The sequence below is a fragment of the Ursidibacter maritimus genome (genome assembly GCF_009761395.1).
GTDB lineage: Bacteria > Pseudomonadota > Gammaproteobacteria > Enterobacterales > Pasteurellaceae > Ursidibacter > Ursidibacter maritimus.
The window spans coordinates 1-57671 of the sequence record NZ_LEKN01000039.1; the positions used below are offsets into that span (position 1 = coordinate 1).

The 57671-nt window shown below is 37.6% G+C and carries 47 protein-coding genes (1 of these 47 running past the window's edge); 20 read left to right on the forward strand and 27 right to left on the reverse strand.

The window, feature by feature from the left end:
• Positions 1-104 precede the first annotated feature (104 nt).
• From A1D26_RS09110 to focA, 4 genes are all read right to left on the reverse strand, one after another.
• Positions 105-3509 (reverse strand): S6 family peptidase, encoded by a 3405-nt coding sequence (locus A1D26_RS09110; protein ID WP_157403703.1) that lies wholly within the window; start codon positions 3507-3509, stop codon positions 105-107.
• Positions 3510-3697: 188 nt separating this feature from the next.
• Positions 3698-4801 (reverse strand): adenosylhomocysteinase, encoded by a 1104-nt coding sequence (locus tag A1D26_RS09115; protein ID WP_157403704.1) that lies wholly within the window; start codon positions 4799-4801, stop codon positions 3698-3700.
• A 127-nt stretch (positions 4802-4928) separates the two neighbouring features.
• Positions 4929-7253, reverse strand: coding sequence for a formate C-acetyltransferase (gene pflB / locus A1D26_RS09120; protein WP_157403705.1), 2325 nt, complete (start codon positions 7251-7253; stop codon positions 4929-4931).
• A gap of 94 nt (positions 7254-7347) precedes the next feature.
• Positions 7348-8172, reverse strand: a complete 825-nt coding sequence (gene focA, locus A1D26_RS09125; protein WP_157403706.1) for a formate transporter FocA — start codon at positions 8170-8172, stop codon at positions 7348-7350.
• A 197-nt stretch (positions 8173-8369) separates the two neighbouring features.
• On the opposite strand from focA, the gene A1D26_RS09130 reads away from it, so the two are divergent.
• The 7 genes from A1D26_RS09130 to gnd all read left to right on the forward strand — a co-directional run bounded on the left by A1D26_RS09130 (position 8370) and on the right by gnd (position 14937).
• Complete coding sequence (locus A1D26_RS09130; protein ID WP_157403707.1) at positions 8370-8861, forward strand: YqaA family protein; 492 nt, start codon at positions 8370-8372, stop codon at positions 8859-8861.
• Between the two features lie 70 nt (positions 8862-8931).
• Positions 8932-9495 (forward strand): ADP compounds hydrolase NudE, encoded by a 564-nt coding sequence (gene nudE / locus A1D26_RS09135; protein ID WP_157403771.1) that lies wholly within the window; start codon positions 8932-8934, stop codon positions 9493-9495.
• Positions 9485-9907 (forward strand): hypothetical protein, encoded by a 423-nt coding sequence (locus tag A1D26_RS09140; RefSeq protein ID WP_157403708.1) that lies wholly within the window; start codon positions 9485-9487, stop codon positions 9905-9907. The genes nudE and A1D26_RS09140 overlap by 11 nt, the downstream gene beginning before the upstream one ends.
• Before the next feature lie 68 nt (positions 9908-9975).
• Entirely contained in the window at positions 9976-10785 is an 810-nt protein-coding gene (cysQ, locus tag A1D26_RS09145; protein WP_157403709.1) for a 3'(2'),5'-bisphosphate nucleotidase CysQ, read from the forward strand.
• A 78-nt stretch (positions 10786-10863) separates the two neighbouring features.
• Entirely contained in the window at positions 10864-12348 is a 1485-nt protein-coding gene (zwf, locus tag A1D26_RS09150) for a glucose-6-phosphate dehydrogenase (protein WP_157403710.1), read from the forward strand.
• A gap of 76 nt (positions 12349-12424) precedes the next feature.
• On the forward strand, positions 12425-13123 hold the full coding sequence (pgl, locus tag A1D26_RS09155; RefSeq protein WP_157403711.1) for a 6-phosphogluconolactonase: 699 nt from the start codon (positions 12425-12427) through the stop codon (positions 13121-13123).
• Positions 13124-13482: 359 nt separating this feature from the next.
• A complete protein-coding gene (gene gnd, locus A1D26_RS09160) occupies positions 13483-14937 on the forward strand; it encodes a decarboxylating NADP(+)-dependent phosphogluconate dehydrogenase (protein ID WP_157403712.1) in 1455 nt (484 codons plus the stop codon).
• 50 nt (positions 14938-14987) lie between these two features.
• Here gnd and aroC read toward each other — a convergent pair whose 3' ends face one another.
• The 4 genes from aroC to seqA are packed head-to-tail and all read right to left on the reverse strand — an operon-like array spanning position 14988 to position 21393.
• Positions 14988-16070 carry a chorismate synthase gene (aroC, locus tag A1D26_RS09165; RefSeq protein WP_157403713.1) on the reverse strand — a complete coding sequence of 361 codons (1083 nt, stop codon included), beginning with the start codon at positions 16068-16070 and terminating at the stop codon, positions 14988-14990.
• Positions 16071-16080: 10 nt separating this feature from the next.
• On the reverse strand, positions 16081-19371 hold the full coding sequence (mscK, locus tag A1D26_RS09170; protein ID WP_157403714.1) for a mechanosensitive channel MscK: 3291 nt from the start codon (positions 19369-19371) through the stop codon (positions 16081-16083).
• Positions 19364-20815 carry an o-succinylbenzoate--CoA ligase gene (gene menE / locus A1D26_RS09175; RefSeq protein WP_157403715.1) on the reverse strand — a complete coding sequence of 484 codons (1452 nt, stop codon included), beginning with the start codon at positions 20813-20815 and terminating at the stop codon, positions 19364-19366. The genes mscK and menE overlap by 8 nt, the downstream gene beginning before the upstream one ends.
• A 17-nt stretch (positions 20816-20832) precedes the next feature.
• The gene (gene seqA / locus A1D26_RS09180; protein ID WP_157403716.1) at positions 20833-21393 is read right to left on the reverse strand and encodes a replication initiation negative regulator SeqA; all 561 of its coding nucleotides are present in this window, start codon (positions 21391-21393) and stop codon (positions 20833-20835) included.
• A gap of 113 nt (positions 21394-21506) precedes the next feature.
• Between seqA and A1D26_RS09185 the strand changes: the two genes are divergently transcribed.
• Positions 21507-22286: an alpha/beta fold hydrolase gene (locus A1D26_RS09185; protein WP_157403717.1), complete on the forward strand. Its 780-nt coding sequence runs from the start codon at positions 21507-21509 to the stop codon at positions 22284-22286.
• 94 nt (positions 22287-22380) lie between these two features.
• On the opposite strand, the gene A1D26_RS09190 is transcribed toward A1D26_RS09185, so the two are convergent.
• The 3 genes from A1D26_RS09190 to A1D26_RS09200 all read right to left on the reverse strand — a co-directional run bounded on the left by A1D26_RS09190 (position 22381) and on the right by A1D26_RS09200 (position 25015).
• A complete protein-coding gene (locus A1D26_RS09190; protein ID WP_157403718.1) occupies positions 22381-22989 on the reverse strand; it encodes a TIGR04211 family SH3 domain-containing protein in 609 nt (202 codons plus the stop codon).
• A gap of 68 nt (positions 22990-23057) precedes the next feature.
• Positions 23058-24317: an inorganic phosphate transporter gene (locus A1D26_RS09195; protein WP_157403719.1), complete on the reverse strand. Its 1260-nt coding sequence runs from the start codon at positions 24315-24317 to the stop codon at positions 23058-23060.
• A 17-nt stretch (positions 24318-24334) separates the two neighbouring features.
• On the reverse strand, positions 24335-25015 hold the full coding sequence (locus A1D26_RS09200) for a TIGR00153 family protein (RefSeq protein ID WP_157403720.1): 681 nt from the start codon (positions 25013-25015) through the stop codon (positions 24335-24337).
• 339 nt (positions 25016-25354) lie between these two features.
• Here A1D26_RS09200 and pheS point away from each other — a divergent pair, with 339 nt between their 5' ends.
• The 4 genes from pheS to A1D26_RS09220 all read left to right on the forward strand — a co-directional run bounded on the left by pheS (position 25355) and on the right by A1D26_RS09220 (position 29708).
• Positions 25355-26338 (forward strand): phenylalanine--tRNA ligase subunit alpha, encoded by a 984-nt coding sequence (gene pheS / locus A1D26_RS09205; protein WP_157403721.1) that lies wholly within the window; start codon positions 25355-25357, stop codon positions 26336-26338.
• 86 nt (positions 26339-26424) lie between these two features.
• Positions 26425-28812, forward strand: coding sequence for a phenylalanine--tRNA ligase subunit beta (gene pheT, locus A1D26_RS09210; protein WP_157403722.1), 2388 nt, complete (start codon positions 26425-26427; stop codon positions 28810-28812).
• A 16-nt stretch (positions 28813-28828) separates the two neighbouring features.
• Positions 28829-29125 carry an integration host factor subunit alpha gene (locus A1D26_RS09215; protein ID WP_157403723.1) on the forward strand — a complete coding sequence of 99 codons (297 nt, stop codon included), beginning with the start codon at positions 28829-28831 and terminating at the stop codon, positions 29123-29125.
• Between the two features lie 52 nt (positions 29126-29177).
• The gene (locus A1D26_RS09220; protein ID WP_157403724.1) at positions 29178-29708 is read left to right on the forward strand and encodes a C40 family peptidase; all 531 of its coding nucleotides are present in this window, start codon (positions 29178-29180) and stop codon (positions 29706-29708) included.
• 194 nt (positions 29709-29902) lie between these two features.
• Here A1D26_RS09220 and cydC read toward each other — a convergent pair whose 3' ends face one another.
• Genes cydC through envC form a run of 6 tightly spaced genes read right to left on the reverse strand, consistent with a single transcriptional unit; the run spans position 29903 to position 41188 of the window.
• Positions 29903-31567, reverse strand: a complete 1665-nt coding sequence (gene cydC, locus A1D26_RS09225) for a heme ABC transporter ATP-binding protein/permease CydC (protein WP_157403725.1) — start codon at positions 31565-31567, stop codon at positions 29903-29905.
• A 7-nt stretch (positions 31568-31574) separates the two neighbouring features.
• Positions 31575-33344 carry a heme ABC transporter permease/ATP-binding protein CydD gene (gene cydD / locus A1D26_RS09230; RefSeq protein ID WP_157403726.1) on the reverse strand — a complete coding sequence of 590 codons (1770 nt, stop codon included), beginning with the start codon at positions 33342-33344 and terminating at the stop codon, positions 31575-31577.
• Positions 33345-33392: 48 nt separating this feature from the next.
• On the reverse strand, positions 33393-37331 hold the full coding sequence (gene tamB / locus A1D26_RS09235; protein WP_157403727.1) for an autotransporter assembly complex protein TamB: 3939 nt from the start codon (positions 37329-37331) through the stop codon (positions 33393-33395).
• Between the two features lie 13 nt (positions 37332-37344).
• On the reverse strand, positions 37345-39081 hold the full coding sequence (gene tamA / locus A1D26_RS09240) for an autotransporter assembly complex protein TamA (RefSeq protein WP_157403728.1): 1737 nt from the start codon (positions 39079-39081) through the stop codon (positions 37345-37347).
• A 57-nt stretch (positions 39082-39138) separates the two neighbouring features.
• Positions 39139-39987, reverse strand: coding sequence for a divergent polysaccharide deacetylase family protein (locus A1D26_RS09245; RefSeq protein ID WP_157403729.1), 849 nt, complete (start codon positions 39985-39987; stop codon positions 39139-39141).
• A gap of 1 nt (position 39988) precedes the next feature.
• Positions 39989-41188 carry a murein hydrolase activator EnvC gene (gene envC / locus A1D26_RS09250; protein WP_157403772.1) on the reverse strand — a complete coding sequence of 400 codons (1200 nt, stop codon included), beginning with the start codon at positions 41186-41188 and terminating at the stop codon, positions 39989-39991.
• 591 nt (positions 41189-41779) lie between these two features.
• Here envC and cobB point away from each other — a divergent pair.
• From cobB to A1D26_RS09270, 4 genes are all read left to right on the forward strand, one after another.
• A complete protein-coding gene (cobB, locus tag A1D26_RS09255) occupies positions 41780-42499 on the forward strand; it encodes a Sir2 family NAD+-dependent deacetylase (RefSeq protein WP_157403730.1) in 720 nt (239 codons plus the stop codon).
• Positions 42500-42581: 82 nt separating this feature from the next.
• Complete coding sequence (locus A1D26_RS09260; RefSeq protein WP_157403731.1) at positions 42582-43409, forward strand: SIR2 family NAD-dependent protein deacylase; 828 nt, start codon at positions 42582-42584, stop codon at positions 43407-43409.
• A gap of 155 nt (positions 43410-43564) precedes the next feature.
• Positions 43565-44515, forward strand: a complete 951-nt coding sequence (locus A1D26_RS09265; RefSeq protein ID WP_157403732.1) for a 5' nucleotidase, NT5C type — start codon at positions 43565-43567, stop codon at positions 44513-44515.
• 14 nt (positions 44516-44529) lie between these two features.
• Positions 44530-45264, forward strand: a complete 735-nt coding sequence (locus tag A1D26_RS09270) for a PP2C family protein-serine/threonine phosphatase (protein WP_157403733.1) — start codon at positions 44530-44532, stop codon at positions 45262-45264.
• Between the two features lie 118 nt (positions 45265-45382).
• Here A1D26_RS09270 and A1D26_RS09275 read toward each other — a convergent pair whose 3' ends face one another.
• Positions 45383-46105 (reverse strand): hypothetical protein, encoded by a 723-nt coding sequence (locus A1D26_RS09275; RefSeq protein WP_157403734.1) that lies wholly within the window; start codon positions 46103-46105, stop codon positions 45383-45385.
• Between the two features lie 438 nt (positions 46106-46543).
• Between A1D26_RS09275 and prfB the strand changes: the two genes are divergently transcribed.
• Positions 46544-47642 (forward strand): peptide chain release factor 2 gene (prfB, locus tag A1D26_RS09280; protein WP_157403735.1). Its coding sequence is split into 2 segments (ribosomal slippage): positions 46544-46618 and positions 46620-47642, totalling 1098 coding nucleotides; the frame shifts between segments, so codons are not numbered across the junction.
• 72 nt (positions 47643-47714) lie between these two features.
• Here prfB and A1D26_RS09285 read toward each other — a convergent pair.
• From A1D26_RS09285 to A1D26_RS09305, 5 genes are all read right to left on the reverse strand, one after another.
• The gene (locus A1D26_RS09285) at positions 47715-48476 is read right to left on the reverse strand and encodes an SDR family oxidoreductase (protein ID WP_157403736.1); all 762 of its coding nucleotides are present in this window, start codon (positions 48474-48476) and stop codon (positions 47715-47717) included.
• Between the two features lie 124 nt (positions 48477-48600).
• Positions 48601-49056 (reverse strand): YcgN family cysteine cluster protein, encoded by a 456-nt coding sequence (locus A1D26_RS09290; protein WP_157403737.1) that lies wholly within the window; start codon positions 49054-49056, stop codon positions 48601-48603.
• The gene (locus tag A1D26_RS09295) at positions 49056-49373 is read right to left on the reverse strand and encodes a YbjQ family protein (RefSeq protein ID WP_157403738.1); all 318 of its coding nucleotides are present in this window, start codon (positions 49371-49373) and stop codon (positions 49056-49058) included. The genes A1D26_RS09290 and A1D26_RS09295 overlap by 1 nt, the downstream gene beginning before the upstream one ends.
• On the reverse strand, positions 49373-49975 hold the full coding sequence (gene rdgB, locus A1D26_RS09300; RefSeq protein WP_157403739.1) for an RdgB/HAM1 family non-canonical purine NTP pyrophosphatase: 603 nt from the start codon (positions 49973-49975) through the stop codon (positions 49373-49375). Before rdgB ends, A1D26_RS09295 begins: the two co-directional genes overlap by 1 nt.
• A gap of 72 nt (positions 49976-50047) precedes the next feature.
• The gene (locus A1D26_RS09305) at positions 50048-50986 is read right to left on the reverse strand and encodes a Kdo(2)-lipid IV(A) acyltransferase (RefSeq protein ID WP_157403740.1); all 939 of its coding nucleotides are present in this window, start codon (positions 50984-50986) and stop codon (positions 50048-50050) included.
• Between the two features lie 198 nt (positions 50987-51184).
• Here A1D26_RS09305 and hpf point away from each other — a divergent pair, with 198 nt between their 5' ends.
• Positions 51185-51511 (forward strand): ribosome hibernation-promoting factor, HPF/YfiA family, encoded by a 327-nt coding sequence (hpf, locus tag A1D26_RS09310; protein WP_157403741.1) that lies wholly within the window; start codon positions 51185-51187, stop codon positions 51509-51511.
• Positions 51512-51595: 84 nt separating this feature from the next.
• On the opposite strand, the gene leuD is transcribed toward hpf, so the two are convergent.
• From leuD to rsuA, 4 genes are all read right to left on the reverse strand, one after another.
• Positions 51596-52201 carry a 3-isopropylmalate dehydratase small subunit gene (leuD, locus tag A1D26_RS09315; RefSeq protein WP_157403742.1) on the reverse strand — a complete coding sequence of 202 codons (606 nt, stop codon included), beginning with the start codon at positions 52199-52201 and terminating at the stop codon, positions 51596-51598.
• 95 nt (positions 52202-52296) lie between these two features.
• Complete coding sequence (gene leuC / locus A1D26_RS09320; protein ID WP_157403743.1) at positions 52297-53703, reverse strand: 3-isopropylmalate dehydratase large subunit; 1407 nt, start codon at positions 53701-53703, stop codon at positions 52297-52299.
• Between the two features lie 344 nt (positions 53704-54047).
• Entirely contained in the window at positions 54048-55235 is a 1188-nt protein-coding gene (locus tag A1D26_RS09325; RefSeq protein WP_157403744.1) for a Bcr/CflA family multidrug efflux MFS transporter, read from the reverse strand.
• Complete coding sequence (rsuA, locus tag A1D26_RS09330; protein ID WP_157403745.1) at positions 55235-55927, reverse strand: 16S rRNA pseudouridine(516) synthase RsuA; 693 nt, start codon at positions 55925-55927, stop codon at positions 55235-55237. The genes A1D26_RS09325 and rsuA overlap by 1 nt, the downstream gene beginning before the upstream one ends.
• A gap of 138 nt (positions 55928-56065) precedes the next feature.
• Between rsuA and A1D26_RS09335 the strand changes: the two genes are divergently transcribed.
• Complete coding sequence (locus tag A1D26_RS09335) at positions 56066-56755, forward strand: YchE family NAAT transporter (protein WP_198303157.1); 690 nt, start codon at positions 56066-56068, stop codon at positions 56753-56755.
• Positions 56756-56810: 55 nt separating this feature from the next.
• On the forward strand, positions 56811-57671 hold the 5' portion of the coding sequence (locus A1D26_RS09340) for a peptide ABC transporter substrate-binding protein (RefSeq protein WP_232516822.1). The gene runs 657 nt beyond the window's last position; only the first 861 of its 1518 coding nucleotides appear in the window; it begins with the start codon at positions 56811-56813; its stop codon lies beyond the right edge, outside the window.

Sequence of the window (57671 nt, forward strand, 5' to 3'; positions counted from 1 at the left end):
CTTGGCGTTTACGTTCTTCTGCTTGACGTTGACGCTCCGCTTCTTCTTCTTGGCGTTTACGCTCTTCTTCCGCTTGACGTTGACGCTCTGCTTCTTCTTGACGTTTACGTTCTTCTTCCGCTTGACGTTGACGCTCTGCTTCTTCTTGACGCTTTATTCAGATCAGCATCAGCTTGATTTTTAGCTTCTTCTGATGTGTCCAGTTGTACTAAATTCTTTAAGTTATTCAAATAGTAGCGAAATGCTCCAGCATCTACATAACCTTTTTCTAATTTGAATGTAGCTGAATTGTTGCCTTTAATATCAAATAATTTTAATGTTTCCGCATTTTCTCTTTTGATTTCCTCACCCGAATCTAAAATAGAGATGGTATGAGAACCCGCAGCATTTGTTACTTCCACCAAGTTACCCACTAATTTTGCTAAATTAGTGTTAAAGCGGAAAAAGCCATTACCAGATAAAGACCCTACAACAAGTTTATTAAACTTATTAAACTCATTTTCTGAATTTAAATAAATTTTTGAGCCTTGTTCTAATCGTAGCTCATTGACATAGCTTGTGCTACTTCCTGAATCACTACCAGAAACGGTATATGCACTAGCTAATTGCCAAATAGCATCTCTAGCAAGTGTTACATTAAGAGGAGAACCCTCTCTACCAATACCACTATATAAAACCGCTTTACCAATATTTATCTCCGCTTTACCGTCTATATACCTAGAATAAGCATCATAGGATAAGGCAACAATACCATTTTTTACATAAATAAATGTATGTGGGAGATTCTTATAATTCTGTTCATCTAACTTACGAACAGAACACCCATCGCTATTTTCAAAAGCTTTTCCACTATAACAAATTGTAGAAATTCCATTATTAAAACCTAAACTTAAACGACTGTTATTCCGCAATTCAATTTCATTAAGAACAAAAGCCCCCACATTACGTCCAATTTCAACACTACTTTTTTCATCTAATTTCAATTTATCGGCAACAAAATTACGAGTTAACCACTCATTATCTTTTCTGACTTCCTCTATTTCTGCTGTTGAAGAAGATGTAGGATGTTTATCCGCAAATGGAACTTGGTAACCAGAGAAAATAACTTTTCCATTAGTAACATTAAAATCACCATTTAAATTTAAACCGCCCGAAAGGAGAAGTAAATTATTTTTATCATCACTATGTGAGTTATAATAATGATTGCCACCTGAAACATTCACATTTATTTTACCATTAAAGTATTGATCTCCCACTAACTCAAATTGTTGTTTATATAGTTCTAAGTTACTTCCTCCAATTCCCCACCAACTAGGAATACCAAGTCTAGATAATGTGTCAGAATCCTTCATTAATTTAAGATCTTCAGAAGACCAACCATTTTCACTGAACAAGCCATAATCATAATCCAATACTCCCTCTTGATAATATTTCTGGCCAAGAAGCATTCCTTGCTCATCTAGTGAAACGATCGGATTCCTAAAAACTGAATAACCTCGGCTACCAATCAACCCTGGCATAACACCTCCAGTACCTAAGTGGAATGTTGAAGTTTTATTAATATTATGATTAACAATGTTAGCACCTTCATCAACAGCAAATGCACTTGCATTTTTACCATTCAGATCTAATTTTCCACCACGGTATCCAAAACGAATTCCTCCTACACCCCCACTATTTTCATAGCTATCTTCCCAGTAATGATTTCCAAAGCTATTATTCATAGATTGAGCATCTGATAGTGTTAAAACCCCTCTACCACTTACTAGCTCAATGTTATGAAATGCAGGCTCATTTCCCACGTCAATGATAACCTGACCATCACCAATACTTAAATGTCCTATTGGTGGTGTTGGGCGTGGGTTGCTGCCCGTAATTCGTAATGTGCCTTGCCCTAGTTTAGATAATCTATCTCCACTGAAGTTTATATCTTGTTTATAACTTTTCTCATAGCTTCTTGCAGTAAGTGGTTGATTAACTTGCCAATCTAAAACACTCCCCTTATGAACAACAATACCTGACCCAACCCAACTTGAATCATTATCCGTTTTAATCTTCACATAACTTGGGCGTATATTCCCGACATAAATGCCACCAGCCCCCTGATCTATATCAGACTCCAAATTGATTGTAAGAGGTTGTAAAAGCTGTTCGCCATCAATAGCCCCACCATTTATATAAAGATCTTTACCATTTTCAGCACCTGCAATATCGTCAGATAAACTAACGGCTAATTCATTATCAGCAATAATACTTTTTCCTTGCTCTGTTGCTCGCCAACTAACCTCTTCCCCACCTAAATTAAGCTCTACACCTTTATGTTGAACAAGGTATCTGTTTAAAAATTCTGGTTTATATACAGTAAAACTTGATTTCTCGATGTTATTAATATTTTCATTTTCCCTTGCAAATGGAGTTCCTCTATATAAGGCAACTGCGCTTGATGCAAGCCCTGCTAACTTCCATTTTTTATTTAAAAAATCGTAAACATATAATGGACTACCACTATCACCTCTAGCTATTACTGTCGGCAATCTATTAACTTTCTCTCTAGTCATTCCATCTTTCAAAGTAACAGGATATTCCTTGCCACCGGTAATAAAATAATTACCATTTTGTTCTTTCACCATACTCTTTCCGAGAATACTACCACCAGTTAGATAATTATAGGCAGATGAAATATATTCTAAATTTTGATCATCCTCCTCTGCAGAATAAACATATTGCATCCCGCCTCCTAGCCTAACGATATGTCCCCATTTCCTATCTGTAAATGACTCTGATGAGTGACAATCCCAAGATAATTCTATTGAATCTAATAAACAACGTTGATCTTCTCCATTAATAGTTTCTGTTGGAATTACCTCTGTAACTAATTTACTTAAACGTGGTAAACTAAAGTCGTATTTATGGTGGAGTTTAAAGTAATCATCTTCTTCCTTGAAACGAAAATCTGGTTCAGCATCATTAGCATTTGTAATGAAATACTGGTAGTTTTCACCTTGTTTTGTAAATGAAAAGATATCTCCGAACTCAAGTCTATTTGGACTCTTAATACCATTATGTTTTACAGTAGTAACATACTGAGGATGAACTAAAGTGGAAACACCTAGAAAGTCCCACCCTTTAACGCCATTGTGTATAATTGTGTGAGGTAGATTATTATATATAACTGAGTGAGACGGACTAAAATCCGGCATCGGAATTTTGAGCCAATCCCCTGTTCGGTTTTGGACATCAGGAAAAAGATTACCTAGCAGAATATTGTTTTTATCGTATATTGGAATATCTGTTGCTCCAACAGTATATTTCCCTTTATTTTCAGCAAAATTGCGATACTCTTCATAGGGTACAATATCTGATACTATCGAAGCACTAGCCATAGTTGAAAAAGTAGCTAACGGTAGCAGTAATTTTAAGGCTTTATTTTTACCTGACTGCTTAGCAAATTCAGAAACAACAACATACTGCCCACAGGCATTTTTAATAACTTTAAAGATACGATTCATAAGATTTCCTCAAGACAATTAAGAGTAGGTAACAGCGTGTTTAACACACTTCAAATTGTACAAAAAAAAAACAAATGAACAATAAACATCCGATTTTTCTATATTCTTTATCTTCGTATCACCTAAAACAAAAAAGCGATATTGGCATATACCAATATCGCTTCAACTCTGCTTACAAGCGGTCTGTTTTATAACACTTTTTGCCAAACAGATTGGGGAAGTAGATAAACATCTTTTGCGGCTTTCTGCCCTTCACCCACGATGTGTCCAATGCCACTTGCCATTACCGCAAGTGTCACATCAAAGGCATTTAAGCTGTCGCCATAGCCAGCAGTTAAATTAAACATTGAGCCATCAGCAAGTAAATAAATGGTTCTTCCGTCTAATGAGTAAGCATTAATATATGGCATTGGCTCATTCATCGGGTATTTTTTGAGAAATTCTACATCAATTTCTTCCGCAACATGTCCAACATTTAAAATAAATACACCTGATTTGACTTGCTGCAATAAATGTTGCGATAGCACATTTTTTGCCCCTGTTGCTGTCGCAATCACATCAGCTATTTTTACCGCTTCAGATAATGGCATTACTTGCCAGCCATCATATTCGGCTTGCAGTGCTCGCGCTTTATCAATTTCTGCCACAATCACTTTGCCACCATAGGCTTTGGCAGATGCGGCTACACCTTGCCCAACCAAACCATAGCCAATCACGACAACTGTTTTTTCGTGTAAAGTTAAATGTGTCGTTTCAAAAAAGGTGTGCCACGCAGTTAAGCCAACCATATGGCGATTGTGCAACCCTTCTTTTACGGGTAAATCATCCCAGTTGAAAATAGGATAACTGGGTTTTAGGCCATTTAGGCGATTGATACCAGAACCTGTTGCTTCTAAGCCAGCTTTTACATTCGTTTCTACATTATTTTGATGAATCAATGTAGTTAAATCTGCCCCCATTTCACATAAATGGGTTGGATTCCAATCAATCGCAGTTTGAAAACTTTCGTGCCACTCTTTATGGCTCATATTACGCCACGCTTTTGCTTCTGCACCACAATTCATTAAATAGGCGACAACATCATCTTGTACGGTTGTTGGGTTGCAAGTGGTTAAGAATACTTTTGCCCCTTTATCTAATAAGCCTTTGACAAGCGGTGCCATTTTTAAATCTAGGTGCATATTGCACGCTAAACGGACGTGAGAAAGATCAGGCAAAGCCTCTACTGCTGCTTTGGTGCGTGGCATATTGAGTCTTGCCCATTCAAGTTCTGCTGAAAAGTTATCGTACACAATGTCTCCTTGTAAGTGTATTGCTCATCATAAATTTGGTAAAACTTAGATAAAATTATACCGCTTGCCTTACGACAAGCGGTAGGTTTTATTGAAATTTTTACCAATTTCAATGCTGATTAGCTTATTACATCGCCTGTGTGAAAGTACGAGTAATTACGTCTTGTTGTTGCTCTTTGGTTAAAGAGTTAAAACGTACTGCGTAACCTGAAACACGAATGGTTAATTGTGGATATTTCTCTGGGTTTTCCATCGCATCTAATAGCATTTCGCGGTTCATTACGTTCACGTTTAAGTGCTGACCGCCTTCAATGCTTGCTTCGTGGTGGAAGTAACCGTCCATTAAGCCTGCAAGGTTGCGTTTTTGTGCTTCGTAATCTTTACCTAATGCATTTGGTACGATTGAGAAGGTGTAAGAAATACCATCTTTCGCAAAGGCAAACGGTAATTTCGCCACTGATGTTAATGACGCTACCGCACCTTTTTGGTCACGTCCGTGCATTGGGTTTGCACCTGGTCCGAATGGAGCACCGCTACGGCGACCATCTGGTGTATTACCTGTTTTCTTACCATAAACTACGTTTGAAGTAATGGTTAATACTGACTGAGTTGGGGTTGCATTGCGGTATGTACCTAGTTTTTGAATTTTCTTCATAAAGCGTTCAACTAAGTCGCAAGCGATATCATCTACGCGGTTATCGTTATTACCGAATTGTGGATATTCACCTTCGATTTCAAAGTCTGTCGCCACATTTTTCGCTACGCCAATCACTTCGCCCGCTTTATTTTTGATTTCAATATCAGTACGAACTGGTTTTACTTTCGCATATTTAATTGCAGAAAGTGAGTCAGCTGCCACAGAAAGACCTGCAATACCACACGCCATTGTACGGAATACATCACGATCGTGAAGAGCCATTAATGCTGCTTCATAAGCGTATTTGTCGTGCATAAAGTGAATGATATTTAATGCAGTAACATACTGTTTCGCCAACCAATCCATAAAGCTATCTAAGCGAGTCATTACATCATCGTAATCTAAGTATTCACTAGTGATCGCTTCTGTTTTCGGTCCAACCTGGTCGCCTGATTTTTCATCCACACCGCCATTGATTGCGTATAACAAGGTTTTCGCTAAGTTTGCACGAGCACCGAAGAACTGCATCATTTTACCCACGATCATTGGGCTTACACAGCACGCAATTGCATAGTCATCGTTTTGGAAATCTGGACGCATTAAATCGTCATTTTCATATTGTACAGATGAGGTATCAATAGATACTTTAGCCGCATAACGTTTGAAACCATCTGGTAAGCTTTCAGACCAAAGAATTGTTAAGTTCGGCTCTGGAGATGGTCCCATTGTGTAAAGAGTATGTAAGATACGGAAACTGTTTTTTGTTACAAGTGTACGACCATCTAAGCCCATACCTGCTAAAGTTTCTGTTGCCCACATTGGGTCACCTGAGAATAATTGATCGTATTCTGGTGTGCGTAAGAAACGAACCATACGAAGTTTCATTACTAAGTGGTCGATCAATTCTTGTGCTTCTTGCTCAGTAATTTTACCTGCTTGTAAATCACGCTCAATGAAGATATCTAAGAAAGTCGATACTCGACCGAAAGACATTGCTGCACCATTTTGTGATTTCACTGCTGCAAGATATGCAAAGTATGTCCATTGTACCGCTTCTTGTGCATTGGTTGCTGGGTTTGAAATATCATAGCCATAAGATGCAGCCATTTCTTTCATTTTACCTAATGCACGATGTTGCTCTGCGATTTCTTCGCGTAATTGAATTGTTGCTTGAATATCTTCGCCACGTTCTAATTTTTCTTGTAAAGATGTGAATTGTTTCACTTTATCTTTCATTAAGAAATCTGCACCATAAAGTGCCATACGGCGATAGTCACCAATGATACGACCACGACCATAAGCATCTGGTAAACCTGTAATAACACCTGATTTACGGCAACGTAAAATATCTGGTGTATATACATCAAATACGCCTTGGTTGTGGGTTTTACGGTATTCAGTAAAGATTTGTTCAACTTCTGGTTTTAATTCACGACGGTAAACTTTACAAGAACCTTTTACCATATTGATCCCACCAAACGGCATAATTGCACGTTTTAATGGTGCATCCGTTTGTAAACCAACGATTTTTTCTAAATCTTTGTTGATATAGCCTGGTGCGTGAGAAGTAATGGTTGATGGAGTATCGCAATCAATGTCATACGGTTCGTGGGTTTTATTTTCCACTTTAATTTTTTCCATTACATCTGTCCAAAGCGTTGTTGTCGCCTCAGTTACATCTGCAAGGAAAGACTCATCGCCTTCATAAGGAGTGTAGTTTTTTTGAATAAAATCACGCACATTAACTTCTGTTTGCCATTCACCTGGAGCAAAACCTTCCCAAGCCTTTAATTGTGCTTCTGTTAATTGAGCCATTTTAAGTCCTCTATAGTTAGTTGAATTTAGATACAAGCGGTGCGATTTTGTAAAACTTCTGCAAAAAGTAACCGCTTACGAAATGTTAGTTTTTTTAATGTTTTCTTAAATGCAAAAACCATTGCACTAAACCGATAAAAAATGCACCACCGACAATATTGCCTAGCGTTGCAGGAATTAAATTTTTCATCACAAAGTTAGTCATTGTTAAGTCAGCATACTGTGTAGCATCAATCCCAATAGCAGTCCAAAATTCTGGGCTTGCAAAGCTGTGAATTAACACCCCCATTGGCACCATAAACATATTTGCCACACAGTGTTCAAAACCTGATGCGACAAACATTGCAATAGGTAAAATCATAATAAAGGCTTTATCCGTCAAACTCTTACCCGCATAAGCCATCCAAACTGCAATACATACCATTAGATTACAGAAAATACCAAGGCTAAAAGCTTCTACCCAAGTATGATGAATTTTATGCTGAGCCGTTTTTAGAATAGTTAGCCCCCATTGCCCGTTAGCTGCCATAATTTCGCCGCTAAACCATACTAGTAATACGATAAAGATTGCCCCGAAAAAGTTCCCCACATACACGACCAACCAGTTTCTTAACATTTGGAAAAGAGTAATGCGGTTACTTGCTTTAGCGATAGCCGTCATTGTTGAAGAGGTGAATAACTCTGCACCAAACACAACACACATAATAATGCCGAGAGAGAAAACAACACCCCCAATAAGTTTAGCGACTCCCCAAGGTAATTCGCCAGCTCCCACTTGTGTGGTTGCGTAAAACACGAAAGCTATTGAAATATAGGCACCTGCAGTAATTGCAGAAAGAAAAGAGTAGAATTGATTTTTTGTGGCTTTATATACTGCACCATCTTCAGCAATCTTAGCCATTTCAGCTGGTGAAAACATCGCTATCCTTAAACTAAATTTTGAAAACTTATAAGAATTGTTGAGAATTATAGACCTGTTACTTGATTACTCAAATAAATTTCACAAATAAAGTAAATAAAGTAGAATGATTTATTGATCCGTATCAACTTTTAACAAGAACATAAAATAATCAAATACACAATAAAAACAGATTTTTTACAAAAAACTTACAATTTATGATTGATTATCTCATTTCTTTCTTCGGAATTTTTAGCTCAACACAAAATCAGCTATTGATTATGTTTGCAAGTGCTTTTTTGAGTGCCACAATTTTACCGGGTAATTCGGAAATTACCTTTACTGCATTTGCTTCGCAACTCTTGATGAATGAAAGTTTAGCATTTTCACGAGAGATTATTACATTGCTATTTATTGCAACATTGGGGAATAGCTTAGGTAGCCTAACAACTTACTTTATGGCAAAACTTATCCCTCCACCACATTTAACCGAAAAAAGTAAACCTAGTGTAAAGTGGGCTTTATTTTATAGCCAAAAATATGGTGTATGGGTGCTACTTTTCAGTTGGTTACCCATAGTGGGTGATCTTTTTTGTGGCATTGCGGGTTGGTTACGTTTCAATGTTTTACAAACGGTTTGCTTAATCAGTTTGGGTAAAGCGATTCGCTATCTGATTTTATTATGGAGCATTAACGCTTTTTTGAGTTAAAATCGTCAACCTGCTAAGAACCATTGAAAATGTTACATTAGCAACATCCAGAGAAGGAATTATTATGTCAATGACGCCGATTTTTAATACAACTAAACAAGTGCCTGAAATTCTGAGCATTTCTACTATTGCGAAAACACGAATTTTTGAAGTGCAATCCGTTAATTTACGTTTTTCAAATGGACAAGAACGCACCTACGAGCGTTTAACCCCACAGCGTCGTTCTTCTGTAATGGTACTCCCAATTCATAATGATCAGATCATTTTAGTACGTGAATATGCTGTCGGTCCTGAACGTTATGAATTAACCTTTCCAAAAGGGATTGTTGATAATGGCGAAGAACCCATTGTGAGTGCAAATCGTGAATTACAAGAAGAAATCGGTTTCGGAGCAAATAGAATTTCCCCTTTACGAACACTTTATAGTGGGCCAAGCCATATGTATGGTTTAATGCACGTCTTTGTTGCACAAGATCTTTATCCTTCTCGCTTGGAAGGTGATGAACCTGAACCTCTTGAAATCATTTACTACCCCCTTGCGGATATAGATAAACTGCTGGCTGATCCAAACTTTGCTGAAGCAAGAAATCTCTCTGCTCTCTTTCTATTAAAGGAATTTCTGAATGGTCAATAAATCAATTTTGTGGATTTTTCCACTGATTACTCAAATTATTTTCTCTCTCTTTCTCCCTTTCTTTAGTGGTTTTAATCTGAACGAGCTCACTATTGGTTTCGGGTATGTAGCCTTACTTGCTACATTACCGGCTTTTGTTTTTGCTCTATTCTGCTATAGCAAGCGGTTACATCAACGAAATATTTTACAAATTACGATTTTTTCAGGTGGATTGATGTTCCTTTACACCCTGATTTTATTTTCTATTTATTTGGCGATTGAAGCACCACAAGAACCTATTTCAATATGGGAACATAGTCTTGCGGTGTTCTTCTATGCTCTAATGTTTGCTTTACCAAGTAGCGTTTATGCAATGGTGATCTTACGCCTCTTTCTTCCAAAAGCGATAATTTCGCAGAAAGCGGAAAAATAGTGATGCAGTTTAATGGATAAAATTTTATAATCTTCAACATAAAAGGAAATAATCTCAACGGAGTTACTATGCAACAGCTTACCCCACAACTACTTGATGCCGTATTGAATATTGCTCATCGAGCAGGCGAGCATTTAAAAACGTTTTACGCTAAATCCGTTGAGATCAAAATTAAGGCAGATCACACTCCTGTAACTGAAGCTGATCTGTTTATTAGCCAATTTGTGATCGAGCAACTTCAACAGCTTACTCCACATATTCCGATTATATCGGAAGAAAATTGTAACATTCCCCTTGAAGAACGTGCTCAATGGCAAGAATACTGGCTAATCGACCCGCTAGACGGTACGCAACAATTTATTGATAGAACCGATCAATTTTCCGTTGTTATTGCATTGGTGCAACAAAATCGCCCTGTTCTTGGCGTAATCCACGCCCCTATATTACATAAAACCTATTATGCAATGGCGAATTACGGTGCTTATCTAAATGAACACAACCAGCTTACTCAATTACATATTTGCAAAAAATTAGCTCAATCTAACCGCTTACGCATTACGATTGGCACATCAAATAACGAAAAAATTCGCCAAATGGTCAAACCAGCATACCAAATTGACTTTATTCAATATGGCTCAAGTAGCCTAAAAGCAGGCTTAGTTGCTGAAGGAAAAGCAGATTGTTATATCCGTTTGGGCGATACAGGTGAATGGGATACCGCTGCTGCTGAAGTGTTACTTGCGGAATTGGGTGGAAAAATTGTCGATTTACAATTTGTACCATTAAGCTATAACCAACGCCAACATTTTATCAATCCTTACTTTATGGCTGTTGGTGAAGGCGAATTTAATTGGCAGACAGTTTTTAATCTTGATTGATTTATTTACAACATCTACTAAAATGTTGCTCAAGCATACAAATTTTTAACAATTCGATTTATTAGGACAATTTACAGAATGAAAGCAGATAACAACTGTATCGTCATTTTTGGTGCATCTGGCGATTTAACCCACCGCAAACTCATTCCTGCTCTTTATGATCTTTATAAAATTGGTCGCCTTTCGGAGAATTTTTCTGTGCTAGGTGTTTCTCGAACAGAATTGGATGATACCCAATTCCGTCAAAAAATGCGTGAAGCGCTCATTAAACATGAAAAATCAAGCGGTGAGATGTTAGAAAAATTTTGCGAGCATCTTTACTATCAAGCACTAAATACATCTGATGCATTGGATTATGGAAAATTAGTTCCTCGTCTAGATGAACTTCACGATAAATACCATACGGGTGGCAATACCCTTTACTATCTCTCAACACCGCCAAGTTTATATCCTATTATTCCTGAATGTCTTGCTGCTCATGGCTTAAATACTGAAGAATTTGGTTGGAAACGTATTATCGTTGAAAAACCTTTTGGCTATGATATGAAAACCGCCAAAGAGCTAGATGTGCAAATTCATCGTTTCTTTGAAGAGCATCAAATCTACCGTATTGACCATTATCTTGGTAAAGAAACCGTTCAAAACTTGCTTGTTTTACGTTTCTCAAACGGTTTATTTGAACCGCTTTGGAATCGTAATTTTATTGATTATGTTGAAATTACAGGGGCGGAGTCTATCGGGGTAGAAGATCGTGGTGGTTATTATGATGGCTCAGGTGCAATGCGAGATATGTTCCAAAACCATTTATTACAAGTATTAGCGATGGTTGCAATGGAACCTCCTGCAATTATCAACGCCGATTCAATGCGTGATGAAGTCGCTAAAGTATTACACTGCCTACACCCATTAAGTGATGACGATTTAAAAAATAACCTTGTTTTAGGTCAATATGCTCAAGGTAATATTGAGGGTGAAGAAGTCAAAGGATATTTACAAGAAAAAGGCGTGCCTGCAGATTCCAACACTGAAACCTTTATGGCAGTTCGTTGCCAAATTGATAACTGGCGTTGGGCTGGCGTTCCATTCTATGTGAGAACAGGTAAACGCCTGCCAGTGCGTGTTACCGAGGTGGTTATTCATTTTAAAACCACGCCACACCCTGTGTTTAGCCAAAACGCCCCTGATAATAAATTGATTATCCGTATTCAGCCTGACGAAGGAATTTCAATGCGTTTCGGCCTGAAGAAACCAGGTGCAGGTTTTGAATCTAAAGAAGTTTCTATGGATTTCCGCTATGCGGATCTTGCATCACCAAGTCTTTTAACCGCTTATGAGCGTTTATTATTAGATGCAATGAAAGGAGATGCAACGCTATTTGCCCGTACTGATGCCGTTCACGCCTGTTGGAAATTCGTACAACCTATTTTAGATTATAAAGCGGCTAACGGACGTGTCTATGAATATGAATCTGGTACTTGGGGGCCTTCTGAAGCCGATCGCTTAATTGCTAAACACGGCAAAGTCTGGCGTAAACCAAGTGGCTTGATGAAGAAAAAAGTATAATCGTAGGGACACACTGCGTGTGTCCCTTGTACATTGTTGATAACGAACACACACAGTGTGTCCCTACAAGGATTTTATGAACTACATTATTTTCCCTTCTGCTCAAAATGCGGTAGAAAAAATCGCGCAAGAATTTGTGTTATACAGCCAACAAAATCGCCCTGTACATATCTCCCTTTCTGGCGGTAGTACACCGAAATTGTTATTCAAAACCTTAGCACAGTCTCCATTTAACACCGAAGTAAAATGGCAAAACTTGCATTTTTGGTGGGGTGATGATCGAATGGTTGAGCCACAAGATCCTGAAAGCAACTATGGCGAAGTACAAAAGCTACTGTTCGATCATATTCAAATCCCAGCAGAAAACATTCATCGAATTCGTGGTGAAAATAATGTTGAGCAAGAACTTGCAAGATTTTCGCAAGAACTGACCGCTTGTGTACCTCATTTGGAATTTGATTGGATTATTTTAGGAATGGGAAAAGACGGACATACCGCTTCGCTTTTCCCACATCAAACGAATTTTGACGACCAAAATGTCGCCGTCATTGCTAAACACCCTGAAACAGGGCAAATCCGCATTTCTAAAACCGCCAATTTAATTGAAAAAGCCAAACGCATTACTTATTTGGTAACAGGCGGATCAAAAGCAGAAATTCTCAAAGAAATTCAAACCACAGATGCTGAAAATTTGCCTTATCCTGCGGCTAAAATCAAAGCTGAGAATGGTGTGAGTGAGTGGTATTTGGATAAGGATGCGGCAAAGTTGCTGTAACAAGCGGTCAGATTTTCTAGAAATTTTACAAAAACGTTGAATCTCAAACATAAAATAGTGCTCATTTCCAAGGAGTACTCAAAATTAAGGCATTCGTCAAAGACGAGCGTCATCGGGGCAACAACTTCGGACACTTTTCGGGCAATTATTCGTGAGAAATATGAAGTGTCTCCATCTTTATGAGACTTTAAGTAAAGTTGTATAAATAAAAAAATAAGCGACAATGCAATGAAATTAGTTCCAGTAGTAGGAGGAGTTATTAGGGGTAGTTTAGATCTACTAGCAACAAATATTATTGGTAATACAGCAAAAAAGATTTTTATTGAAGAAAAAATCTAACATTTTAACAGGAGCAAAAAATGTCAGTAAAAGGCGATATCGGCGTTATCGGTTTAGCGGTAATGGGGCAGAATTTAATTCTGAATATGAACGACAATGGCTTCAAAGTCGTGGCATATAACCGTACCACTTCAAAAGTGGACGAATTTTTAGAAGGTGCAGCAAAAGGCACAAATATTATTGGTGCTTACTCGCTAGAAGATTTAGCCAATAAACTTGAGAAACCACGCAAAGTGATGCTAATGGTGCGTGCGGGCGATGTTGTAGATCAATTTATTGATGCGTTGCTTCCGCATTTGGAAGAAGGTGATATCATTATTGATGGTGGTAACTCAAACTATCCAGATACTAATCGTCGTGTAAAAGCCTTGACGGAAAAAGGCATTCGTTTCATCGGTTCAGGCGTATCTGGCGGTGAAGAAGGAGCACGTCACGGGCCTTCAATTATGCCAGGTGGTAATGAAGAAGCGTGGCAATATGTAAAACCTATCTTCCAAGCGATTTCAGCAAAAACCGATAAAGGCGAGCCTTGCTGTGATTGGGTTGGTAAAGAAGGTGCGGGTCATTTCGTGAAAATGGTTCACAATGGTATCGAATACGGCGATATGCAGTTAATTTGTGAAGCCTACCAATTCTTAAAAGATGGTTTGGGATTGAGCTATGATGAAATGCAGGCTATTTTTGCAGAATGGAAAAATACCGAACTTGACAGCTATCTGATTGATATTACAACCGATATTTTGGGCTATAAAGATGCAGATGGCGAGCCGTTAGTCGAGAAAATCCTTGATACTGCAGGTCAAAAAGGGACAGGGAAATGGACGGGTATCAATGCGTTAGATTTCGGTATTCCACTCACATTAATCACTGAATCTGTCTTTGCTCGTTGTGTTTCATCGTTTAAAGATCAACGTGTGGCAGCATCTAAATTGTTCAACAAGACTATTGACAAAGTAGAAGGCGATAAAAAAGTATGGATCGAAGCGGTGCGTAAAGCATTATTGGCATCAAAAATTATCTCTTACGCACAAGGCTTTATGCTTATTCGTGAAGCGTCTGAAAACTTCGGTTGGGACATCAACTATGGTGCAACAGCATTATTATGGCGTGAAGGTTGCATCATTCGTAGCCGTTTCTTAGGCAACATTCGTGACGCATATGAAGCAAACTCAGATCTGATTTTCTTAGGTTCAGATCCATACTTCAAAAACATTTTAGAAAATGCGTTGAGTGACTGGCGTAAAGTGGTAGCGAAATCTATTGAAGTGGGTATCCCAATGCCTTGTATGGCATCTGCAATCACCTTCTTAGATGGCTATACTTCAGAGCGAGTACCTGCCAACTTACTCCAAGCACAACGAGACTACTTCGGTGCACATACTTATGAGCGTACGGACAAACCTCGTGGCGAGTTCTTCCATACTAACTGGACAGGACGTGGTGGCAATACCGCATCAACGACTTATGATGTATAGCTACTAAGGTAAAAAATAAGGGGAAATATCCCCTTATTTTTTTGAAATCATCAACGACATTGTGCTTTAAAGCGTAGCAAGTGATCTAATAAAACAATGGCCACCATCGCTTCTGCAATAGGTACAGCACGAATACCGACACAAGGGTCGTGGCGACCTTTAGTAATCAGCTCTACGGCTTCATTGTTCAGATTTACGCTACGTCCAGGAATGGTGATACTTGATGTTGGTTTTAGCGCAATATGAGCGATAATTGGCTGCCCTGAACTAATCCCACCTAAAATACCGCCTGCGTGGTTTGAACAAAAACCTTCTGGGGTCATTTCATCACGATGCTCGGTCCCTTTCTGCTCTACTACCCCAAAACCATCACCAATTTCAACACCTTTCACTGCGTTAATAGACATTAAAGCGTGTGCAAGATCGGCATCTAAGCGATCAAAAACAGGTTCGCCTAGTCCAACTGGCACATTTTCTGCGATTACAGTCAATTTTGCACCGATTGAATTACCTTCTTTTTTAAGTTCTCGAATTAGCTCATCAAATTGTTCAACCGCTTGCGGATCTGGGCAAAAAAATGGGTTACTATTAACCTGTTGCCAATCTATTTTCTGAATATCCGCAATACTGCTCGGATCAATTTTCACAGAACCAATCTGTGATAAATAGCCACGAACCTCAATCCCAAATTGTTCCTTCAAATATTTCTTTGCGATCGCACCTGCAGCAACTCGCATTGCAGTTTCACGAGCAGATGAACGTCCGCCACCGCGATAATCTCGGATACCATATTTTTGCTGATAGGTAAAATCGGCGTGTCCTGGGCGATATTTATCCATAATATCCCCATAGTCTTTTGAGCGTTGATCACCATTTTTAATGATTAAACCAATACTTGTACCTGTGGTTTTACCTTCAAATACACCTGATAAAATTTGCACTTCATCATCTTCTCTGCGTGGTGTTGTATAACGTGATGTACCTGGTTTTCTACGATCTAAATCAGGTTGAATATCTGCTTCGGTTAAGCTCATATTGGGAGGTATGCCATCTATAATACACCCTAAAGCAATACCATGAGATTCACCAAAAGTTGTTACTTTAAATAATTGTCCAATACTGTTTCCTGCCATTTTCCCTTCCTTATTGTGCTAATTGCGCCATTTTCGCTGGTACATTTGCATTGTGAAGATGGACATCCATCTGTTGAAATGCAATTTTTATTTGATGTTGTTTAAATAATTCATCTATACGATGATATAAGAAATTACGAGTTTCTGAACGGTCGTCCAACTCTGCAACACAAACATCTAGTTCGTGTTCTATCCACCCTTCCCCAAAACTGAGTAAATTAACACTACTTGATGGTTCACTCATTACTTTTGGTGCTTCTGAAGCGGCTTGGAGTAAGAGTTTTCTTACTATATCTAAATCACATTGGTTACTAATTTTCATATGAATTTGAATACGAGTAATCGTATTATTAAGCGTCCAGTTAATAAAACGATCTGTGACAAACGCTTGGTTAGGTAATACTACTTCTTTATTTTCATCATCAATGAGTGTTGTTGAACGTAACCGAATTTTGCTAATGACTCCTGTAAATGTCCCGACTGTTACCTTATCTCCGACACGAATTGGACGTTCAAATAATAAAATTGTGCCTGATACAAAACTACCAAAAATTTCTCGAACACCAAAACCTAAACCGACTGAAAGTGCGGTAAATATCCATTGGATCTTACTCCAAGAGATCCCTAGTGATGTAAACGCTGAAATACTTCCAAAAGTAACAATTAAATAGGTTAAAACAGCGATAATTGTATGTGGTGTTCCTTTAGATAATTTTATTCGAGAAAAGAACGTTACTTCTAAAATACCCGCAATATTTTTCACCAATACATAGGTGATTACAATATACATGGTCGATCGTAATAAATTCAGCAAAGTAATTGATTCTACGACAGTACCTTTCGCAGTGGTTTCCACTTGCTCCCACAAAATAACGCCATTGAGATAATAAGCTACACTGATTAAATCTGACCAAATTGCATAGAGTGAAACAAATAGTAACACCCAAGCAATTAAATCTGCCATTCTAAAAATCTGCTCATTTACAGTAGAGATCTTAATCTTTTCTTCTCTAGGTTCTTCTTTATTTGGCTCTTGAGCTTGCTCACGAATTTTTTCTCGTTTATTTTGTAAACGTCGATATGCCATTCTACGAGAAGATATTGTTAATGAGCGATAAGCAAAATAACGACCAAAGACCCAAACTAATGCAATCAAATAACTCTTAATAATATGCTCAATAACATAAACTGCCGTATAGTAATAGCCTAAAATAATCAATACAATCAATGTCACTGGGACAACAAATAACACTAAACGTAAGAGTTTAAATAAACCTACACTGCGTTTCGTACCATCTTCCAATACTGCATTTTGGTATTCTTGAATACCTCGATCAAGTAATGGTCTAATCACAAATAAACACAGTAGTAATGCCAAAATAGTCATTACTTGGCCAATAACATCGTTGCTAAAATCAATACTATCGATTTGAGAGAAAAGCGATGAAACCACTAATAGTAATACAACAATCCAAATAGACTGACGAATAATTCGTTGGAAAATCTCATTACTTGCCTGTGGCATGCCAAAATGGCTATAAGCCATTCCATTATGTCTTAATAGTTCTAATACTGTCGCAAAAAATATCCAATAGCCTGATACCGAGGTAATCCATACAGTTGTTGATAACGGATTAGTAAAAAATATGGAGAGTAAAATCGTAGAAATAATCAAAAACAGTAAATTACCCGGTAGAGTAAGTACTAGTGTCCATAACATAGCTTCAGGCGTATGCCAATGACTATCGTTTTTTAATGTATTAACTTGGCTGGCTAATTTTGCTAAACGCTGTTTAATCGCTGGCTTCTTCCAAATTATAAGCCCATATAGTAATAATAAAGTTAAAATGAAGGCTAATTTAGAGGGTAAATTCTGTTTAATATTCTCAAAACCGATATATTTAGTTAATTCGCTAATTTCACTCAATGCTAATTTAGGAAAAGATTCTAACCATGTAATATCAATTGGATTATTACTCTGAACCCAAAAACTTTGTTGTTGTAATTTACTTTGTAATGAGTCGCTTAAATCTACCACCTGAAGTTGAATAGATTCAATTTCATTTGATAAATTAAGCTGCGAATTTAGTGTTTTAACTAAATCGACTAAAATCTTTTCTCTTTCTTTTAAAATATCAGTTAATACTTGTCTCTCATTGTCATCAAACAATACTTTATTTTTCGTTTGTAATTTCTCAATAGTATTTGGAATATTATATAATTCATCTCGCTTTTGTGTGATATCAAATAATTCAACACGTAAATTCGCAATATCTTTTGCCAATCCTTTAATAACGCTATCTGTTGGCAAACTTTGCTTTTGCTGGTTAATTACGCGAGAAAGTACTAGCGTTCCTTGTAATGCACTAATTTGTTCTTCAATATTACGCTTTGTATGTGTTAATGCATCCAAAACATTTTTGGCTCTTAAATTATCTTGAGATAATCTATTTACTTTTTGTGTCTGCTCAACAAGATATTGGCTTAAATCAGTGTTTAGAGTCAATTCTTCCTGAATAATCGGATTTTCAATTTTATTATTTGCTTTTAATTCTTCAGCTTGTTTAGCTTGTGCCTGATACTCTTTTAAACGATTAGCATTTAATACTTCCTGTAAAAAAGAGAGCTTTTTTTGTAGTAATTGTTGTTTAAGATTGATTTCAGTTTTACGAGATTCATCAATTGAAATCAACAAATCGATATTCTGCCCTAAAATTAAATTATAGCGATTATTAACTTCAATATATTTTAATTCCGCATTATATTTATCAATCAGTGATTTACTTGCTTGGCTATTATATTTCCAACGATTTAATTTATCTGCTTGTGTATTATTTTCTAAAATTTGTTTACGAGTAAAATCCAGAGCAGAACGATAACTCGCCAAGCTTGAGCTGACTTCATTTAATTGTGTTTGATTATCTTGAAGTTGTTGATGAATCGCATCTTGGCTATTTTCAACGGCATCATTACTTAAAGCAGTAAAAGTATTAACGCTAGATTCTATCTCCTCTTTTAATTGTTGAATACTTTTTTGATATTTTGCTAGAGTATTCGGTGCATCTTTGATTTTCTTCTCTAAACGTTCGATATCTGCTTGCTGCTTTTTGGTCTTTTCAATAAAAGACAATGCACCCTCTAAGTTTTTAGCCAAGAGAGCCGTATCATCATTTGCATTTGATTTTATGGATTCAAGCTGTAATTTAATAGTATCTACGTCCACAGTATTTTCTACCGCTTGACTAGATTGCACGACAACTAACCATAAACAAATTATTGCTCCTAAAATTCGTTTATACATTTTTTTCTCTCTTAAATTGTAAAGCGATTTCTTGTTGTAATTGTTTTCGTGGATATTTTATCCCGCCTTGAATATCAGACGGGAATGGCACATAAGCAACTGGTAATTTGAATTTTTCTAGATGTCGTTTTGCAAAATTTTCTAACAATCTGACCGCTTGTAAATTAAATGATTCAGCAAATCTTACCACTGCAACAGGTCTAAAACCAAATTCATTGTCACTAATTGGAACAACCATTACTTGCTCAATTAAGCCTGATGATAATAATATTTTTTCAATTTGTTCGGGTTGAATATTTTCTCCCCCAGAAATAAACATATTATCTAAACGCCCCTCAACCACTAAATGATTTTGCTTATTCCAAAATCCTTTATCTTTTGTTGCAAACCACCCCTGATCATTGATAAAGGGAACAATCTGCTGATGAAGCCAATAACCTAGCCCTAGACCTGCCCCCCTCACCCAAATTTCATTTTTCTCAATCTGAACTTCTCTCTGCAACAATGGCTTGCCTACATTATCATTTTCCATTTTCACCGCACAAACTGTCGATGCCATTTCAGTTAGCCCATATCCAGCATAGGTTTCTATACCTTGCGCCATTGCTTGTGTGATCAACTCACTGGGTATAAAAGCTCCCCCTAAAAGTATTTTTTGTTTTTTTATACGTTTTTCTGTTTGTACTAAATAACGTTGCAGTTGGGTAGGAACTAAAGATGCGTGGCTAGACTGTGCTAACCCTTGCCAAAAATCTTGCCTATCTTCTAGCGCCATCAATGTTGCCCCCACCGAAAGCCAACGCCAGACAATGCCCTGCCCTGAAACGTGGAATAGCGGTAAGCTTAATAACCAGCAATGCTGTTGTTTAAAATCCATTAGCTCACATACGCCTTTAGCATTGTCTAAATGCTGTTGAATTGTATGTACAACGGCTTTCGGACTACCTGAAGAGCCTGATGTTAAGGTAAAAGTAGCTGGCAAATTAAAACATGCTATTTGGTTACAATTTGCTTGTAGCATGTAAGCGGTAAGATCTTGAGAAAAATCTGCAAAATGCTCATCTGTAATTAAAAATTTTACCCCATTCTGCAATAGACAAGATCTCACCTGTTTTTCAGGCATCATTGGCGAAATCTGTAATAACCTAGCCCCCATTGCTAATGTTGCACAATAGCACAACAGCCCAGCCAAACGATGAGTTCCTTGGTAAGCAATCAATGAATTAGAGTTCACTCCAATTTTGCCTAAATACAGCTGAGCAGAAAGCACTAATCGCTGCCACTCTGTCCAAGTAATCTTTTCTGCGATATTGGGAAAAAGTGTGAATGATGAAGATAAAGCAGAATTTTCGCCTTGCTCCTTGCCTTTTTTCCAGATTATAGCAACTGCATTTGGTTGCTGTTCTGCCCAATGAGCCGTAGGAAATTGCAAAAATTCTGCCATTGATAATCAACCTAAAATTAGGCTAAAGAATTTTTGACACGCTCAATGAGTGTTTCAGGTAGCTCCATTGCTTGCATAATTGAGCCCAAAATAATCCCTTTACGTTCAGTATTATTATTTGTAATAACCCAAAATGGAGAATCCGGTATCTGTTTAGCTTTGACACTGCTACCCGTTGCTAAAATAGTTTCTTTGTCACGTGCGAAATAGATGCGTTCACTTCCTTGAACATTCTCAGTAGCATGAGCAAACTCTTCAGGATTCATTACATAAAGTGCTGACAGTATCTGTAAAAAACGATTCACTACTTTTGTTTCACTCGTAAACACACTTGAGGCAAGAGTAAATTCTATACGTTTAATCAATTTTTCTTGATCTGTGAGTACTTTTTTTGTTTTTGGTAACTTGGCAAGATCTTTAAGTTCATTGATCATATTTTCTTGCACAAGCACAAATGGTTGTGGGGATGCTGGCAAACGTAATAAACGACGTAAAATATCGGAAGCACTTTCACCAATTGCTTGAGTACGACTTGCGATATAGTGATATAATTCGTCATCAACTTCGATGATTTTCATCTTTTCCCCTTAAATATCTTGATTACAAAAAAATTCTAGGCATTATACGCATTTCAGTCCTAATTTACAGGATCTGATTTGAATTATTTAGATAAATTTTAGTGAATTTTACAATGGAAAAAATCTATCTCAACTACCAATTTCAGAAAGCAACAGGCCCAAATAATACAACTCAAACAATGGTATTTATTCACGGGCTATTTGGTGATTTGAATAATTTGGGCGTCATTGCTCGGGCTTTTGCAGATAAGTATCACATTTTACGTGTTGATTTACGTAATCATGGACAATCATTTCACACTGATGAAATGAACTATCAGGAAATGGCAGAAGATTTGCAAAAATTACTCACGCATTTATCTATTCAAAACGCTATTCTTGTTGGACATTCAATGGGTGGGAAAACCGCGATGGCGCTTGCAGACTTAGCGCCAAACTTAGTCGAAAAATTAGTAGTAATTGATATTGCACCTGTGGCTTATCAACTTAATCGCCACGATAGTATTTTTACAGGATTGTTTGCAGTGAAGTCCGCAAAACCAGAAAATCGTCAAAGTGCCAAAATTGAGATCGCAAAAGGGATAAAAGATGAAGGCATTCAACAATTTATGTTGAAATCATTTGACCCGACAAGTCCTGAAAGTTTTAAATTTAATTTATCTAGTTTACATAGAAACTACGCAAATCTAATGGGTTGGCAATCGGTTTCAGTAAATAAACCAACCTTATTCATCAAAGGCGAGCTTTCTGATTATTTACAAGAAAAAGATACCAAAACTGTACTAGATCAATTCCCACAAGCAAAATTATTCGTTGTGAGTAACGCAGACCATTGGGTGCATGCTGAAAAACCTGATGCTGTCATTCGAGCCATTCAGAAATTTCTGAATTAAGACGCGGCTTGATTTGCTCAAACTTTTACAAGTTTGCGATAAATCTAAATAAGGTAGGATATGCAATTTAAAACATAAATCCTACCGCTTAATGTTAAGACCAACCGTTGTTACGTTTACGGCGAGGCAATAGAATAGGAATAATTAAACCAAGTAAAAGTCCAACGCCTAATACAGAGCCACCGTAAATAAAGTATTGAATCATAATTTCACGTGATTGAGCATCTTGCATTGCTTCTAAATCACGATTTTTACTCTTCAAAATATCTAATTCACGTTTTAATTGAGCATTTTGGTCAAGTAAGATATTACTTTGCTGATTAGCTTGCTCTGTTCTACGTTGCATTTCTGCGGTACGTTGTTGCCAATCACTATCGATTTTATTTAATTTTAACGTCAATTCATCCACTTTTTGCTGTAACTGTGGCGTTAATTCTTTTGAACTTGGTGTCGAAGTTAATTCACTATTTAAAATCCAAGCTTCTCTATTTTTACTATCTCGAATTAACGCATAGCGATCTTTGCGATCAAGTAAAGTCACTTTATCTCCAGCTTGAATAGTGCCTGAAATTTTAAATTGATCGCCTGGGCCTTTTCTCAGATAAGTATTCAAATTTTCTGTAACATATTGTGTTTGAGCTAAGCTCGCTGTTGATAAAGAAATCAGCAAACAACCAAACAAAGTGGTTAGATATTTTTTCATAAGTAGGCTTCCTTGAAATAGAGAAAAGAAAAGTGCGAATACCGCACTTTTCTAGCAATTATCGACAATTAAAAAACAGCACGCAAAATGTAATAAATAATAATGGAAAGTACTGCCCCTGCTGGTAAGGTAATCACCCAAGATGCGACAATATTTCGAATCACACCTAGATTTAACGCTGCAATACCACGTGCAAAGCCAACCCCTAATACTGCCCCAACTAATGTTTGAGTGGTAGAAATAGGTAAGCCAGTTCCTGATGCTAATACAACGGTAATTGCACAAGCAAACTGAGCTGCAAAACCACGACTTGGCGTTAAGTCAGTAATACCTGTACCGATAGTACTCATTACTTTATGTCCCATTACGGCTAAACCAATCGCAATACCGACTGCACCTAATGGTAAAATCCAAGGTGCCATTACAGTTTTACCCTCAATAACACCACCATGGTCAACAATAGAAACAACAGCTGCTAATGGGCCAATCGCATTAGCTACATCGTTTGAACCATGAGCAAACGCCATTGCACAAGCAGTAATTAGCATCAAGATACTAAATACTTTCTCTACACCACTAAAGCCACCGCTTTGTAGACGAGAAATGAATGATTTACTGCGTAAGTAAAAGAAACAAGCGATTGTTGAAAGAACCGCAAGCACTAAACCTAGCATAACAGTTTGAATATATTTCAGATCTAATCCAACATGTTTTAAACCTTTATCTAAAGTCACAACACAGATAATAAATACGGTTAAACCTGCATAATAAGGTGCATATTTTTGTGCATTAGCTAATGGTTTTTCCGTATCGAAAATCAATTTTTGTGTAGATACAAAGATAAAGAAAGCAACTAAACCTGCAATCACAGGAGTAATAAACCAACTTCCTACAATGCCACCGAATTGTGACCATTGTACAGCCTCAGTACCAACTGTTACACAGGCAAAACCAACTATCGCACCAATGATTGAGTGCGTTGTTGATACTGGCCAACCTTTTTGAGATGCAACTAGTAACCATACGCCTGCGGCAAATAGAGATGCCATCATACCGAGAACTAACACATCTGGTTGACCGACAAAGGCATCAGAAGCAATCACCCCACTTTTGATGGTTTCTGCAACTTCTCCCCCTGCAAGATAAGCACCTGCAAATTCAAATACTAAGGCAATATAAACAGCTTGTTTGGCAGTAATTGTACCTGAGCCCACCGATGTTCCCATCGCATTTGCTACATCGTTCGCGCCAATACCAAAAGCCATAATAAAACCAAAGACAGCGGTAACAAGTACGATCATAAAACCGTATTGATTAATCAGTTCCATTGTTTATTCTCCTATGATTATGAGCGAGCAAGCATTAGCTCAATGCGAGATCCAACACGCTGAGCTTGGTCGGCTAATACCCCAATCCATTCAATAATTTTATATAAGAACATAATATCAATCGGATTATGTGCACTCTCAATACTGAGTAATGCTTTGCGTAATACAATTTGTAGCTGATCAGTATCATCTTCAATGGTATCTAATTCCAAAATCATATTATTCACAAAATTCAGTTCACGCCCACGAAATCCTGTTTCAAGTAGCTGATCCATTTCATTGATAACCTTATCTGATTGAATCGTTGCATCAAGGCTACGAGAAAGAAAATGCAAGAAAGATGACTGCATTTCAACAGGGATCAATAACTGGCGACCAATAATACGCCCTGAAATATCTTTAGCATAGTTTGCTAACTTATCTAATTGTGTCACCAACTCTAATAAGTCTGTACGTTCTACAGGCATAAATAAACCACGAGGAAGCTTTAAACGAATTTCACGTTTAAGTGAATCCGCCCGGCGTTCTAAATCAATAATTTGACGGCGAAGTTCTTCAGCATCTTCCCAACGATTATCAAAAGTCGCTTCAAAAAATGGAATTAGTAAACTACAGCACTCAGTCACTTTTTTTGAGTGTTTTTGTAGCGGTTTAAGTGGCGAATGGGCGAATAATCCTAAAATATTATTCATTGCCATAATGTCATCTCCAATTAGTTAATATAAAAATAGGATTGAAATGAATCAAATTGGTGCTAATTCTACTTGATGTTACTAGGAAGATCACGAATTAAAACGTATTTTCTACTGACAAGCGGTTAGTTTTTGTTAATTTTTTACCGAAAAATCCCCTTAATTAAGAGGGTCTAGAAATTTTTAATTTCTCATTAAATTGCCTTTCAGACGTTGAAAAATCAATGATTTAGTTAACGATCCAGTAATTTTTGAATTTACAATTTAAAAGAGAAGTATTACTATTCCAAAACTATTATCAAAATAGATTGCTGTATTATTTTTAAACAAATTTAGAGGGTAGGTATGCAAAACCTAGAAAATATTGTTGCACAAGCAATTGATGCAATTACACAAGCAAATGATGTCGCCACTCTTGAAACATTACGTGTCGAATACTTTGGAAAAAAAGGGCATTTTACCCTGTTAATGCAAGGACTACGAGATGTGCCCGCTGAAGAACGCCCAGCTGTTGGTGCTAAAATCAATGAAGCAAAACAAAAAGCTCAAGATGCTTTAAATAGCAAAAAAGAACAATTAGAAACCGATGAACTCAACGCAAAACTTGCGAATGAAAGTATTGATGTAAGCTTACCAGGACGAAAAACCGAATTAGGTGGACTACATCCTGTTTCAATCACCATTGAACGAGTGGTTAAATTCTTTTCAGAATTAGGCTTTACCGTTGAAAAAGGTCCTGAAATTGAAACGGATTACTACAATTTCGATGCGTTAAATATTCCTACCCACCACCCCGCTCGTGCCGATCACGATACATTCTGGTTTGATGCGCAACGCTTATTGCGCACACAAACATCAGGCGTACAAATTCGTACAATGGAAAAAATGCAACCGCCTATTCGTATTATGGCTCCAGGACGAGTTTATCGTAACGACTACGATCAAACTCACACACCAATGTTCCACCAAATTGAATTACTTTACGTTGATAAAAAAGCAAACTTTACCGAGTTAAAAGGGTTGCTACACGATTTCCTACGTGCCTTTTTTGAAGAAGATCTTCAAGTCCGTTTCCGTCCTTCTTACTTCCCGTTTACTGAGCCATCAGCTGAAGTTGATGTAATGGGTAAAAATGGTAAATGGTTAGAAGTATTAGGCTGTGGAATGGTGCATCCGAATGTACTACGCAACGTTGGTATTGATCCAAATGAATACTCTGGCTTTGCAGTGGGAATGGGGGTTGAGCGTTTAACCATGCTACGCTATAACGTAACTGATTTACGTTCATTCTTTGAAAATGATCTCCGTTTCTTAAAACAATTCAAGTAAAAGCGGTTAGATAATTAAAAAATTTTGCAAATTAAGATAGGTTTTATCATCACAGAAAACCTATCACGAATTCGAGGTAGAGATAAATGAAATTTAATGAATCTTGGTTGCGAGAATGGGTAAACCCAGCTGTTAGTACAGAAACGCTATGCGACCAAATCACAATGTTAGGTTTAGAAGTTGATGATGTAGAAGCTATTGCAGGCGAGTTTTCCGGTATTGTTGTCGGTGAAGTTGTTGAATGTGCACAACACCCAGATGCCGATAAATTGCGTGTAACTAAAGTCAATGTGGGTGGTGATCGTCTGTTAGATATCGTGTGTGGCGCACCTAACTGCCGTCAAGGTTTAAAAGTTGCCTGCGCAACCGAAGGTGCTGTTTTACCAGGCGATTTCAAAATCAAAAAAACCAAACTACGCGGCCAACCATCTGAAGGGATGCTTTGCTCTTTTACTGAATTAGGCATCAAAGTTGAACAAGATGGTATTATTGAATTACCTGCTGATGCCCCTGTTGGCGAAGATTTCCGACATTACTTACAACTTAACGATAAAGCGATCGAAATTAGTTTAACCCCAAACCGAGCCGACTGTCTTAGTATTGCCGGTATCGCTCGTGAAGTGGGCGTGATTAACCAAGCACCAGTTAATACTCCAACCATAGATGCCGTTAAAGCAACTATTTCAGATAAAGTTGCCATTGAATTACAAGCACCAGAGGCTTGCCCACGTTATTTACTCCGTGTTGTGAAAGGCGTTAATGTGAATGCTCAATCGCCATTGTGGTTACAAGAAAAGCTGCGCCGTTGTGGGTTACGCTCAATCGATCCGATTGTCGATATTACTAATTTAAGCTTGCTTGAACTTGGGCAGCCGATGCACGCTTTTGATATGGCAAAAGTGGCTCAACCTGTACAAGTTCGTTTAGCAAAACAAGGCGAAGAGCTTGTTTTATTAGATGGTTCAACCGCAAAATTACAAGATAATACCTTGCTAATTGCAGACCAAAACGGACCGCTTGCCATGGCTGGTATTTTTGGTGGTCAAGCAAGTGGTGTAAGCAGTGATACGAAAGATGTTATTTTAGAAGCTGCTTTCTTCGCTCCACTTGCCATTACGGGCAGAGCAAGACAATACGGATTACATACCGACTCGTCTCACCGCTTTGAACGTGGCGTTGATTACGAACTCCCACGCAAAGCAATGGAAAGAGCAACCGCATTATTACTTGAAATTTGCGGTGGTGAGGCAGGTGAAATTGTTGAAGCCTCTAGCCAAGAGCATTTGCCAAAAGCCAATACAGTTACTTTACGCCGAAGCAAATTAGATAGTTTGTTAGGTCATCACATTGCCACAGAAACCGTTACTGATATTTTCAATCGTTTAGGCTTTGAAAGCGAATATGCAAATGATACTTGGACAGTAAAATCACCAAGTTGGCGTTTTGATATCGAGATCGAAGAAGATCTAATTGAAGAAGTGGCTCGTATTTATGGCTATAACAGCATTCCAAATAATGCACCACTTGCTCACCTTCAAATGAAAGGTTTGCCAGAGAAAATTTTAGAAGCTATTCGCATTAGAACAGCCTTAGTTGATAGTGACTACCAAGAAGTGATCACTTATAGCTTTGTGGATCCTAAAACACAAGAACTACTTCACCCTGAACAAGAAGCACTCATTTTGCCAAACCCGATCTCAAGCGAAATGTCGGCAATGCGAGTATCACTCTTAACAGGTTTACTCGATACTATTGCTTATAACCAAAACCGCCAACAAAGTCGCGTACGTATTTTTGAAAGTGGTTTACGTTTTATCCCTGACGCAAATGCAGAGAATGGTATCCGCCAAGAGCTAGTTTTCGGTGCAGCAGTTGTGGGAGATAAACGTCCAACACACTGGGAACATAAAGCAGAAAATGTAGATTTCTTTGACTTAAAAGGTGATCTAGAGCGAATTCTCTCTTTAACATCAATCAAAGATAAATTGAGCTTTGTCGCTAAACAATATCCAGCACTACACCCAGGACAATCTGCAGCAATTATGCTTGATGGTGAAGAAATCGGTTTTATCGGTACAGTACACCCTAAAGTAATCCAAAAATTAGGATTGTCAGGTAAACCGGTTGTTTTTGAATTACTAGCATCTGCGATTGCTGAACGCTCTGTACCAAGTGCAAAAGAAGTTTCTCGTTTCCCTGCTAATAAACGTGATATTGCTGTTGTTGTTGATAGCACGATTGCCGCAGGTGAAGTATTAGCGGAATGTCGTAAGGCAGGTGGTGATAAATTAGTTGCGGTGAATTTATTTGATGTTTACCAAGGCAGTAATTTAGCCGAAGGTAAAAAAAGCCTAGCGATTAGTTTAACTATCCAAGATAGAGAAAAAACTCTTGAAGAAGAAGAAATCAATAGCGTTATTCAAAATGTATTAGCAGCATTAGCACAACAATTTAATGCTTATCTAAGAGATTAGAATTAAGGAGCATACTATGGCACTAACCAAAATTGAAATTGCAGAAAACCTTGTCGAAAACTGTGGCTTAGATAAACGCACAGCTAAAGAGTTTGTTGAGCAATTTTTTGAAGAAATCCGTATTTCTCTTGAAAAAGGGGAAGAGGTAAAACTCTCTGGTTTTGGTAATTTCTCAGTTCGTGATAAAAAAGCACGTCCAGGAAGAAATCCTAAAACAGGAGAAGATGTCGCAGTTTCCGCAAGACGTGTGGTAGTATTTAAAGCAGGTCAAAAATTGCGTCAGCGAGTGGAAAGTGCCAAAGTAAAAAGCTAATGTTTGGTCGTTAAGGCATTCAATAAAGAATGCCTTTTTAGAAGGAAATAAAATGGTTTTCTCTGTTAAGAAGACAACACTTATAGGGGCGGCATGCTTATCTCTAATCGTTCTTACTGGTTGTAGCAACTCCACTGATAGTAATAAGCAAAAAAATAAACCGTCCGTTTCAAAAATCTATCGCAGTAGCACAGGTAGCTTATCAGATCCAATTATTGCAATTAGTAGCCTAAGTGAGCACCAACACCAATGGAAAGGTACACGCTACCGATTAGGTGGAAATTCTCGTAGTGGAATTGATTGTTCCGGCTTTATGCAAGTTACTTTCAGAGATCTCTTTGGGATTGATTTACCAAGAACGACATCTGAACAGGCTAAGGAAGGAGAGCGTATTTCAAAATCTGAATTACGTACTGGAGATTTGGTCTTTTTCAAAACAGGGAGAGGGCCAAATGGAAAACACGTTGGTGTTTATGTAAAGAACGGTCAATTCCTACACGCTTCTACTAAGGGCGGGGTAATTTATTCTGACATGAACTCACCTTACTGGTCTCGCACTTTCTGGCAAGCTCGTCGTTTATAACAGTAAAAATATGAAGTAGATCACAAAGTTAGCAAAAAATCATTTGTTTTAGGAAATAGAATTTGAAAAATTGAATAACTTGACGTAGTCTATACAAACTAAAAACAAGTGTTGTGTTCAACAACCGATTTCATAAATTTGCTTTCCGAGTAGCCCCTTGATGTAGGGGCTTTTTTTTGGTTGTAATGAACAAATTACACCAATCGCCCATTATCAATTTTATAAACCTGATCAAAATGCGTTAAACCATTTAGGCGATGCGTAATCATCAATAATGTTTTATGCTGGCAATGTGTAAGGATAATTTGTAAAATCTGTTGTTCGGTTTCTCGATCCAACCCTTCCGTTGGCTCATCTAACAATACAATGTCTGCCTTGCTAAGCAGTAAACGGGCTAACCCTAAGCGACGCTGTTCACCACCTGATAATGGTCGCCCACCTTCGCCAAGCCATAACTTTAGCCCTTCTTGTTCAAGTAAATACACCAAGCCCACTTGCTCCAATATCGCTATGAGCTGTTGATCATCTGCTTGTGGATTTCCCATCAATAGATTTTCTCGCAAAGTATTACTAAAAATGTGTACTCTTTGGCTTAATACGACTAGATTTTCCCTTAAGGTATTTTCGGAAAATTCGCTTAATTTGCAATGATTCAGCCAAATCTGACCGCTTGTTACATCATAATTGCGAACTAATAGTTGGAAAATCGTTGATTTACCGCTACCTGTTTTGCCTAAAATTGCCACCTTCTGCCCTTGTGCTATCGAAAAAGAGAGCTGGCGTAATACCATTTCGTCTTGTTCAGGGTAACTAAAATCGACCTGTTCAAAGCGGATAAGCGGTTGATTATTCTCTGTTTTTTGCCATTCTGCATTGCCAGTGAAAGTAACTAACGGTTGCTGATTAGTGATTTCACTTAAACGTTCAGCAGAAGCAATTACCTGCCCCAAATGCAAAAATGCGATGCCTATCGGCATTAAAATCTCTAACGATGCAAGCACACAAAATACCACAAGCGCTATCAATGCTTTAGGATGCTCCGCACTTGGCACACTAATGGCTTTAGCTGAGAGATAAATTACCACTGTCATTAAAATACCATTCGCCATAATTAAAATAGCATTAGATAAGCCACTTAATTGGCTCTCTTTACTCTGTGCATTTAACCATTGCTGTTCTGTTTGACATAATTTCTCACTCGCTTGGGATTGCATACCAAAAAGTAAAAATTCTGCATTTAGCTGTACCCATTCAATAAATTGACTACGGTAATTAGCACGAGAGTGGATTGCGACTTTACCTAATTTTTGCCCTAAATGATAAAACAAAGTAGGTAACACAAATAATAAAGCGGTCAATGTACCGCAAATAACTAAGGCTAATAAAGGCGAAATAAACGAAAGCCCAATTCCTATAAACAGAATAACCATTACCGCACTAATAAATGGCGATAGCAGGTTTAAATATAAGGTATCCAGTGTATCGACATCTGCCACCAGTCGATTTAACAACTCACTATGGCGATAACGACTTAGTTTAGCAGGGCTAAGCGGAATGAGCTTACGGAAAATTTCCACACGCAAATTGGCTAATACTCTAAAAGTACCATCGTGAGTAACTAAACGCTCAAAATAACGAGAGACAGTCCGCCCTATCGCTAATCCACGAACTCCTGCTGAAGGGTAAAAGAAATTAAAAAATAAGCTTGAACCTACTAACGCAGATGCCGCAAGAAACCAACCTGATAGGCTTAATAAACCGATACTAGCAGCTAAACTGGTAATGGCTAGAATAATCCCTAAAGCCAATAATCCAAAATGATTGCGGTATAACGCTAAAAATGGAAAAAGTGAACGCATCTATTTTTTACCTTATTTCTTGAGTTCCGAGCAGTTCTTGGTTTCCTAATAATTCTGCGAAGAAACCTTGTTTTTCAAGCTCTGTGAATTTGCCTTGCTGAATAATTTGCCCTTGTTTCATTACCCAAATTTCATCACATTGTTTTAGATCTTCAATACGGTGAGTAATCATTAAGGTTGTTTGTTGCTTACTTAAGTGATGTAATGCAGCTAATACTTGCTGTTCCGATTGCATATCTAAACTTGCCGTTGGCTCATCAAGCAACAAGAATTGATAAGGGCGAAGTAATGCTCTAGCAATTGCAATACGCTGTGCTTGTCCGCCTGAAATACCCATATTGGCATCTTGAATTTCACGTTCCAGACCTAAACGATAAACAAATTCATCAGCCCTAGATAAACGTAGAGCCTCGCTGATTTGATCATCTGTCGCTTGTGGATTACCAAGGACAATGTTCTCTCGTAAGCTCCCTTTTATTAACTGTGGATTTTGCCCTACCCACGCCAGTAACGCTCGCCACTGTTTGATGCCTAATTCACGTAATTCAACACCATTAATTTTAATACTTCCCTGATAAGGTAAAAAACCAAGTAACATATTCATTAACGAGCTTTTACCAGCACCACTCTGCCCCACCAAAGCGATATGTTGTTGAGCCTGAATAGTAAAGTTCAATGGTTCCGTTAAGGCTGTTCCTTGTGGCGAAAAAATTTGGCAATCTACCGCTACAATGTTTAATGGCTGATCAGGTAATGCAATATTGCCGTTACTTTGTGTAGAAACATCACTTGTTAAAAAAGTTTCAATGCTGTCCGCTGCGCCAATAGCGGCGGCTTTATCGTGATAATAAACGCCTAATTCTCTTAATGGTTGGTAAAATTCTGGTGCTAACATCAAGCAAAAAAATCCAATAAACAGGCTCACACCCACATCATAATAGCCAAAATCTAATTCACCTAAATAGATAAAACCAAAATAAACCGCCATAACCGCAATGGAAATTGCAGTAAAAAATTCCAGTACTGCTGATGAAAGAAATGCCATTTTAAGCACATCCATCGTACTAATGCGGAATTCTTCGGTGCGTTTAAATATTTGCTCTGTTTGAGCATCAGCTTGCCCGAAAAGACGAATAGTCTCTAATCCCTTTAAACTATCTAGAAACTGCCCACTTAAACGAGAAAGTACACCGATATTACGTTGGTTCGCATCTGCCGCTTTGAAGCCTACTAATGCCATAAAAATCGGGAGCAATGGCAATGTGAGAAATAAAATTAAACCTGCAGCCCAATTTAGCGGAAAAACAAAACAAAGAATCACAAGCGGTGTGATCAACGATAAAAATTGCTGAGGCAAATAACGAGCATAGAAATTATGAATATTTTCGACTTGCTCTAGCATTAAAGCAGCCCAACTTCCTGCGGGTCTTTGCTGAATAGTCATTGGCCCTACTTGAGCCAGTTTGTCTAAAATTTGCTGACGCAAATGGATTCGCAGAGTTTTCCCTGCTTGAAATCCACTCCGCTCACGCAACCAAAACAACAATGCCCTACCTATAAAACAAGCCAGTAATAAAGTTAACTCTCCGAAAAAATCAGACGGTGCTTGCTGTTCCATAATCATCTTGTGCAACATTGATGCTAAAAACCACATCTGCCCCACAACCAGCAATGCACTAAATGTGCCAAATAGTACATTTAAGTACAGCCATTTTTTAACAATTTTTTGTTGTTGTCTGAGCCACTTTTGTAGCTGTTTTTGACGCTGCTTATCCATAATTTAAATTATGTTCCTATAAATATTTTACCTTTGAGAGAGTTATATCTAGTCAAATTCAAAACGGTAAAGTAAATCAACCGCTTGGTTAACGCTCGATACCCATTGTAAATAAAGACTTGGTGCCAAACGATAACGTAAGGTTAATTCCGTTAATGGTGCAAAAATACCTACACCATATTTGACTTTAAACTTAGGCGTAAGACTACCACTTACAACCACTTTTGTGTTATCACCAATCCCTGCGGTTGTGACATTAAGATCACTTATTCCAAATGCACTGCCTACACCGCCAACCACTTTACTGCTTTTTGATAAACTCATTCCTATCAATGCAGCTGCAATTGAGTTACCTGAACCAGCATCACCACTTCCTTCTAAACCACGCCCAGTTAGGATATAAGAGAGAATTTGATCTTGCGACATTGAAGGGGTTGAAAATAGTTTTACCTCTGGAGAATCTGCAATCCCCGTTACTTTTACGCCTGCAATAATACTCGAATCTTCAATTGCTTCAGGATTGCGAATGGCTTCAATATCTAAGGTTGGCTGAGATGGTAATCCAGTAAACGAAATTAAGCCTTTACGTACCACTAAATCTTGCCCAAATGAGGCGAAAGTTCCATTTTTCAAATTTACCTGCCCATACAAGCCAAGCCCTTTACTGCCTTGTCTTACTTTTAGCATCCCATAAAGATCTGTTTTCAATCCGTAGGCATCGAGTCTAACATCATTACCAATGTTGATTGTAATATCTGCTTTCATTGCCATACCAGAGCCTGTTTGTGGCACGTTTTTAGGTAAAGTAGCAACTTTGTTAGCGAGTTTATTTCTAACAGAGCCATCCATAATCACTTCGTCTGGACTTACACTTACCGCACTCTCTGGTAATTCTTCCACTTCAATCCTTGCCCAAGGAATATCAACATTACCACTCAAAACAAGCTCTTTCGGGGTGGCTTTGACTTCAATATTTGGACTAACATCTACTTTTGCGATACTTGGAATATCAAGTCGGAACTTATCCGCTTTAGCCGTCACACGCGTATGCCACGCATCAAGTTTCTTCCAATTTGCATCACCTTCTAACAGCAAGTTACTTTCTTTAGTTTGAACATTACCTTTTAAGGTTGAAGATGCACCATTGAAATTTAAAGCTAAATTTCCACCTGTGACATCAAACGGCATCATCGCAGAACGAGCGTTCAATCCTGTTAAATTCAAATTCCCATATAACAATGGTGATAATGCATTACCACCCAGTGTTAAATTGGCATTAATATCGCCTGTTACCGTTTCACCGTTGGTCAAAAGAGGTTTGATTAAAGATAAATTAAGTTGTTCAATATTGATTTTCCCTGATAAAGCACGAGCATTAGCAATATCTTTCATCAATAATTCACTATAAATACGCCCATTATTTTCAATTTTAATATCCGTATTAAGCTTTAAATTATTATCAGATAAATTTGCCACAATTTTCACTGGTGATAAGGTAATTGGGAAAGTACGATAATCTATTTTTTGACTAAATTTCACCGCATTAGATGTTAATTCCACATTTACCTGTGGTGCTTTATTCGTAAACCAAGCCGCATCACCTTTTGCAGCGACAATACCTGAAATTTGACTCTCTTTTTCTAAAAATTCCTGCAATGTCGCTAGGTCAAATTGCTTAATTTCAAAAGGCACTTTCCCTTCTTTACCTGCTTGGAAGCGTTGTGGGAAACAAATATTAACTTTAGCATTATGCCAACAATGAGCAGAAATATCTGCTTGAATTTTGCGATTATCGTAGCTAATTTGTAACGCTTTATCGTTCTTCCATTCCCCCACAGGAGATTGAATTGCAATATTCGCTAATTGTCCCTGCCACTGTTGTGTCGAACGATCAAATTTACCTGTTAGCTGTAATGCTGCACCAACAGGTTCACCCTTAGCGGTCAGTTTTAGACTATGATTTGCTTCACTACCATTTGCAACTAACGTTGCATCATCAATACGAATATCGCCTTGTTTAAAACCTCGTAAACCAATCTCAACATCGCCTTGAATTGTTTTCTCAGTGGTAATTTTTCCTTTGGCAGTCAAATGTTGTAAGCCGAATTGCTCGTAACTCACATTATTGGCGGTTAAATCTAAATTTAGCTCTGGCTCTGTTACTTTACCTTGTAATTTGACATTACCATTCACACTCGCTTTTAAATTTGGCACCAAACCTTGTAAACTAGGGGCCTTAATCTCGGCAATAAAATCTGATTTTTCGCCTAATATACCTTTTAACGCAATGTTATTCTCACCATAAACTAGCGTTGCATTAGGGACATTTAACAACGTTTGGCTATCTGATTTGAGTTCGCCTTTTAGCTGTAAATTCTTTTGAAAGAGATTACCTTGCATATCAATATCAGATACATTTACAGCCCATTCATCGCCTTTCTCACCTCTTGCAGCATAACCTGATGACTCAAGATTACCTGATAATACAGCCGCCCATTCAGGTAATAATGCTTTGGTATTGATACCATTAACATTAAGTTTCGATTGCCATTCAACCCCATTAGACCAATCCACTTTGCCATTCAAATTAGCCTTGCCTTGTAAAGCATTAAGATTGAGATCTTGCAAAGTAAATTCCGTTAATCCCCCCTTACCTTTCAAAGCAAGATCGCCTGCTGGTAACTTCATCCCACTCATTGCTAGGCTAGTTTCTAGTTGGTAATCCAATAAATCTCCAGACAATAACAGTGCTACATTCTTAAGTTTTAAAGGATCCACGCCTTTCTCTTGAATAAACGGATAATTCACTTGTTCGCTTTGGATCTGTAATTGTAAAGGTGTTTTCGGTTCTGCCAATTTCACAAATCCATTGATTTTGGCATTGACTGCACCTTCCGTTTGAATATCAAGTTCTGTTTTACCAAATAACTCACCTGACACCGTTGCATTAACTTGACTTGCTGGTAAACCATACTCTTTTAATACTGGAGAATTTGCATTAAGTTGCCAATCAAGCGGGTAGTTTTCTGATAAAGTTAACAATCCTTTGCCCGAAATATTTCCTTTATCCGTTTTTACCGAGAGTGTTGTTAAATTTATAGAAGAACTATCTGATTTAGCAACAAGCTCAACTTCCGAGATATGAACTAACGAAGTAGGCTCTTGCATCTTGCCATCAAGATCTTGTGTTTTTTGCTGAATATGAATATCTTCTGCTTTAAACTCAGGAATGTTTAGATCAATCGGTAATTGAATGGGATCTAATTTGGTTAATAACGGTTGAGAGACTTTCTGCTTAATCTCTTGCCAATTAACAGGTTGCGTTGGTTCATTCTCTTTTTTAGTATTCTTTTGCTCAGAACTCACCGCTTGTTGTGCTGGCAATGAAAGTGCTAGTCCTTTTACTAATGTTGGAGAAAGTGTCAAATTTGAGCCTTCACCACTAAGCCCTGAATGGAAATGATCCAGTGTAATATCCATGTCATCGACTTTAACTTGTACATTATCCAAAGTCATTTGTTTCAATGAAACTGGAATAGGTAGCTCAATCTTACCCAGAGGCTCACTTTCTTTAGGTTGGGAAGCGGGGAGTTTACTTGTATCAATTGCAATGACGGCATTTTTAACAGCGAGATTTTCTAAACACGCTTTTCTCTCTAGCAAACAGTTCAAACCGATATGTAAATCAGCTTGCCCTAATTGCACGTCTACGCCATCGATTTGGTAATGCGCGTCAGATAAACGTAAACCTTCCTGCAACGAGCCTTCTACTTTACTAAAGGATAATCCTTGGAGCTGTTTGGCAACGAAATCCAATGCCATTTGTTGACCTTTTCCCGTTGCTAAAAATGCCACTGGAATCGCAATAATCAGAAACAAAATAACAAAAAGCCAAGCGAAAATTCGACATTTACGCTTTTTAGGCTGATGTTCTACATTTTCTGTCTGTTCTGCCACATCGGGCTTTTCAAGTTTTTTCTCGTCCATCTTGTTTTAATTCTTAAAGTTCTGAACCTAACCCAATATAAAATTGAATACCTTTTTGATTGTTAGGTGATCTGACTGGCGTTGCAATATCTAGCTTAATCGCTCCGATTGGTGATGCCCAACGAACTCCTACGCCTACACCTGAATGTAACTCTTTTCCCTTATAGCGTCGAGCCGCAAGCCCTGTATCATAAAAAGCGGCAGCCCACCAATTCGAATAAACTTGGTATTGATATTCTGCACTGGCTGTCATTAAATGCGAAGCCCCTGTCAATTTACCCTTCTCATCTCTAGGTGAAATATCTTTATAGCCGAAGCCTCGAACACTCATATCCCCCCCTGCAAAATAACGTAATGTAGGTGTAATACGCTTAAATTCACTGGCATTTAAATAGCCCACTTCAGCCCGAAGGTAAAAACGATGGTTTAAAAAATAGGTTCTGACCCACGCTGTTGAGGCTTTTGCGCTGTAAAAATTCACATCAGAACCCCACATTTTACTTCCCCAATTTAGTGTTACTTTTTGTGAATCACCCCAAAGCGGAAAACGATTTCCATCACTACGAGTGCGATTCAACGATGCCGTTGGATAAAGCAATAATGTTTTAATTTTGGGCTGACTAGCTTGCTCAAAAGCGTCATAACGAGCTTTTAACCCCAAGGAAAAAGCCCAACCTGTTTCGTGGTTCCAAAAGCGTTGAAAACCTAAATGTGCCCCTGTGAATTTGGTGTCGTTCTGATCTTCACGTTCCAAACCACCTGAAAATTGATAGAAGTAATTGATAGGATGAGTTTTAATCGGGATCTTATACCCAAACTCAAAAGATTGCTCTGGCTTAGAAATATAGGTATTACTTTCTATACTATGCCCACGATCATTGATCCAAGGCTTTTTCCAATTAAGCTGTAAGCGGGGACCAATGTCCGTGACATACCCAATCCCGATTTCTACATCATTTTTCTTGCGTGGTTGTAGCAACACATTTAAATCTACGGTTTTATCCGTTTCGTGAATTTCTGGTTCGACCAACACAGAAGTAAACCAGTTACTTGATGAGAAATCACTGGATAGTTTAGAAAGATCTGTTAAATGGTAGTAATCTCCCGATTTAATACGAAGAATATTCTCCAAATAATCTTGGCGGATTTGGCTATTCACAAAGGCAATATTGCCATATTTATAGCGCATTCCACTGTCATAACTTAAACGCCAATCTGCCGTATGCTCTTTTGGGTAAACTTCCAAACGATGCACCTGCCATTGTCCATCAAAATAGCCACGAGCTTGTGCTAATTTCTCTACACCACTTTTAAAATTTTCGTAAGTTTGGTGATTTAGAATAGTATTTTGGGCTGGAATTGATTTTTTGAGATTTTCAAAATCACTATCTTCTGCCGCCATTCCTGTAATTTCAACATCGCGCTCATCAAGCTTTACAGGTTTATCTAACTGCACTTGCAACTTTAAGAGATCTTTTTGCGGATTAGGACGTGGCGTTAAACTAAAATGGTACTGGGTATTATAATATCCCAATGCTCTCAATGCTTTATCAACAGTTTGCTGAACACGATGTTGATAACGCTCAGATCCATCGGCTTCATCATTGCTTAACTGTGATAAATAGATACGCACATTGGTGTAAAGATCTTTGTCTTTAATACCTTCCACACGTAATAAAACAGTTTGCTCTGCTTGAGCTGCTAATGTTATCAACGTCAATAATGCAAAAAGAGAGAGTTTTGTTTTCATTATATTGGCTCTTATCTCACTAATTTGGTAAAAATTTCCTTAAATCTGACCGCTTATTTATTCTCTAGGTAGCCCACGCAATAATGGAACTGTATTAAATGGCGGTACAGAACTCAATGCAGGCTCTATGACAAACTGAATACTGAATGGTTTCACAGGTTCAATTTTCTCATCACGCCATAAGCTACTCAAGCTCACTAATTGAATATCATCGGGTAAATTTGATAATCCCGTTTCTAATACGGCAATAGAATGTTTTCTAGGGTGGCCTATCATTATTGCAGTACCATTTTTTCTCGCATACGAAATCGCTTGTTGAAATTGCTTTTTCACATCTTCAAGCGCATCGCTATCATCTAAAAAAATATGACGCTCTAATGCTTTAATACCAAACTCTTTTGCCACCTTTGCAGCGACACTATTCCCTGCAGTTTTACTATCAAGGAAAAATAGCTGTTGAGCAGACAAGGCTTTCATTAGGTGTTGCATTGTTTGTCGATCTGTTGTGGCTTTACTTCCCATATGATTATTTAAACCAATCGCATAAGGAACTTGCATTCGAGCAGATTCAACTAAACGAGCAACTTTATCTTCTCCCATCCCCACAAATAACGCGCCAGCTTCAATTAACTGCGCACTATTCTGTGGCTGCATTGGTAAATGAATGAGAATATCCCTTTTTTGTTCATAAGCCTTATTTGCTCTTGCGGTGGCATAAGGCGCAACAGGAATAATCGCTACACTGACCTCTTTAGGTAAATTATAAATTGCATCATCTTCTCTTGCTCGATAACCGATATCATCAATTACAATAGCTAATTTCCCCGCTACAGCAAGCGGTGAGATCGACACAAAAATTTGCAAAACAATAGCAATAACAAACCGCTTATATTTCATCATTTGCATACTAACGAACCCAATTCAATGGATTAACTGCAACGCCCTTACGGCGAATAGCAAAATAGAGTGCTGAGCGATTTTGCCCTCCAGAATTACCTGCATAGGCAATAGTTTGACCAGCCTGAACCCTTGCTCCTTTTTTCACTGCAATAGATTGATTGTAACCATAGAAAGACATATCGCCTTTACCGTGATCAATTGCAACTAGCTGTCCATAGCCCTCAAGCCAGCTCGCTAAAGCAACTTTACCGCCCGCAATCGCTTTCACTGGCGCACCTGATTTGGCTTCAATCACAATCGCATCCCATTTAAGTTCACCCATTTGAGTCGAACCAAAACGATTTAAGATTTTACCTGTCAAAGGCATTGCATATTTGCCTGACAACCCTGAACCCGCACGGACTTGCTGTTTTTCTTCTTCCGTCGCTTGACGTTTCTCCTCAGTATTTTTTTTCTGCTCTAATTTAGCAATTTCTTGTTTTTCTACCTGCTCAGATTCTCTCATAGCTTGTGTAATCTGACGGCGTAAAGCTGCTTCATTATTTTTCAATGCATCTAAACGACTTTGGTCTTGTTCCAGAGTCTTATCAATTGAACGAATCGTACTTTCACGCTGATTTTTAACTTTTTGTAGCTCTTTTTCTTGCTTTTTCTGTTCTGAAAGCTGATTTTGTTGCCCAGACTGCTGTTTTTTTAATTCGTCTCGACGAAGTTTTAACTCTTCTTGGGTTTGGCGTAATTCATGAATGGCATCAATACGAATTTGGTTCATATGCTCATAATATGCGCTCATTCTATCTGCATTCTTAGCTTCTTCCGATAATAAACGTTCTAAAATAGAAGGGTGAATGCCTGAGCGATATGCAGAATCTAGTTGCTCCTTCAGTTTCTCCTTCTGCTCAATTTCTTGCTTTTCTAAACGTTTAATTTCTTGTTCAGTATGGCGAATAATTTGTCGGATTTCAGATAAGTTCGTTTCAATCTGTTTTAATTGAGTATTGACATTACTGATCTGAATTTCCTGATTTTTTAGAGTCGATTGAAGTGAATCTCGCTTCTGTTTTTGTTCTCTGATTTTAGCTTGTTGTTGATTAATTTTTTGCTGAATTTGGGAAAGCTCATTAGCAACTGAAGGATTAATTACCCCCAAATAGCCTACAATGAAAAGAATAAAATAGAATGGTTTTATTGACTTCACGAATCTAATACCCTAATTATCCGATAAATTGGCTATTCTAATCACTTACATCAAAAAAGACTATTATTTTAGGAAAATTAACTGTAGAAGGCCAAACTTAATCTGGCAGCCTACCGTTTAAACTTACAATGCCTGTCAGATTAATTTTAGCTTAAATTATTTTCCGCACAAATTCGTTTTCGATCTAGCAATGTCCCCATCTCTCTTCTTCCACAACACCTTTTCGATGACATTCAGAAGTGAGAAGTCGAAAATAAAGCTCATTGAGTGTTGGATGTGACTTATAAAGTATATGAATTTGCAGTCAGCGATGAGTAGGGAGAAGAACATTTAGCCATATAGTATATTGAGATAACTTACACCATATACTAATGAGAGTACTAAATTAGCAAAGACTTGTTTACGACACTATTTGTCGCAATTAGCTTTATTATGTTATTGCAAGCGGAAATAACGGGAATATAAAAATGAAAACCTATTTTCAGACTGAAATCATTAAAGCTATTTTTTAGCAGCCTAATTCAAGGAGAAGATATCGAACGCAAGCTAATGCAACAACCTGAATGAGTGAATTTATATCAAGAAAAATAGGAGTAAATTATGACAAAAAAATTACCTAAAATCGTCGTATTAACAGGAGCGGGAATTTCCGCTGAATCAGGTATTCAAACTTTCCGAGCATCTGACGGATTATGGGAAAATCACCCGATTGATGATGTCGCCACACCCGAAGGCTTTATGCGTAACCCTGAATTGGTTCAGCAGTTCTACAACGAACGTCGTCGCAAATTATTTGACCCACAAATTCAGCCTAACGCAGCACATATTTCACTTGCGAAACTGGAAGAAAAATTAGGCGAAAATTTCCTATTAGTTACGCAAAATGTCGATAATTTGCACGAACGTGCAGGATCGAAAAATATTATTCATATGCACGGTGAATTGCTCAAAGCTCGCTGTGTATATTCAGATAAGGTCTATGACTGGGAAAAAGATATCAAAAATACCGATCATTGTACTTGTTGTCAGCAGCCACGAAAACTTCGTCCGCATATTGTCTGGTTTGGTGAAATGCCATTTGAGATGGAACGTATCTATCAAGCTTTAAGAGAATGCGATTATTTTGTTTCCATTGGTACATCGGGCAATGTTTATCCAGCAGCGAATTTTGTGAAAGAAGCGAATGCCTGGGGAGCTGGCACAATTGAGCTGAATCTTGAGAAAAGCGAAAAAGCTTCAGAATTTAAAACGGCTCGTTATGGCAAGGCCACAGAAATTGTTCCGAAATTTGTTGAAGCAGTATTAAAACAAATTGGCTAATTAGATGCCATAAGCATCCACGCTTATGCTAAGCAATAAGTAAGAGCAATCAACAACTTACATTAAAAATTGGAGAAGAAAGATGAAAAATGATCTTCACTATGCTGCAGAGTTAATTAAAAACGCCGATGGTATTTTAATTACCGCAGGTGCAGGAATGAGTGTGGATTCGGGACTACCGGATTTTAGGAGTTCAGGTGGGCTTTGGAATGCTTATCCTCCTCTTGCAGATAAAAAAATTAGCTTTGAGCAACTTGCTACACCAGAGGTTTATCAGAATAACCCTGAAATTGGCTACTGGTTTTTCGCTCACCGACTTATTCAATATCGCGAAGCTGAGCCACATCAAGGTTATGCTATTTTAAAACAATGGGCAGAAACAAAACCGCTCGGCTATTTTGTTTACACCAGTAACGTGGATGGGCAATTTCAAAAAGCAGGTTTTGATCCCAAAAGGATTTACGAAATTCATGGCACAATTCATCGCCTACAATGCCAATCTAACTGTAAAGGCGATAGCTGGGAGGCAGAAAATTTTAAACCAACAGTAAATAACACACAATGTAGAATGACGAGCGAACCGCCGAAATGTGCTTGGTGCAATGGTCTTGCTCGTCAAAATGTAATGATGTTTAATGATTGGTTCTTTGCTGAGAAGTTTTACCAATGGCAAAAATTGCGTTTAAATCAATGGTTAGCTGAAGCAACAAATTTAGTGATAATTGAACTGGGTGCAGGCAAAGCTGTTCCAACAGTACGTTATTTTTCTGAACGTACAGCAAAAGCAAAAAAAGCAGGTTTTATCCGTATAAATCCACTTGATGCTGGAGTGCCTAAAATGCATTTTTTAAGTTTAGAAATGAGAGCGTTAGAAGCATTAATGAAGATTGATCTGTTACTCCAAGAATAAGAGTAGTTGATTAATCTTTTAAGACTAAAATATAGATTTTTAGTTTTTATTCAACATCGACCTTTGGTTACCATCAGTTAATGATAAGTTTATCGCGACACTAATTGTCGCTTATCTCATTATATTATTCATATCAAAAAAGAAGGAGAAACAAAATGAATAAACCGATTTTATATATTGATATGGATAATGTGTTAGTCAATTTCCAAAGTGACATTGCAGCCCTAGATATTGAAACCCGAGCAACTTATCGGGGAAATTATGACGAAGCCCCAAATATTTTTAGCAAAATGAAACCAATCAAGGGGGCTGTTGAAGCGGTGCATAAACTTGCAGAACATTATGATATTTACGCACTTTCCACAGCTCCTTGGAATAACCCAACTGCGTGGTCAGATAAAGTATTATGGATCCAAAAATATTTCGGCACAGTATTATATAAACGCTTAATTTTAAGCCACCATAAAAATCTGAATAAAGGAGAATTCCTAATTGATGATCGTTTAAAAAATGGCGTAGAAACATTTGAAGGTGAGCATTTGCATTTTGGTGTCGATTATAAAAATTGGCAAGAAATTACCGATTATTTACTAGATAAAGCGGTATTTTATAAGGCACAAACAAAGAAAGAAGAAAAATCGCATATTGAACTAAATAGTTTATGGCTTGAATATCAAGAGTATGAAAAAGTGTTTATTTATCCTAATGGAATTCAACATAAAGAAGAAAAAGCAGAACATAGCTCACTTAATTTAGCACGATACTTACAAGATAAATTACATTGCTCATTACTAGAAATTTCAACAAAACGAGGGTTACTTTATTGTGTAATTAACGATAAAAAATCAGAAAATTTTGAAAAAATCATTTTAAAATGGCAAAAAATGTATTCTCAATCCTTTATTGATTTTGCCAAGAATAAATATAGTTTTGATTGTTCTTTAATTAAATTTTCTAAATTTAAGAAAATATATACTAAACCACAAGAAGTCAAAATTACCGAATTTAATAAACCTCTCCCCTATTTTTGGGGAAATTTAATGAGTAGATGGATGAGAGATCGTATTTATCAAGCAATTGAAAAAAATTTAGAACAAATGGAATAAGGAAAATTATAGCAGTGTGGAATATTACATTTTGTCAAAAAATTGGCTCAAATAAACAACATAATCAAGATGCATTATTTAATGGTTTGGATGTATTTCAATATAAATTAAAAAATGCAGAAACAATTTGCGTCGAGTCTGAACCGCTCTTTTTAGGTGTAGCAGACGGTATTTCTAGCAGTCCAACACCACAACGAGCCAGCCGATTTATAATGGATGCACTTTCAAAGTGCCAAGGCTTAAATAGTCAATGGCTAAGATCAGTAAAATCTGAATTGCTGTATCATTGCGATTTCGGATCATCAACCACTTTTGTCGGAGCGGAAATATCCTGTTCAGGTAAAGGGAAAATATTAAACGTAGGCGACAGCCGAGCTTATAAAATCACCCTTTCTGGCGAATGGAAACAATTAAGCGTTGATCATATTATGCTTGCGGAAATGGAAGCTGAAGGTATTACAGATCAAAATATTGATTATGCCTCTATTTATTCAATGTTGTCTGATTATATTGTTGCAGATTTTGAGTTTACAGATTTTAAAATTCATTGTACCCAATTTAAATTAGAAAAAGGCGAAAGTTTATTACTTTGCTCTGATGGCTTTAGTGATTACATTTCCCAATCACAACGCCAAGAAATTTGGCAAAAATATTCAACAAATAAAGAACGTTTAAATATTTGCAAAAAAATACTGAGTTCTCACCGCTTGTATGATGACTTTTCGGTAGTAGTGTGTGAAATGAAATAAATTATCAGATTTTTTGGCATAATTACCCTTCATATAAAAATAATCCTTAAAGGTGTAATGATAAAGCAGCAACTTTTTTATCCATTACACCTGAAATACATCATCTTTTCTAGAAGAATTAATCCCGTTCTTCTAAAGCTAATTTTTTCTGAATGTCTTTTACAAGAATTTCCATTTTCTCGTATGAGTTAATTCCTGATGCTCCACCAAAAAATGGACATACACAAATCAACGTATCTTCAAATTGTGCATAAGCAATTTTTAGATCAGTATTATCCGAATAGGTAAAATCATTTTTTCCTGTAAAAAATGGCACAAAGCGATTTACTTCAGAAATCCCAGTACAAACAATTACTTTTGGTTTATATTTGGAAACTTGTTTTCTGAAAAACTCACCACGATTTACTACACACCATTCACGATATTCATCGAATGTTGAAAAACCAGTAAGCACTTTAAGTGTTTCATTCCAATCAATATTATTTCGATTAGGAAAACCAATCGGCAACATATTCATTTTAAAACCAATACCATTTTCTTTCTCAGAGTAAAGAATATGATGTCTTTCAACGAACGTAGTGCTATTTTCACCATTATTCCATTCTAAGTTCAAGAAATACCATAAGAACCAACAGATTTTTTGGTTATACTGTGCTGTCCAAGCTCCTTCAAAATCTTCATCTGACCAAGATGATAAATTAGTTTCATCTATAGGAGAATCGAGCTCATCTCGTTGATTTCCTCCCCATTCTAATCCGCAAAACCATACATCAGACTTAAGATTTCCACCATCACAACCTGCAAATGAAAGTGCTGTATTTTTAAATTGATTTGTAATCATTAACTTAGCTCCTTAGCTCTTGTTTATGTAAATTGAAGTTCACATTCTTTGAAACGATAATAATCTATGATATTTACTTTTAATGTCATAATTATCTGAAAAATTAGTGTGGATATTTCTTTATAATTCTCCATGTGTTCTTTACAATAGATTAAAAATTTTGCGAATTATACATTTCTGCTAATCAATGATCAATCAACTAGCAGTAACTTAGAACATCCCAAATAGTTGATAAATCTATACCGAAAGTAGCAATATGAAAATGAATGAATTGCTCAAGCATAAATAATCTAAGAGCAATTAAATTTGAATAGACAGTTTGCGCTTGGCTCTATATTTAAAATACCAAACTTTTTATGCCAACAATACCTCTTATTTTCCACTCTCTATAATTTCGCTATAATGGCACTTTTAAAATCATATTAGATAGGAAAAACAATGTTTGAGCTAAATCCAATCAAATCACAATTAGCCGATATGGCAAAACGTACTGAAACACTTCGGGGGTATCTTTGACTTTGATCTGAAAGTCGAGCGACTGGAAGAAGTCAATGCTGAATTAGAACAGCCTGATGTTTGGAATACACCTGAAAAAGCACAAGCATTAGGTAAAGAACGTGTTGCATTAGAATTAGTGGTGAATACGATCAAAAGCCTTGAGCAAGGTATCGAAGATGTGGAAGGGTTAATCGAACTAGCCGTTGAAGCTGAAGACGAAGCCACTTTCCAAGAAGCACAACAAGAAGCGGTCGGATTAGAAGAAAAATTAGCAAATTTAGAATTCCGTAGAATGTTTAGTGGGCAACACGATGCCGCCGATTGTTATGTTGATTTACAAGCTGGTTCAGGGGGAACAGAAGCACAAGATTGGACAGAAATGTTGCTGAGAATGTATCTCCGTTGGGCTGAAAGTAAAGGCTTTAAAACAGAACTTATGGAAGTTTCTGATGGCGATGTCGCAGGTATTAAATCGGCAACAATTCGAGTTTCTGGTGAGTATGCGTTTGGTTGGCTACGCACAGAAACAGGTATTCATCGTCTTGTGAGAAAAAGTCCATTTGATTCTAATAACCGTCGCCACACTTCTTTCAGTGCGGCTTTCGTTTATCCTGAAGTCGATGATGATTTTGAAATCGAGATTAACCCTGCCGATTTGCGAATTGATGTTTATCGTGCCTCTGGTGCAGGCGGTCAGCACGTTAATAAAACAGAATCTGCAGTACGAATTACGCATATGCCATCAGGTATTGTAGTGCAATGCCAAAATGGACGTTCTCAACATCAAAATAAAGACCAAGCGATGAAACAGCTCAAAGCGAAGTTGTATGAGATGGAAATGATGAAGAAAAATGAGGAAAAACAAGCGATGGAAGAAAGTAAATCAGACATCGGTTGGGGTAGCCAAATTCGCTCTTATGTCCTCGATGATTCTCGTATTAAGGACTTACGCACCGGGGTTGAAAACCGCAATACGCAAGCCGTCTTAGATGGCGATTTAGATCGTTTTATTGAAGCGAGTTTAAAAGCTGGTTTGTAATGAATAACTAAGCGGTGAGTGCTAAACGATTTTTTGCAAAAAATCTTCTTAATCTCACCGCTTACTTTATCCCTATTTAATCACCAATTCTCGATTAACCGCTAATGGTGAAAACGTTTGAGCCGTTGGCATTACTTCAATACGATTGATATTAACGTGTGGCGGTTGTTGGTTTAACCATAACACAATATTCGCAATATCTTCAGGGGAAACATACTGCACGTTTTCATAAAGTTTAGCCGCTTTTTCGTCATCACCTTTAAAACGTACATTAGAAAATTCTGTTCCACCACATAGCCCTGGCTCAACATTGCTCACCCGAATTGCAGTTCCTGCTAAATCGGCACGCAAATTAAGGCTAAACTGTTTAATAAAGGCTTTTGTTCCGCCATATACATTACCACCAGGGTAAGGATAATTACCAGCTATCGATCCTAAATTGATGATATGACCACTATTACGAGCCACCATTTCAGGTAAAATTAAGCGAGTGACACTGACTAATCCTTTGATATTTGTATCAATCATTTGATACCAATCACTCAACTCTGCTTGGTGAGCAGGTTCAAGCCCTAACGCTAAACCCGCATTATTGACGAGCAAATCCACATTTTTCCATTCATTTGGACGGTTATTTAATGCTTGTTCAGTCTGCTGAAGGTTGCTTACATCAAACGCTAAAGGTAAAAAATGCTCCCCAAGCTCTGCCTGTAATGCAGATAAACGCTCTGCTCGTCTGCCTGTGCCGATAACCTTATAACCCGCCGAAATCAATGTTTTGCAGATGGCTAAGCCAAAGCCAGCTGTTGCTCCTGTAACTAATGCAATTTTCATTTTTTCTCCTTCTATTGATACGATGTTTTTATATTAGATAAGGCTACACTGACAGTAAATGAAAAGTCATCACACAGTAATCAAACTTATTAAAACAATATATTCAGAGTAAATTTATTAAAAATCAATGTTCATCAATCACAAATTCAAACCAATCAATCACATCTTTCTCGTGAATTCCATTTTTGATTAAAACATTCGCTCGACTTACAGAATTTGGATCGTTTGAAATAAGTGGATGCCAATCAAATAAAGGTTTGCCTTCATAAAGTAAACGATAAGCACAGGTTTGCGGTAACCAGCCAAACTGAGGAAGGTTCTTTTTAGTCAGTTTAGTGCAATCTTGTTCAAGGCTAAAACGCTCAAGGTAATTACTGCACTTCCCTGTTTCTACGTTTAATAAATTACAAGCGACAGACGTGTAATATAATCGTTCTCGTCTCCCCCTGCCTTTAATGTATTTACGATAACAACATTTACCGCAGCCATCGCAAAGAGCTTCCCACTCGGCATCATTCATGTCCATCAAGGATTTTTTCTGCCAAAAAAGCGGTTCGATTTGTGAATTTTTTTGCAACATTAACGAATGACAACCGCAGTGCCTGTTGCCACCACAACAAACATACTTTTAGTGCCTAAGGTAGAATAATCAAAAGAAACACCAACAACCGCATTTGCGCCTAATTTACGTGCATTAGCCTCTAATTCTCTTAAGGCATCTTTGCGTGAATCGTTGATTTTGCTTTCATAAACACCTGAACGTCCACCAATTAAATCAGTGATGCTAGCAAAAAAATCACGAACGACATTCGCTCCCGACACCACTTCACCAAATACAACTCCTTTGTATTCGATAATCTCTTTACCTTCAATAATGGGGGTTGTAGCAATTAACATTATGCCTCCTGATTAAGTTGTTGCTGCAATGATTTTAAGGCGATTGCTCGATGAGAAATCTGCTTTTTCTCGGCAGTTTCTAATTCGGCAAACGTGCAATTTTTAGCTGGATAATAAAATAAGGAATCGTAGCCAAAACCATTTGTACCTCTTTCTTCTCGCAAAATTTGCCCAAAACATTCGCCCAGTGCAATTTTAGGCGTTGGATCGGTTTCGTGTTGTAAAAAAACAATGCAACTCACAAATTTTGCACCACGTTTCTCATCAGCTACATTCACCATTTCAGCAAGTAATTTTTGGCGGTTTGCCGCATCATCACCATCAACACCGGCATAACGAGCAGAATATAACCCTGGTTCTCCCCCCAGAACATCTACTGCTAACCCTGAATCATCGGCAATAGCTGGTAAACCAGTCAGTTTTGACGCGTAACGTGCTTTAATGAGTGCATTTTCTACAAAGGTTAGCCCCGTTTCTTCCGGGCTTTCTATGCCAAATTCACTTTGAGCAACGACTTCAAAGCCAAATTGCCCTAGTACATCAGCCATTTCTTTAACCTTGCCTTGATTACCTGTGGCAAGGACGATTTTTGTTTTATCCATATAAATTCCTTTCGTTTTACATAAAGGTAAATTGCAAAATTCTACCCGAAAATCACCGCTTATCTAATGCATCTACTCATATAAACTTGGATCGCTCTCATTCGGGCGAGTTTTAAAACGGCGATGAAGCCACATATACTGGCTCTGTGCTTTTAAAATCTCTTTTTCGACTAATTGATTCATTTTCGTTGCGGTATCAATATCATTTTCACATTGGCTAAAATCAACCGCAGGACTAATTTTTACCGTATAACCTGAAAAATCATCGTTTCTCATTGGCGTAAATGGCACAACTACGCTCTTCGGGGCTGAACGCAACAACATTCTAGAACCCGCTGTTGTACAAGTTTCTTGAACAGCAAAGAAAGGGACAAAAACACTATTTTTACGGCCGTAATCGTGATCTGGCGCATACCAAATTGTTTCACCCGCTTTTAAGGCTTTTATCATTCCGCGTAGATCTTTACGGTCTAGCATCGCTTTGTTGGAGCGTACTCTGCCTCGAAATTGAATCCAATCTAATAATGGATTATCATTCGGGCGGTAAACGCCAATACCTTGGTGATGTAGCCCTACAATCCTAGCCCCTAATTCAAGGGTAAGAAAATGCACGCCAACAAATAAAATTCCAGCTCCTGCTAGCTGATTTTTAAGATGTTCTAATCCTTCAATTTTTGACCATTTCAAAATTCGCTTATCCGACCAAAACCAAGCCATTCCAGTTTCAATAATTGCCATTCCGATTGAATCTTGATTCTCTCGTAAAATATGTTCAATTTGAGATTCAGAATAATGCGGAAAACAGAGTGCTAAGTTTCGTTTGGCAATCGCCATTCTACGCTGACCAAATTTGAATTGAACAAACATTTTACCTAGCGATTTTCCCAATATCACTAAGCAAGGATAAGGTAAACATAAGATAAGTCGAAATATGCCTAACGCAAGCCATAACCCCCAATACTTAGGCTTTAAAAATTCGGATTGGAACGGTGGTAATTTTTTTTCTGTCATTCTTTGTTCTCAATGGAGTAAATCATTTTACTTTCTTACAGTTAGGCGGAATTATAGTCGAAAAGCCCCTAAAAGTGTTAAGTAGATCAAATTTTTGCATTTTTGTTAGGCTTACCAGTTGAAATTTAACAAGGAAAGGCATAATTTGAATACATCATCAATGACCAATGATGGTCAAAACCAAAAGAGGAAAATGCTATGACAATCAATATTTCAAGCAAACAAATGGAAGTTACTCCTGCAATCCGTACTCACATTGAGGAGCGTTTAGCAAAATTAAATAAATGGCAAACTCAGCTTATCAATCCACATTTCATTATTCATAAACTGCCGAATGGCTATGAAGTCGAAGCCTCTATTGGTACACCTGTTGGTGATCTTTTTGCAAAATCGCAAGATGCAGATCTGTACAAAGCGATCAACGATGTTGAAACTAAATTAGAAACACAATTAAATAAACAGAAACATAAAGGCGAAGCTCGCCGAGCGGATGAAAGCCTTAAAAAGTTAAATGAAACAAACTAACCTAGCGAGTTAAAAAAGGTGTAATGGACAAAAATATAAGATTTTTTTCCATTACACCTTTTTCTATCAGAGAACTTGGTTGGATTATCTCAAAAAAGCAGGAATTTTATTTTCGTATTCTGCAATTTTTTGCTCGTGTTGCAGTGTTAATCCGATATTATCTAAGCCATTTAATAAGCAATGGCGGCGGAAAGTATCAATTTCAAAAGGATAGGTTTTGTCGTTGGCGACAACGGTTTGAGCGTCAAGATCGACTGTAATTTCAGCACCTTCATTGGCAACTACATATTTGAACAATTCATCAACTTCTTCCTCACTTAAACGGATAGGTAACATTTGGTTGTTTAAGCTATTACCATAGAAAATATCCGCGAAACTTGGTGCGATAATTGCTCGGATACCATAATCATCTAATGCCCAAGGTGCGTGTTCACGAGAAGAACCGCAACCAAAATTTTCACGAGCAAGTAAGATACTCGCTCCTTGATAACGTGGATAGTTAAGCACAAAATCAGGGTTTGGTTGCTTGCCTTCGTCATCTAGAAAACGCCATTCGTGGAATAAATGTGCTCCAAAACCTACACGAGTTACTTTTTGTAAGAATTGTTTTGGAATAATTGCATCAGTATCGACATTTGATGCGTCAAGTGGCACTGCTAGGCCTGTATGTTGTCTAAATTCTTTTGCCATTTTATCTGTCCTTTATCTTTTTATATTTAACAAGCGGTACTTTTTGTAAAATTTTTTGAAAATCTGACCGCTTGTAACACTGATTTATTGAAGAATTAGTGAAGTTCAACTTTGCGGATATCGACAAATTTACCGAATACCGCCGCAGCTGCAGCCATTGCTGGACTGACTAAGTGAGTCCGTCCACCACGACCTTGACGACCTTCAAAGTTACGGTTACTGGTTGATGCACAACGCTCACCGGGTGCTAAACGGTCTTGGTTCATCGCTAAACACATTGAACAACCTGGTTGGCGCCATTCAAAGCCTGCTTCAATAAAGATTTTGTCTAAACCTTCTTTTTCTGCCTGTTCACGCACTAAGCCTGAACCTGGTACAACGAGTGCTTGCACGCCATTTGCAACTTTACGCCCTTTTGCCACAGCGGCGGCGGCTCGTAAATCTTCAATACGAGAGTTTGTACAAGAGCCGATAAAGACTTTATCAATAGAAACATCCGTTAATTTAATACTGTGTGGTAAATCCATATAAGCCAAGGCTTTCTCGGCAGATTGACGCTCAATTGGATCGATCATTTCTTCTGGGTTAGGAATAAGGTCATTTACACCGATAACGTGTCCAGGGTTTGTTCCCCAAGTGATTTGAGGTTCAATTTCATTACCTTCTAAGGTTACAACGGTATCAAATTCTGCCCCTTCATCTGTATGTAATGTTTTCCAGTAGGCAATAGCATGATCCCAATCTTCACCTTTAGGTGCATTTGGTTTATCTTTTAAATATGCGAAAGTGGTTTCATCAGGGGCGATTAAGCCTGATTTTGCACCTAATTCGATAGCCATATTACAAACGGTCATTCGACCTTCCATTGATAAATCACGAATGGCTTCTCCACAGAATTCTACAACGTGCCCTGTACCACCTGCCATTGTGGTTTTACCGATAATGGCAAGCACAATATCTTTTGCTGTAATGCCTTCACGCACTTTACCACGTACTTCAATTTTCATTTTTTTTGCACGAGCTTGTTTAACGGTTTGAGTGGCAAGAACATGTTCTACTTCTGATGTACCGATACCAAACGCTAATGCCCCGAAAGCACCATGAGTCGCAGTATGAGAGTCACCACAAACAATGGTCATTCCCGGTAAGGTTAAGCCTTGCTCTGGTCCCATTACGTGAACGATACCTTGGTTGATGTGGTTAATGTCGTAGAGTTGAATACCGAATTGATCTGTATTTTTAGATAACTCAACCATTTGAATACGTCCCATTTCACCTGAACCGCTTAAATCACGACTATCCGTTGGTACGTTGTGATCCATTGTTGCAACGGTTTTGGTTGGTTGACGAACTTCACGTCCCATTGCTCTTAATCCATCAAACGCTTGTGGAGAAGTCACTTCGTGAACTAAATGACGATTGATATAGAGTAAGGGAGTTTCACCTGGTGCTTCGTGAACAATATGGGCATCAAACAATTTTTCGTATAATGTTTTTTTCATAGCTTTTCCAACTCACTAATAAAATGTGCTTAAAACTAAACAAGCAGTATGCTATTCCTATTTTAAAATGCTAACAGGGGGTAAATATTTTTATAAAAACAACCGCTTGTTGAATGGCAAGGAATATAACTGCTCTCCAAATGAAAGTAAAATGCTATTTTTGTGCAAAATTCATTTTTTTATTCTGTTTGATAAGCAAAAAATAGATAAATATTGGATATTCATAGAATAAAATATCGAATTTTTTTGATTTGCTAGAACCTTATCTAGTGGATAAGGTTCTTTATAGAAGATTAGATAGTAAAGGCTGTTTATAAATTTGCGAAATTAACAGGGAAATCCTATCAATCTGAATTACGACAAGCTAAAAAATAATAGCAAATAGATGCCACGAAAGTGCAAGTTGCCATCATATATAGCATTGGTCGTTCAGTGTTTAATGGGATGTGTGATAGACCTGCTCCAATTAATGATGCAATGCCAAAACGAGCTGTTCCAGCTAAGGCATTTGCTGTTCCTGCCATTTGAGGATAACGATCTAAAATCGCTGCTGAGGCGTTGCTACCGATAGTGGAAACCATTCCAACAAAAATAGCAATTCCAATTGCCATTGACCATAAGCCAAGTTCAAATGTTGCAGAAATCGCTAGCCAAATTCCTGCAATAAATTGTAATGTTAGACCAATTCGTAACATTTTTTCTGAACCAATTTGGGTAACTAATCGCCCGTTAATAAAGGTCATTACAATCATTACACCAATATTTAACATAAAGAAGTAACCGAAATATTCTGCAGAAACACCATATAAACCAATATAAACGAGTGAACCTGATGTTAAGAAACAGAACATTCCAGAGAAAGAGAGTCCACCAACTAAAACATATCCAAGGGTAGCTTTGTGTGAAATCAGAGCTACGAAATTTTTTAAGACTTTAGTAAAGTTGAGTGGGGCTTTATTCTCTTGTTTGAGTGTTTCTGGTATGCCAATAGCAAACAAGCTAGCACATATAATCCCCATTACCATCAGTAAGTAGAAAATAGCGTGCCAATGAAACCAGTGAGCGAGATGTCCTCCCACAATAGGCGCAAGTAATGGTGCGACCATTGTAATAATCATAATCGTGGACATCATTCGTGCAAATTGGTTACGTTCAAACAGATCTCGAACTAATGCGCCCAGTACTACAGCAGGTGCTGCACCAAATAATCCTTGAATGAAACGCAATAGATAAAAATTTTCAATATTGGCAACTTGGGTTAGAAAAAAAGAAGCAACAGCTCCGCCTGATAATCCCAATAGAATAATCGGTTTTCTCCCGAAACTATCTGCAATCGGTCCCCAAAACAGTTGCCCTATGGCAAAACCAAAGGTAAAAATAGCCAAAGTTGTTTGGACTTTTTCTTGAGAAACATTGAGATCTTGTGCAATATCTAAAAATGATGGCAAATACATATCAATGGCAAGGGGAGGAAGCATTGAGAGTAAGCCTAAAATTACGACAAAAAAGCCAGTTGGTCTTGTTGCATTCATTAAAAACTCGCTATTTCTTGTTCAGTTAGAGCCCTAAATTCCCCTTCTTCAAGTGATTGATCTAAAACGACATTACCAATTCGCCAACGATGTAGAGCGACAACTTTATTTCCTAAGGCTGCAAACATTCGTTTAACTTGATGATAACGTCCTTCACTAATCGTTAAATTAACGTTGTAATCATCTAAAATGTCTAGGGTTGCAGGTTTCGTTAATGTTTTTTCACCGCGTAATAAAATTCCCGATGCAAATTGTTCGGCATAGAATGGCTCAATAGGATCAGCCAACGTAACTAAATAAGTTTTTTCACAGTGATGTTTAGGCGATGTGATACGATGCGACCATTGACCATCATCGGTTAAAAGAACTAATCCAGTCGTATCAGCATCTAAACGCCCTGCACAATGCAATTTGGCAGTTAATGGGTAATCAAAAAATTGAAAGACCGTAGGATAATCGCCATCATCGTGTGAACAGACGCAGTTTTGTGGTTTATACAACATAAAATATTGGCCTTCATTCACCCATTCTAATATCTCACCATCAAAGCAAATTTCGTCTTGTTCACTAATTTTTAAAGCACTATTTTTCTCAATAACTCCATTCACTGTGACTTGTCCTGATCTGAGTGCTTTTGTTGCTTGTGAGCGAGTTAGCCCGGTGTTTTCTGCAATAAATTTATCTAAACGCATTCTCTATATCCTAAATGTAAATGATGCCCTGAATAAAATTAGGGTAATAATGTGATTATAGTCCTATTTTCTCTTCGGCTGTAAATTAAGTTGTAAATTTTTGCAAGCTCTTTGGCGATTGAGCTATATGTCTATATAATGAAGAACGGTTTTTCAATCAAAATAGGCATTATTGTGGATATTGTGGTGAATTTTGCGATTTATTTGCAATTTTTTATTGGATTATTTGCTATCGTAAACCCATTCGGGACTTTACCGATTTTTTTCAGTATGACGGCTCATCAGTATGAAGCGGACCGTAACAGAACGAATTTAACCACGTCTATTTCTGTTGGCGTTATTTTGCTAGTCAGCCTGTATTTCGGTAAATTGATCTTGGATGTATTCAGTATTTCACTGAACTCTTTCCGTGTGGCTGGTGGTTTTTTGATTGTCAGTATTGCAATGACGATGATCAGCGGCAAATTAGGTGAGCACAAACAGAATAAAGAAGAACGAAATGAAGATGTTTCAGAGTATGAAAATCTTGGAGTGGTACCATTAGCAATGCCAATTATGGCTGGTCCTGGGGCGATTGGTTCAACTATTGTTTGGGGAACTCGCTATCATTCGTGGGTAGATTATGTCGGTTTTAGTGTTGCGATTATTCTATTTGCGGCGACTTGTTATGTTTTATTCCGATTTTCCGCACCATTAGTAAAACGTTTGGGAAAAACAGGTTCAAATGTTGTAACACGTATTATGGGGTTAATTCTAATGGCGTTAGGCATTGAGATTATTGTCGCAGGATTAAGCAATTTATTTCCAGGGCTTACATCAATTAACTAATGAAATAATGAACATTAAGCATAGGCTCAACTTGACCACTGAAGGAAAATAAGCGGTGAGATTTGCAAAATTTTTTACTATATTGACCGCTTGTTTAGGCGTAATCACTGCTTGCGATCAAAAAACAGAGCAGAAACCAACCGTTTCAGCAATAGATAAATCGCCCCACGAATTAACACGTGCAATTTATTCTGCTCATTTACAACTTGACCCACATTTAATTAAGGCAACGCCTGATGCTGCTCCTCTTCGTGATTTACTTGTCGGTTTGATGCGATTTAATTCAGCAGGCGATGTTGTTCCTGCGATTGCCAAAGAGTTTTTTAGTGATGACAATAAAAACTGGCTCTTTATCTTAGATGATCAAGCAAAATGGTCGAACGGAGAAGCTGTAATTGCAGATGATTTTGTTGCAAGTTGGCAGCGCCTTGCAGATAAAAATAACCACTCTCCTTTGGCTCATTATTTGATCTATATGGGGGTTGAGAATGCGAAAGAGATTATTGAAGGCGTAAGAGTAAGTAATGAGTTGGGCGTTAAGGCATTAAATGCTCATACGTTACAGATTCAATTAGTCCAAGCTAATCCAAATTTCCCTAAAATGTTGGCGCATATTGCACTGCTACCAACTTATCGCGGGCAAAAACCTGAAGAATATAAGTTTATTAGTAATGGTGATTATCGTATAAAAGAACGTAGTAAAACAACCTTAACGTTACAATCAGAGCGGACTGAGTTAGCTTTTCAAACAGTGTTATATCAATTGATTACGACTATTCAAAACCCAAGCCGCTTTGATATCGTGGAGAATCCACTAGTTAGTTATACTCGTAACCAAATAATGCTTCCTCGTTTATGTACCTATTTTTACGAATTTAACTTTAACGATCCAGTGTTGAAACGAAAGGAAGTTCGC

Bases quoted from the DNA above. Each gene is read 5' to 3' on its own strand.
- A1D26_RS09110 (WP_157403703.1), bottom strand. From the start codon at position 3,509: ATGAATCGTATCTTTAAAGTTATTAAAAATGCCTGTGGGCAGTATGTT.
- pflB (WP_157403705.1), bottom strand. From the start codon at position 7,253: ATGGCTCAATTAACAGAAGCACAATTAAAGGCTTGGGAAGGTTTTGCT.
- focA (WP_157403706.1), bottom strand. From the start codon at position 8,172: ATGTTTTCACCAGCTGAAATGGCTAAGATTGCTGAAGATGGTGCAGTA.
- A1D26_RS09130 (WP_157403707.1), top strand. From the start codon at position 8,370: ATGATTGATTATCTCATTTCTTTCTTCGGAATTTTTAGCTCAACACAA.
- nudE (WP_157403771.1), top strand. From the start codon at position 8,932: ATGACGCCGATTTTTAATACAACTAAACAAGTGCCTGAAATTCTGAGC.
- A1D26_RS09140 (WP_157403708.1), top strand. From the start codon at position 9,485: ATGGTCAATAAATCAATTTTGTGGATTTTTCCACTGATTACTCAAATT.
- cysQ (WP_157403709.1), top strand. From the start codon at position 9,976: ATGCAACAGCTTACCCCACAACTACTTGATGCCGTATTGAATATTGCT.
- zwf (WP_157403710.1), top strand. From the start codon at position 10,864: ATGAAAGCAGATAACAACTGTATCGTCATTTTTGGTGCATCTGGCGAT.
- pgl (WP_157403711.1), top strand. From the start codon at position 12,425: ATGAACTACATTATTTTCCCTTCTGCTCAAAATGCGGTAGAAAAAATC.
- gnd (WP_157403712.1), top strand. From the start codon at position 13,483: ATGTCAGTAAAAGGCGATATCGGCGTTATCGGTTTAGCGGTAATGGGG.
- aroC (WP_157403713.1), bottom strand. From the start codon at position 16,070: ATGGCAGGAAACAGTATTGGACAATTATTTAAAGTAACAACTTTTGGT.
- mscK (WP_157403714.1), bottom strand. From the start codon at position 19,371: ATGTATAAACGAATTTTAGGAGCAATAATTTGTTTATGGTTAGTTGTC.
- menE (WP_157403715.1), bottom strand. From the start codon at position 20,815: ATGGCAGAATTTTTGCAATTTCCTACGGCTCATTGGGCAGAACAGCAA.
- seqA (WP_157403716.1), bottom strand. From the start codon at position 21,393: ATGAAAATCATCGAAGTTGATGACGAATTATATCACTATATCGCAAGT.
- A1D26_RS09185 (WP_157403717.1), top strand. From the start codon at position 21,507: ATGGAAAAAATCTATCTCAACTACCAATTTCAGAAAGCAACAGGCCCA.
- A1D26_RS09190 (WP_157403718.1), bottom strand. From the start codon at position 22,989: ATGAAAAAATATCTAACCACTTTGTTTGGTTGTTTGCTGATTTCTTTA.
- A1D26_RS09195 (WP_157403719.1), bottom strand. From the start codon at position 24,317: ATGGAACTGATTAATCAATACGGTTTTATGATCGTACTTGTTACCGCT.
- A1D26_RS09200 (WP_157403720.1), bottom strand. From the start codon at position 25,015: ATGGCAATGAATAATATTTTAGGATTATTCGCCCATTCGCCACTTAAA.
- pheS (WP_157403721.1), top strand. From the start codon at position 25,355: ATGCAAAACCTAGAAAATATTGTTGCACAAGCAATTGATGCAATTACA.
- pheT (WP_157403722.1), top strand. From the start codon at position 26,425: ATGAAATTTAATGAATCTTGGTTGCGAGAATGGGTAAACCCAGCTGTT.
- A1D26_RS09215 (WP_157403723.1), top strand. From the start codon at position 28,829: ATGGCACTAACCAAAATTGAAATTGCAGAAAACCTTGTCGAAAACTGT.
- A1D26_RS09220 (WP_157403724.1), top strand. From the start codon at position 29,178: ATGGTTTTCTCTGTTAAGAAGACAACACTTATAGGGGCGGCATGCTTA.
- cydC (WP_157403725.1), bottom strand. From the start codon at position 31,567: ATGCGTTCACTTTTTCCATTTTTAGCGTTATACCGCAATCATTTTGGA.
- cydD (WP_157403726.1), bottom strand. From the start codon at position 33,344: ATGGATAAGCAGCGTCAAAAACAGCTACAAAAGTGGCTCAGACAACAA.
- tamB (WP_157403727.1), bottom strand. From the start codon at position 37,331: ATGGACGAGAAAAAACTTGAAAAGCCCGATGTGGCAGAACAGACAGAA.
- tamA (WP_157403728.1), bottom strand. From the start codon at position 39,081: ATGAAAACAAAACTCTCTCTTTTTGCATTATTGACGTTGATAACATTA.
- A1D26_RS09245 (WP_157403729.1), bottom strand. From the start codon at position 39,987: ATGCAAATGATGAAATATAAGCGGTTTGTTATTGCTATTGTTTTGCAA.
- cobB (WP_157403730.1), top strand. From the start codon at position 41,780: ATGACAAAAAAATTACCTAAAATCGTCGTATTAACAGGAGCGGGAATT.
- A1D26_RS09260 (WP_157403731.1), top strand. From the start codon at position 42,582: ATGAAAAATGATCTTCACTATGCTGCAGAGTTAATTAAAAACGCCGAT.
- A1D26_RS09265 (WP_157403732.1), top strand. From the start codon at position 43,565: ATGAATAAACCGATTTTATATATTGATATGGATAATGTGTTAGTCAAT.
- A1D26_RS09275 (WP_157403734.1), bottom strand. From the start codon at position 46,105: ATGATTACAAATCAATTTAAAAATACAGCACTTTCATTTGCAGGTTGT.
- A1D26_RS09285 (WP_157403736.1), bottom strand. From the start codon at position 48,476: ATGAAAATTGCATTAGTTACAGGAGCAACAGCTGGCTTTGGCTTAGCC.
- A1D26_RS09290 (WP_157403737.1), bottom strand. From the start codon at position 49,056: ATGTTGCAAAAAAATTCACAAATCGAACCGCTTTTTTGGCAGAAAAAA.
- A1D26_RS09295 (WP_157403738.1), bottom strand. From the start codon at position 49,373: ATGTTAATTGCTACAACCCCCATTATTGAAGGTAAAGAGATTATCGAA.
- rdgB (WP_157403739.1), bottom strand. From the start codon at position 49,975: ATGGATAAAACAAAAATCGTCCTTGCCACAGGTAATCAAGGCAAGGTT.
- A1D26_RS09305 (WP_157403740.1), bottom strand. From the start codon at position 50,986: ATGACAGAAAAAAAATTACCACCGTTCCAATCCGAATTTTTAAAGCCT.
- hpf (WP_157403741.1), top strand. From the start codon at position 51,185: ATGACAATCAATATTTCAAGCAAACAAATGGAAGTTACTCCTGCAATC.
- leuD (WP_157403742.1), bottom strand. From the start codon at position 52,201: ATGGCAAAAGAATTTAGACAACATACAGGCCTAGCAGTGCCACTTGAC.
- leuC (WP_157403743.1), bottom strand. From the start codon at position 53,703: ATGAAAAAAACATTATACGAAAAATTGTTTGATGCCCATATTGTTCAC.
- A1D26_RS09325 (WP_157403744.1), bottom strand. From the start codon at position 55,235: ATGAATGCAACAAGACCAACTGGCTTTTTTGTCGTAATTTTAGGCTTA.
- rsuA (WP_157403745.1), bottom strand. From the start codon at position 55,927: ATGCGTTTAGATAAATTTATTGCAGAAAACACCGGGCTAACTCGCTCA.
- A1D26_RS09335 (WP_198303157.1), top strand. From the start codon at position 56,066: ATGAAGAACGGTTTTTCAATCAAAATAGGCATTATTGTGGATATTGTG.